The organism is Cyanobium sp. ATX 6E8, assembly GCF_024346335.1.
GTDB lineage: Bacteria > Cyanobacteriota > Cyanobacteriia > PCC-6307 > Cyanobiaceae > Cyanobium_A.
Window position 1 is genome coordinate 1 of record NZ_JAGQCT010000008.1, and the last position, 53,204, is coordinate 53,204.

Here is a 53,204-nt window from a genome sequence, read left to right on the forward strand (position 1 = left end):
CAAGGCCCACAGACGGATCCAGAGATCTCCTGAGGGCCGAATACCCGCACCACGTGTGGGCGATCGACTTCCAGTTCGACCAGACGATGGATGGCCGCACGCTCAAGTTCCTGAACGTGATCGACGAATTCAGCCGGGTCTGCCTGGCAATTCGGGTGGGCCGGCGCTGTCAGGCTGTGGATGTGATCGACACGATCGAGGAGCTGCTGAAGCTGTATCCAGCGCCCACCCACCTGCGGATGGACAATGGCCCTGAGTTCATTGCCCATGCCCTGCAGGAGTGGTGCACAGGCAGCGGTATGGGAACGGCGTATATCCCGCCGGGCTCACCCTGGGAGAACCCATTTGTGGAGTCGTTCAACGGCCGATTTAGGGACGAGTTCCTGAACATCGAACTGTTCACCACGGTGCAGGAAGCCAGGCTGTTGGCAGGACAGCACCGAATGGAGTACAACGTCTACAGACCGCATTCGGCGCTCCAGGGGCGTACGCCCCTGGAAGTCCTCCAGCAATGGAAAGCGGCTTGATCACCCCATCAGCTCTCATAAGAACTGGACCAGTAAAGGGGGTCACGTCACGTGGGCGATGGGGCGCTTGTGTAGAACCTTCGCCACAGGGGTGCTTCCTGCCCTCGGCAAGGCGCAAAATCCTGCCGTTTGCTTACGGAACGCTTACAGCGGTCACCGTGTGGCAAGGGATTTCAGGAACGCTTACGGTATGCTTACGGTAACCTAAGAACCTCAAAACCCTGTTGTGGCAATGGTTTTTGTATTACGTTGGCACTAACGCCGATTACACGACGTAGGAGCTGGGGCTTTGACATTGCGGACCATGCGCAGCGTTGGCGCTTTTGAAACCAAAACCCGCCACGACAGGCCGCCCGTTGATCTGGGCAGCACCAGCCAAGCTCTGCAGCGATTCAGCCAGGGGCAAACCCTTGGCTGTCTCCCTGTTCAGGAGCTGCGGGATGCCGCACGCCGATGACGATGGCTGAAGCCCGAAACGCTCCGCCCTGGCCAGGCCTTCCCTCTTAGGGTGAACCTCATGGCACACGCCCAGGTCGCTGCTCCCGCTCCTGCTCGCCCTCGGTCACACTGGCAGGTGCCATTGGTGGTGGGTGTTTGCTTTGGCTTTGGCTACGGCATCACCCACCGGCTGCTTGCCCTGCAATTGCCTTCATTGGTGCGGTTGGGTCAGGGCTTTGAGATGAGGCCCTTTCCCGGCATCACGCTGGAGAGCCTGCGGCTGCGGTTTGGCGCAGACAATCAGGAGATTCGCGGCGATTTGGATCTGCTGGAGCTGGAGAACAAGCCCACGGCTGATCCACCGGCGGCAAAGCCTGAGGATCAGCCCACCCCCGATCCAGGGGCTGGCTTGCGTGAGGCCCCTCTGGACCCGGCGCCGCTTCCGATGCCCCGGCCGACAGCTCCTGTCCCCCGCTTGGAGGCCCCACCGCCGCCCCAGCTGCCGAGTGCGGATCTGCCACAGTTCTCCCCAGAGGCCGGGCCGCGATGAGTGCGCCGCAATCGTTAGTGCAGGCCGCCGTGCAGCGACTGGGGGTTCGGCTGGGCAGCGGTCTCGTCGATGCAGCCGCCAACCTGGCCCTGCTCGCCCAGGATGCGCCCGAGCGGCTGCGCCAGGAGCTGCAGTTGTTCTGGGAGGAGGTGGAAGCCGAGGCGGCCCGGATCGAACGGGGGGAGGCAGAAGGGCCTGAAGCGGCCCCGACCGCCGCTGGCCCTCTCGATCCCCAGGATCAGATCGATGCCCTGCGCGCTCGGGTGGCGGCACTGGCGCGACGTCTGGACCAGCGTTCGTGATTCTGCGGCCGCTGCGCATCTGGTGGTTGGCCCTGGCCCTTGTGCTGGGGCTGTGGTGGGACGGTCAGGATTGGACCTATCCCGGTGGCGTCACCCTGGAGCGCCGGCAACGGCGTCAGCGTCGCCGGGCCCGCTGGCTCACCCAGGAATTTCTGGCCCTGGGCTCGGCCTTCATCAAGTTGGGTCAGTTGTTGTCGGCCCGGCCGGACGTGATGCCCGCGGAGCTCGTCGAGGAGTTGGCCACCCTCCAAGACCGGGTGCCCGCCTTCCCCTTCACCGTGGTGCAGGACCTGCTGGAGCAGGAGCTGGGTGAGCGCTGCGCTGAAATCATCGACCTTGAAGCCGAACCACTCGGTTCCGCCAGCCTGGCCCAGGTGCATCGCGCCAGCCTGCGCAGCGGCCGTCAGGTGGTGCTCAAGGTGCAGCGCCCTGGCCTGGAGCGCACCTTCCGGCTGGATCTGGAGGTGCTGCAGCAGGTGGCCGCCGCGGTGCAGCGCCATCCCCGCTGGGGCCGCGGCCGCGACTGGATCGGCATCGCCCAGGAGTGCCGGCGGGTGTTGCTGCGGGAGCTCGACTTCCGCCTCGAAGCGGAGCATGCGGCCCGCTTCCGCCAGCAGTTTCTTGATGATCCCGGCATCCGCATTCCCGCAGTGGTGTGGGAGCTGAGCACCCGGCGGGTGTTGTGCCTCGACTACGTGCCCGGCATCAAGATCACCGACCGTCAGGCGTTGCTCGAGGCCGGCATCGTGCCCGCGGCGGTGGCCGAGAAGGGTGCGGCCAGTTATCTGCAGCAGCTGGTGCGCTTTGGCTTTTTCCACGCCGATCCCCACCCCGGCAACTTGGCCGTAGCCCCCGACGGAGCGCTCATCTACTACGACTTCGGCATGATGGGCCAGTTGTCGGGTCAGCTCCGGGGCCGCCTGGGCACCATGGTGCGCGCCGCCGCGGCCCGCGATGCCAGCGGCCTGGTGGCGGAACTGCAACAGGCTGGGGTGATTGCCCCTGGCGTCGATCCCGGGCCGGTGCGCCGCCTGGTGCGCGTGATGCTCGAGGAGGCCCTGACGCCCCCCTTCTCCGCCAACGTGCTGGAGCGGTTGTCGGGCGATCTCTACGACCTGGTCTACGGCCAGCCCTTCCGCCTGCCGCCAGAGCTGATCTTCGTGATGCGGGCGCTCTCCACCTTCGAGGGGGTCGGCCGCAGCCTCGATAGCGGCTTTAGCCTGGTGGCGATTGCTCGTCCTTACCTGCTTCCTCTGATGACTTCAAGCGGTTCGGGAAGCGGTGTGGGCGGTGGCAGTGGCGGCAGTGGCGACCGCTTCGGCAGCGAATTGTTCAATGAGATTTCACGGCAGGCCGCTGAGGTAGGCAGCCGCGCCCTGGGCATCCCCAAACGCCTCGACGACAGCCTGGCCCGCATCGAGCAGGGCGATCTGCAGGTGCAGATCCGGGCCGGAGAAACTGATCGGCTGCTGCGCCGGCTCGCCCTGGCCCAGCAGGCTGCTGGCCAGTCGATGCTGCTGGCAGGGCTGGCGGTGGCTGCGGCCCTGCTGGCAGCCAGTGCGCGGCCAGCTTTGGTGGCGATCCCCCTTGTGGCTGGCCTGCCCCTGGGCCTGAGCTGGCTCAAGCTTCAGGGCCGGCTCAAGCGCGATGGGCGCCTGGATCAGTTGCCTGGGGTGGGCCAGGGCTGATCCTTCGCACTGTGGATCAGCACCGTGGATCAGCTCCGTGGATCAGGCCTTGCCGCGGGGGCCCCGATCCTCGGCGCCGGCGTAGATCGCCTGGCTGCCCAGCTCGTCTTCGATGCGCAGCAGCTGGTTGTACTTGGCCACCCGATCGGAGCGGCTGAGGGAGCCCGTCTTGATCTGGCCAGCCCGGGTGGCCACGGCCAGATCGGCGATGGTGGTGTCTTCGGTTTCGCCGGAGCGGTGGCTGATCACGCTGGTGTAGCCGGCGCGGCCGGCCAGATCGATCGCCTGCAGGGTTTCGGTGAGGGAGCCGATCTGGTTCACCTTGATCAGGATCGAGTTGGCCACACCCAGATCAATGCCGCGCTGCAGCCGGGCGGTGTTGGTAACAAACAGGTCGTCACCGACGAGTTGCACGGTTTTGCCCAGTTTTTCGGTCAGCAGGGCCCAGCCGTCCCAGTCGTCCTCGGCCACGCCATCCTCGATCGACACGATCGGGAAGCGGCTCGCCAGTTGGGCCAGCTGGTCGACCATCTCGGCGCTGCTGTAGCTGCCGCCGCCGAAGGTGTAGCGGCCGTCCTTGTAAAACTCCGTGCTGGCCACATCCAGGGCCAGGGAGATCTGGTCGCCGGGGCGGTAGCCGGCTTTTTCGATCGCCTGGATCAGCAGCTCACCGGCGGCATCGTTGCTGGCCAGGTTGGGGGCGAAGCCACCCTCATCACCCACGGAGGTGGACAGGCCCTGGTCGTGGAGCAGGCCCTTGAGGGTGTGGAACACCTCAGCGCCCATGCGCAGGGCTTCGCGGAAGCTGCTGGCGCCGTGGGGCACCAGCATGAACTCCTGGAAGTCCATGTTGTTGGAAGCGTGGGCGCCGCCGTTGATCACGTTCATCAGCGGCACCGGCAGCAGATTGGCCAGCGGGCCACCCAGGTAGCGGTAGAGGGGCAGGCCCACGCCGTTGGCGGCAGCCCGGGCGGTGGCCAGGCTCACGGCCAGCACGGCATTGGCGCCGAGGCTCGACTTGTTGTCGCTGCCGTCCAGTTCGGCCATGGCGCCATCGACGGCGCTCTGATCCAGGGCGCTGAGGCCGCACAGGGCCGGGGCGATGCGCTCTTCGATGTTGTTGACGGCCTGGGTCACCCCCTTGCCGAAGTAGCGGCTGCCGCCATCGCGCAGCTCGTGGGCTTCATGGGCGCCGGTGCTGGCACCGCTCGGCACGATCGCCCGGCCGCTGGCACCACCCTCCAGCAGCACCTCGGCCTCCACGGTGGGCGTGCCGCGCGAATCGAGCACCTCCCGTGCCACCACGGTGTCGATCACAAGGTCGAGGGAGTCAATCACGTTGGCGCGCCACGGCTGTCTGATTGGCGATCCTATGGGGCACCCCCTCCGCTCCTTTTGTGCCACTCGGTACAACGGCTGAAGTTGCTGGCCAGAATGGGAGTTCGTGAGTCCTGGTTGATGCTCGGCCGGGTTGATTGATGCGCATGCTGCACACCATGCTCCGGGTGGGAGATCTGGAGCGTTCCCTCTCCTTCTATACGGAGGTGCTGGGCATGCAATTGCTGCGCCGCAAGGATTACCCCTCCGGGCGCTTCACCCTGGCCTTTGTCGGCTATGGCGATGAGGCCGACAACACCGTGCTGGAGCTCACCCACAACTGGGACACCAGCCAGTACGACCTTGGCAGCGGCTACGGCCACATCGCCCTGGGGGTGGATGACATCCAGGCCGTTTGCGACGCCATCCGCGTCAAGGGCGGCAAGGTGGTGCGAGAACCCGGGCCGATGAAGCACGGCACCACGGTGATCGCCTTTGTGGAGGATCCCGATGGCTACAAGGTGGAACTGATCCAGCTCTCGTCCCGCGGCTGACCCCGCAAGCCCATGCGCGCCGATCCAGTGCCCTCCAGCCTCACCAGCGATCCCGATCGTTTCAGCGACGACGCCTGGGAGCTGCTCCTGGCCGCCCAGGACACGGCCCGGCGCTGGCGTCATGGCGCCATGGACGTGGAGCACCTGCTGCAGGCCCTGCTGCTGGAGCGGCGCTTTGGCTGCTGGCTGGATCGCCTGCCCCTCGATCCCGATCGCCTGTTGGATCGGCTCGAGAGCTTCTGCGCCGACCAGCCCGGTGGCAGCGGTAGCGAGCTCTACATCGGCGATGCCCTGGAAGACCTGCTCGAGGACGCCGACCGCTGCCGGGCCGCCTGGGACGCGCGCCTTTTGGAGGTGCCCCATCTGCTGGTGGCCCTGGTGCGGGAGCCCCGCATCGGTGCCTCTCTGCTGGGGCCGGAGGGTCTCAGCGAAGACCTGTTGCTGCGGCAGTTCCGGCCCAGTGGGGCTGCGGCGGCCCCGGTGTCTGCACCGCCCCCAGCTGCCCCCGCGGCACCTCCCGACGCCTGGATCGATACCGCCACTCCCGCCCCGCCACCGGCAGCAGCGCCCAGCGCCGAGCTGCGGTTGGAGCAGGAGCCGCTTGAGCCCAGCGCCCTGGAGCGCTACGGCCGCGACCTCACCGCAGCGGCCCGCGCCGGTGAGCTCGATCCGGTGATCGGCCGCGACCTGGAGATGCGCCGCCTGATCCAGGTGCTCTCCCGCCGCAGCAAGAACAACCCGGTGCTGATCGGCGAGCCCGGCGTCGGCAAGACCGCCGTGGCCGAGCTGCTGGCCCAGCGGATCGTGGCCGGTGAAGTGCCGGATTCGCTCCAGGGTCTGCGGCTGGTGGCGCTCGATCTGGGCGCTCTGATCGCTGGCGCCAAGTTTCGCGGCCAGTTTGAGGAGCGCCTGCGGGCCGTGCTCAAGGAGGTGCGCGACGCCGATGCGGTGCCGGGTGCCGCAGGGGTGGTGCTGTTCATCGACGAGCTGCACACGGTGGTGAGCAACGACCGCTCCAATGCCGATGCCGGCAGCGTGCTCAAGCCGGCCCTGGCCCAGGGCTACCTGCGTTGCATCGGCGCCACCACTCCCGAGGACTACCGCCGCAGCATCGAGAAGGATCCGGCCCTGGAGCGCCGCTTCCAGCAGGTGTTGATCAAGGAGCCCGGCCTCGACATCAGCGTGGAGATCCTGCGGGGGCTCAAGGAGCGCTACGAGCTGCACCACGGCGTGGCGATCACCGATCCGGCCCTGGTGGCGGCCGCCCGGTTGGCCGACCGCTACATCACCGACCGCTGCCTGCCCGATTCGGCCATTGATCTGGTGGATGAGGCCGCAGCCCAGCTGCGCATGGAGGTGACCTCCAAGCCCCAGCTGGTGGAGGCGGCCGAGGCCGAGCTGCGCCGGGTGGAGCTGGCCCTGCTCTCGGCCGAGGCGGCGCCGCTGGAGGAGCGGGTGCAGTGGCAGGAGCAGCGCCGCCAGGCCACCGAGGCTTTGCAGCGGGTGCAGCAGCGCTGGCAGGCCGAGCGGGAGCGGCTGGCGGAGCTGCGCGACCTGCTGCAGCAGGACGAAGACCTGCGCCACGCCATCGCCGAAGCCGAGCGCGACGGCGACTACGAGGAGGCGGCTCGGCTGCAGCACGACCAGCTCAATGCCCTGCAGCAGCGCCGCGAAACCCTCGAGGCGGAGTTGCAGGGGGAAACGATCCTGCGGGAGCAGGTGGAGGAGGGCGACATCGCCGATGTGGTGGCCCGCTGGACCGGCATTCCGGTGCAGCGGCTGCTGGCTGGTGAGCGTCAGAAGCTGCTGGAGCTGGAGGCCAGCCTGGGCGAGCGGGTGGTTGGCCAGCCGGAGGCGGTGGCGGCGGTGGCCGCGGCGATCCGGCGGGCCCGGGCGGGGATGCAGTCGCCCACCCGGCCGGTGGGCTCCTTTCTGTTTCTGGGCCCCACCGGCGTGGGCAAAACCGAGTTGGCCAAGGCCCTGGCGGCGTCTCTCTTCGACGAGGACGACGCCCTGGTGCGGCTCGACATGAGCGAATTCATGGAGCGCAACGCCGTGGCCCGGCTGGTGGGGGCGCCCCCCGGCTACGTGGGCTACGAGGAGGGTGGCCAGCTCACCGAGGCGGTGCGGCGCCGGCCCTACGCGGTGCTGCTGCTCGATGAGGTGGAGAAGGCCCACCCGGAGGTGTTCAACCTGCTGCTGCAGGTGCTCGACGACGGCCGGCTCACCGATTCCCAGGGCCGCACCGTGGATTTCCGCCACACGGTGGTGATCATGACCAGCAACCTGGCCAGCCGCGCCATCCTCGAGAGCGCCCGGGCCGATTCCTCACGAGCTGAAGAGCAGCAGACCTGGCTTGACCAGCAGATCGACCAGGCGCTGGCGTCCCAGTTCCGGCCGGAATTCCTCAACCGGATCGACGAGGTGATCCGCTTCCGGCCGCTGGGGCCGGCGGATCTGCAGCGGATCGTGCGCCTGCAGCTGGCCGAGCTGGCCCGCCTGCTGGCGGAGCAGCACCTGGAGCTGGAGGTGCCGGAGCCGGTGGTGCAGGCCCTGGCCGAGCAGGGCTATGAGCCCGAATACGGCGCTCGGCCCCTGCGGCGGGTGCTGCGCCGTCAGCTGGAGAATCCCCTGGCCACCGAGCTGCTGGCGGAGCGCTTCAGCGGCGCCCGGGGTGTGCGCGTTGAGCCCGGCACTCCCTTGACCTTTGTGCCCCTCGGGTAGGGTGGCCGTTTGCCGATACGCGCGGACGTCCCCGTGCGCCAGCGCCCGTGGATTCCGACGCCATCAATCCAGATTCCCCTACCCCTGATCAGCCCACACCGCCAGCCGAGCCCCAGGGCTTTGCTGCCGCCACTCTGGCGGAATTGCGCAAGGTGGTCTGGCCCAGTCGCCAGCAGCTGTTCAGTGAATCGGTGGCCGTGATCTTGATGGTGAGTCTCTCGGCGGCGGCGATCGCTGCGATTGATCGCTTCTACGGCTGGGCCGCCCTTCAGGTGTTTCGTTGAGCCTGTGTCCCGTTAAGGCCAGTGCTTCGTCAAGTGTTTCGTTGATCCCGTTCCTTTCTTGAGCCCCGTGTCCGAGCCCCTGTCTGAGAGCCCCCTCGACGTTCTGGAGCCTGCAGCAGAGGCGCTGGAGGTGCCCGCCGCCAGCGGCGAAAAGCTCCAGGTGGCCCGCTGGTACGCCGTGCAGGTGGCCTCCAGCTGTGAGAAGAAGGTCAAAGCCACCCTTGAGCAGCGGGCCGTCACCCTCGGCGTGGACAACCGCATCCTGGAGATCGAGATCCCCCAGACCCCGGGGGTGAAGCTCAAGAAGGATGGCTCCCGCCAGAGCACGGAGGAGAAGGTGTTTCCCGGCTACGTGCTGGTGCGGATGATCCTGGATGAGGACACGATGATGGCGGTGCGCAGCACCCCCAACGTGATCAATTTCGTGGGGGCGGAAGAGCGGCGTGCCACCGCCAAGGCCCGGGGCCACATCAAGCCCCGCCCCTTGAGCCGCTCCGAGGTGGACCGGATTTTCAAGCGGGCCGCCGAGAAGAAGGCCGTCGTCAAGGTCGACCTCACCGAGGGCGATCAGATCCTGGTCACGGCCGGTCCGTTCAAAGACTTCCAGGGCGAGGTGATCGAGGTGAGCGGCGAGCGCAACAAGCTCAAGGCCCTGCTCTCGATCTTTGGCCGGGAAACCCCGGTGGAGCTGGAGTTTTCCCAGATCAGCAAACAGAGCTAGGCCTCGGCCCAGCTCAGCGGCCGTCTCCCTGCGGAGGACGGCCGTTCAGTCCACACCTCCGGCGATGGGGGTGATCCGCAGAATTTGCCCCAGTAGCCCGAGACGATGGCCAAGAAAGTCGTTGCCGTTATCAAGCTGGCCCTCCAGGCCGGCAAAGCCAACCCTGCACCGCCGGTGGGCCCTGCCCTCGGTCAGCACGGCGTCAACATCATGGCGTTCTGCAAGGAGTACAACGCTCGGACGCAGGAGAAGGCCGGTTATGTGATTCCGGTTGAAATTTCGGTCTTCGAAGACCGCAGCTTCACCTTCATCACCAAGACCCCTCCCGCTTCCGTGCTGATCTCCAAGGCAGCCGGTATCGAGAAGGGTGCCGCCACCTCCGCCAAGGGCAGCGTCGGCGCCATCAGCCGCGCCCAGCTCGAGGAGATTGCCAAGACCAAGCTGCCCGACCTCAACTGCACCAGCGTTGAATCGGCCATGCGCATCATCGAAGGCACCGCCCGCAACATGGGCGTCGCCGTCAACGATTAAATCCCCAAACCCATCCACCCTTAGCCGGGGGAGATCCAGGCAGCCCTGAGGGGCCCCATTCTGAATCGCTCGCACCCCATTCCCACCATGCCCAAAATTTCCAAGCGTTTTTCCGCGCTCAGCGCCACGGTTGAAGACCGCAGCTACACCCCCCTCGAGGCCATTGAGCTGGTCAAGGCCAACGCCAACGCCAAATTCGACGAGACCCTGGAGGCCCACGTGCGCCTCGGGATCGACCCCAAATACACCGACCAGCAGCTGCGCACCACCGTGGCCCTGCCCCATGGCACCGGTCAGTCGATTCGCATTGCGGTAATCGCCCGCGGTGAAGCTGTGGCCGCTGCCAAGGCAGCCGGTGCCGACCTGGCCGGCGACGACGAATTGGTGGATCAGATCGCCAAGGGCGAGATGGATTTCGACCTGCTGATCGCCACCCCCGACATGATGCCCAAGGTGGCCAAGCTGGGCCGGGTGCTGGGTCCCCGGGGTCTGATGCCGAACCCCAAGGCCGGCACTGTCACCACCGATCTGGCTGGTGCCATCAACGAGTTCAAGGCCGGCAAGCTCGAGTTCCGCGCCGACCGCACCGGCATCGTGCACGTGCGCTTCGGCAAGGCCAGCTTCGATGCGGCCAAGCTGCTCGACAACCTCAAGGCCCTGCAGGAAACCATCGACCGCAACAAGCCCAGCGGTGCCAAGGGCCGCTACTGGAGGAGCCTCTATGTGACCTCCACCATGGGCCCCTCGGTGGAAGTGGACTTCTCGGCCCTGCAGGACATCAAGCAGGAGGGTTGAATTGCTGTGGTGTAGGGTGGCTAACTGGCTTAGGCCAGAAGGGCACGCGCCCTACCCCAGACAGCAGGTGGGTTCACGCCCATAAGTCCTGCCGAGGTTCACGCGACTGGTTTGGTTCTCCGCCGCGGCTCAGCTGATCGTCAGCTGGATTGCATCGGGTGTTGAACAGGCCGCGGCCTCGAGCCCCCTCCAGGGGCGTCAGGGCCGCGTACCCGGCTTGTTCCCCCGATCCGTTCCTTCCCTATGGGCCGCACTCTGGAGAACAAGCAACAGATCGTCGAAGAGCTCAAAGGGCTCCTCGGCGAGGCCGAAATGGCGTTGGTCCTTGATTTCAAGGGCCTGACCATCAAGGAGATGTCTGATCTGCGGACCCGTCTGCAGGCCAGCAACGGTGTGTGCAAGGTGACCAAAAACACCTTGATGCGCCGGGCCATTGATGGCGATAGCGCCTGGTCGAATCTCGATTCCCTGCTCACCGGCACCAACGCCTTCGTCCTGGTCAAGGGCGATGTGGGTGGTGCGGTGAAGGCCGTGCAGTCCTTCCAGAAGGACACGAAGAAGTCGGATGTGAAGGGTGGCCTTTTCGAAGGCAAGCTCCTCTCTCAGAACGACATCAAGGCCATCGGGGATCTGCCCTCCAAGGAGGTGCTCATGGCCCAGATCGCCGGTGCGATCAATGCCGTGGCCACCAAGCTGGCTGTGGGCATCAACGAGGTTCCGTCCGGCCTTGCCCGGGCGCTCAACCAGCACGCCGAATCCGGCGAAGGCTGATCGCATTTCGCGAGTTCGAGCTCCCTCGATCCGACTGTTCACAAACAGATCTGTTGCTGATTCCCAACCATGTCCGCTACTACCGACAAGATTCTCGAATCGCTGAAAACCCTTTCGCTGCTTGAGGCTTCCGAGCTCGTCAAGCAGATCGAAGAGGCTTTCGGTGTGTCCGCCGCTCCCGCCGCTGGCGTGATGATGGCCGCCCCCGCCGCTGGCGGTGGTGGTGCTGAAGCCGCCGAAGAGAAGACCGAATTCGACGTCATCCTCGATGGCTTCGAAGATACGGCGAAGATCAGGGTGCTGAAGGCTGTCCGCGAGGCCACCGGCCTCGGCCTGGGCGAAGCCAAGGCTCTGGTGGAAGCCGCTCCTAAGGCCATCAAGGAAGGCATCGCCAAAGCTGAAGCCGAAACCATCAAGAAGTCCGTGGAAGAAGCCGGCGGCAAGGTCACCATCAAGTGATCGCTGGGGCCGCTTGCGGCCCTGCCTCGTCCGTCGACAGCTCCTCTGTCTCCTCGCCGGCCCCTTCCAGGGCCGGCTTTTTGTTGGGGGATCGAGCCAATAAAAAAGCCCCGCCGAAGGCAGGGCTCTGAGTTGGAACGATTCTGGGAGTCTGTCCTCGTTTCGACCCCGGAAGAGCGTTCCCACTCCTCACACGAGGGAAACTTAACGGCTGCTTTCAGGGTCCATGAGGGGCGGGAGGACTCTCTGGCAACTGTCACGGGGTTATTGGTTGCTGAAGGGGATCACGGGCAGCCGGATCGGCCCCGGGCCCAGGTTTTGAGCCACCAGGCTGGGTGGGGCCACCGGCGGCTGCAGGCTGGCGTGGAACATCTTCTGGCCGGGGCCTCCCGACGAGGAGCTTCTCGCTTTGGCGACCAGCTCCGGCAGAGGGCTGGCGTTGGCGAAATAGATGTGGCTGAGGGTCTGCTCGCCATAGGCCCGCCGCTGCAGATCCCAGCCTGGCTCGAGCTTCAGCGCCACGAAGCCATCCCGTTCGCGTGCGGGCACCTGGGCCCGCCCCACCACCAGCACCGTGGGATCGCTGGTGGTGCTGGCCTCCAGCTGCAGTTCGGTACCGCTCTGGCGCAGCTGCAGCCGGTAGCGGCTGGCCAGATCCTGATCGGCGATGCGCAGGGAGTAGCCGTTGCTGTCGAGGTAGCGGCTGCAGATGCCGGTGAAGTTGAAGCGGTTGAGAGCCGGATCGACCAGGCCGTCGGGGCGCTGCTCCCAGCAGAGGGGCTGGGTTTTGATCTGCTCGAGCACCAACAGGCTCCAGGCGCTGTTGCCCACCGGCCGCGCCAGCACGGCAAAGCGGCTGGCATCAAGCGGGCGGCTGTTGAACACGTTGGCGGCCTGGGCCCAGGGGCTGAGTGCGGCCACGCCAGCGCCGGCTAGCCCTGCAGCCGCCAGGGCCAGGTAAGTTCGAGCCAAGAGTCGTCCTGTTGTTCGACCCACGGACGGGCCCGGGGTGGAGGAGTCCATGGCTGGGCGCGACAGTGGGTCAGGGATGCTCTTTAGCGAATTTTTTGGGGTTGTCCAGTGGCGGCTAAGCCGGTGAACGTGGTGGCTGCGGCCTGTGATGGCGCCTGCAGCGGCAACCCTGGCCCCGGGGGCTGGGGAGCCTTGCTGCGCTTTGCCGACGGCTCGGTGCATGAAATGGGCGGGGCCCACCCGGCCACCACCAACAACCGCATGGAGCTCACCGCGGCCCTGGCCCTGCTGGAGGCCCTCAAGGCCCTGCCCCGTGATCCCCGGCTGACGATCCGCACCGACAGCCGCTATTTGATCGACGGCTTCGGCAAGTGGATCCAGGGCTGGAAGCGCAAGGGCTGGCGCACGGCATCCGGTGGGGCGGTGCTCAACCGGGATCTGTGGGAGCAGCTCGACCAGGCCCGGTTGCCGGGCGTGGAGCTGGTGCATGTGAAGGGGCATAGCGGCGACCCCGACAACGACCGCTGCGATGCCATCGCCGTGGCCTTTTCCCGCGGCCTGATGCCGGCCATGGCCGCCGGCGAGGTGCTGACCACCGCCCGGATCGAGGCGGATGTGCCGCCCCCAGGCTTGCAGCAGTTGCTCTCCCGCCTGGAGCTGGCCGAACGCTTCGCCGCCCAGGGCTACGGCCTCAGCCTGGTGGAGCTGGCCCAGCTGGTGGAGCAGCCCCTGCAGCAGCTGGAGCGCCGCAGCAGCCCCTGGCGCTGGCGCGACTGGCAGGTGCTGCCCCTGGAGGGCGGCCGCTGGCGTTTGCAACGCGACGCGGGAGGATTGGGCGACCGGGAGTAGGCGGGGAGATGGCGGATTCAGGCACCGCAACCAACACGGGCGCGCTCTACGGGCGCTTGGTGGGGCCGCTGCTCAGCCGGGATGACGGCGCCGATGCGGAGCAGCTCAGCCAGCTGACGCTCACGGCCTTGGCCCAGGCTTCGTTGCGGCGCCAGTGGCCCCTGGTGAGTGGCGCCCTGGCCGGTCTGGCCGCCGAATTGCAGCGGCCCGATCCCCGGCTGGAGCAGAGCCTGTTTGGCTGCCGCTTTGCCAATCCGGTGGGGCTCGCGGCCGGCTTCGACAAGAACGGCGTCGCCGCGGGGATCTGGCACCTGTTCGGCTTTGGTTTTGCGGAGCTGGGCACGGTCACCTGGCACGGCCAACCGGGCAACCCCAGGCCCAGGCTGTTTCGCCTGGCGGCGGAGCGGGCGGCGCTGAACCGCATGGGCTTCAACAACGACGGCGCCCAGGCCTTGCGCCGCACCCTGGAGCGTCAGCAGCTCCCCGCCCCGGGCCGGCGCCCGGCTGTGCTGGGCATCAACCTCGGCAAATCGAAGATCACCTCGCTGGAGCTCGCCCCCGACGACTACGCCTCATCGCTGGAGCTGCTCGCCCCCCTGGCCGACTACGCGGTGATCAACGTGAGCTCGCCCAACACGCCAGGCCTGCGGGAGCTGCAGGAGGAAACCCTGCTGCGGCGCCTGGTGGAGCGGCTGCGGCGGCTGCCCGCCTGCCCGCCCCTGCTGGTGAAGATCGCTCCCGACCTGGAGGACGACGCCATCGATGCGATCGCGCGCATGGCCTACGAGGAGGGCCTGGCTGGTGTGATCGCCGTGAACACCAGCCTCAACCGCCTGGGGCTGGAGCGGCGCCGTTTGGCCCAAACGGGCCAAACGCTGGCCGAGGCGGCCGGCGGCCTGAGTGGGGTGCCGCTGCGGGCCCGGGCCCTGGAGGTGCTGCGGCGATTGCGGGCCACGGCGGGGCCAGCCCTGCCCTTGATCGGAGTGGGAGGCATCGATTCAGCCGAGAGCGCCTGGGAGCGGATCACGGCCGGCGCTTCGCTGGTGCAGCTCTACACGGGCTGGATCTACGGCGGCCCGGCCTTGGTGCCCGAAATCCTTGAAGGGTTGGTGACCCAACTCGAGCGCCACGGACTGTCCCATGTGGGCGAGGCCGTGGGCTCGGGGCTTCCCTGGCGCTGAAAGTTCGGTAGGTTCCCTTGAACAATCCGATCCGATCGTTGGTACTGGCGGGACTCCAGGAGACATGGCGCCCCCTCCGTGCCCAGCTGTTCCCCAAGCTGGTGATGGTCGATCTGTCCGAGCAGTTGGTGATCGGCCAGCCGGTGAAGCGGGGCAGGCCGCAGGAGCCGATCTGGACCGCTCCCATCCCGGCACTCACCTGCCGGGATGGGGTGCCGCAGCTCAAGGATGCGGTGGGGGATTTTTTGGGCGACCTGCTGCTGGAGTACGAGGGGATCGACGCCCAGCTGGTGGTGTCCCTGCCTCGGCAGGCGTCTCACTGGCGGGTGGTGGATTGGCGGGCGGGTCAGCAGCCGGGTGACTCGGTCGATGCCCTGCGCGCGCTGAATCCGGATCTGGGCTGGCCGTTTTCGCTGGAAGCGGCTTATCTGGATGTGCATCCCCTGCCGGGTCGTCCTGCCAGTTCGTTGGTGATCGCGGCGGAGCGGTCGGTGGTGGACGCCTGGGTGGAGGTGTTTGCGATCGCCGGCAGTACCCTCCAGCATCTGTTGCCGTCGCAGGTGTGCCTGATGTGGGGCCTGCGCGACGCTCTGGCGGCCACGCCTGCCGGCACCCTGGTGGCGCTGTTGCAGCCGCTTGATCAGCAGACCAGCCTGATCCTCTGGCACCAGGGCGTGCCCGAGTTTGAGCGGATGTTGCCTGGGCCGATGGTCGATCTGATCCCCGCCCTGCAACAGAGCTTGGCGTTTTACCGGAACCTGCAGGCTCCCGGCGCGCCGGTGCGGTTGTTGTTGGCGGCACCGCTGGAGGATCAGGCGTTGTTGGAGCCGGCGCTGGATCTGGAGGCCGAAGTGGTCGATCACGATGGCTTTGGCTCCCTCTGTTTGCAGGGCCTGGGCAGCTTGGAGCTGGTCCAATGACGACAACGCCAACCACCAGCCAGTTCGACCTGCTGCGCGAAAAACGCCAGGGCCTCAACCTGCCGGACCCTGTTCAGGCTGCCCTGCAGGGGCGTCAGCGGTTGGTGCAGGGCGTGGCAATCGGTGCTGCCCTGATCGGCCTCTCGCTGGGCATGGCTGTGCTCGTGTTGTTGCGCGCCTTGATGGTGAGCGCTGCGGTGGATCGCCTTGGCACGGTGGAGGCGGAGGTGCAGTTGTTTGAAACCCAGCTCACGGCGGCTCAGGGCAAGCTCAAGGTGGTGGAAAACGCCAATGCGGATCTGGTCAAGGGATTGATTGCGGTGCGTTCCGGATCGGCGCTGATGCGTGATCTGCAGCTGCGGGTGCCGGCAGGGGTGCAACTCACCGCTGCCACGGAAGAGGGGAGTGGCTACCGGCTCAAGGGGGTGTCGCGGGATCCCCAGGCCTTTGCCCGCATCAATGCGCTTCTGCTCCAGTTGAAGCGCTCCCCGTTGCTGGATCCCAATGGCGTCACCCTTGTCAAAGCGTCACGGGGTGCTGCGGGGTCAGGACCGGTGAGTTTTGAGTTGTTGGTGACCTTTCGTCCGCCGATCAGTCCGCCTGCGGAGAAGCAGATTCTCACCCAGCTCGGAGCGGAGGGCTTGGTGCGTCGCCTTGATCTGCTCCAGCAGGAGGGCTTGCTCTGATGACCAACCTTCAGGAGGGGGCTGATCGGAATGCCGCCCAGGTGCAGCAGCGCTTGCTGTTCGGGCTGCCGATCGGGGTGGGTGCGGTGCTGGCGGTTTTGGTGGTGGGTGTGGGGGTGGTTCCCCAGTGGTTGAAGCTGCAGTCCGACAGCGAACGACTGGCCCAGCTGGAGGACATCCAGGGCCGGATCCCCCTGCTGCGGGCCCAGATCGCCAAAACGGCGGAAAGCCAGGAGGCGGCGGAGCGCAAGCAGCAAAAGGTGCTGCAACTGATCGAAGGGAGTGGCGAATTGGTCACCTTCCTGGCCCAGCTGGATCGGGAGGCCAGCCGCCTCGGCGTGCAGCTGGATCTGTATGAGCCTGTGGCGGCACTGCCGCCTCCAGCGGCGGATGAGAAGACGGCTCAAAAAGGCGAGCAGCCGGCGGCGCCCCCCAAATCTCCCCTTGAGGCGGCTGGGCTGAAGGCCCAGCAGGTGCTGCTCACGGCCAAGGGGCCCTACCCCAATGTGTTGGCCTTTTTGCGCGCCACGGAAAAGCTGACTGTCTTGGTGTCACAAAGCAACTTGTCTCTGACTGCCGTGGAGCCTCCCAAGGCAGCCCCCCAGTCTGCGCCCCAGGGTGGCAATCAGGCGGGTAATCAAGGTGGCACGGTTGCACCAGCGGCTATCCCTGTGGCGGCGAAAACTGAGTTGAAATTGACGCTAACCTATTATCAGTCTGGCAATGCAGTGAGGCTCACACTTGTGCCGCCCAAGAAACAAACTTAGCAAGCGCCGACGTCTTGTTTGCTGCCCTGGCTTTTCAGAAATTGGTTCGGTAAGATCCGCACAAAGTTGTGTGAAGAACGTTGGGTAGGGATTGGGGTCGTCGTTTTGCTACGGCCGCTGCGGCAGCAGTTCTCCCTAGCTTTGCTGTTCTTGATGCTGCTGGCCAGGCCTCCCCGCGCCAAACCTCTGCCTCCTCCCGCGGCTCTGCTGCTGCCGCAGCGGGACCGATGCAGCTGCAGGTGCGTCGCCTGGGCAATGCGGTGGAGCTGGTGGTTGTGGGAGCTGGTCCTGCGCCTCAGTTGCAGCAGTTGGCGCAGCCCAACGGCTGGCAGGGTCAGCTCACCACGGCATCGCCGACGGGTCTGCGGGTTGGCCCCCAACGGCTATCGATGCCGGAGCTGGGGTTTCAGTCGGTCAGCCTTGATGGCTCGGGTAGCAGGTACAGCCTGTCGGTGACCCCGATGCCCGGGGTTCTCCTGGCACGTCCGGTGGTGAGTGCTGATGGTGTGAATCTGATTCTCACGTTTCCTGCTTCTCCGCAGGTTTCCCTGCAGACAAATCGGCTGGATTTAAGTCAGCCTGGGGCGGTGCCACAGCCCGCCTATGCGCCTCCGCTGCAGGCGAGGGCTGTTGCTCCGCCGTTGGGAGATATGGCTGTGGGGACGATGACACTTCGTAATCCATTGAATGTCGAAGTGAGTGGGCCACCGGTCACAATGACTTTAAAAAATGCACCTGCCAGAGATGCTTTAATGGCACTCGCTCAATTGGGTGGATATGGATTCGCTTTTTCTTCTGATTCAGGAAGAAATGAAACTACTTTGTCCGAAATTAGATCATATAGCTTTGGAACAGTTCAAGAGTCTAATACTACTAAGCCTGCCGGGGTCCAGGTGGATGGGAGCTACCCTGTCACTGTAGCATTTAAAGGTGAGAGCTATCAACGGGCTTTTAATTTCATCCTGGCCGTATCTGGCCTTCAGGCCAAAAAAGATGGAAATGTAATCATAGTGGGCCCCAGGGTGTCGGGATTGGCGTTAGGATCTCTTGTGTCCAAGGTTTATCGACTAAATCAAGTTAGCCCGAATGCCTCGGCCGAATATCTTGCCAATCTAGGCGCTTCAGTCACTAAGACGAACACCATAACGACTGCTGTTACGCAGGGGGTAAGTCAATCAAGCACCGTAAGTAATGCACCTTCTAGTGCTACTACTCAATCTAGTAGTCAGACTAGGGTGGAGGCCTATGGGGCTTCAGCTGGACCACTTATTGGCCTAAGGGCGACTACAGATACAAGGCTTGGGACTATAACTTTGGTAGGCAGTTCTTCTGTAGTTGTGGTCGCCGAGCAATATTTGCGTCAGCTTGATTTGCGCCAAAGGCAGGTGGCATTGTCGGTAAAAATATTAGATGTGAATCTTGACAATGATTCCGTTATGGAAAACAGCTTTGCAATTAGGTGGGGCAATAACTTCATTGTCAATGATGGTGGCGAGCTGCTCGGAGCTTTCGGGAATAATTTGCCACCTAGCTACAATCCTTTGACTGGTTTTAGCTCCGCCGAATCAAATCCTGGTACGGCTTATCCAAAAAACCAGTTTTACGACTTTCTCAGGGCCCAAATTATTTCTCAAAGTACTAAGCTTTTGGCAAGTCCAACTTTAATTCTTCAAGAAAATCCTGCTGAGCTGCGTGCAGCTGAAAGTGGTTCTTCGAGTGGTAGCGGCTCTGGTCAAAGCCAGGGAGGATCATTAGATGAGTATAGTATTGATTCGCCAATTGGCCGCCGCAGGGCTAACGAGGGGGTCGTCAGGGTTGGCACCAATGTGATTACCCAGTACCAAGTTAATAATGCGGCAAACTCTGCTGGTGCCAGCAATATAATCACCTGTCAGCCCACCCTTTCCACGGCTGGACTTGTTTTAGGGGCCCGTATCGAGAAGATTGATGATAATGGCTTTGTCACTTTTGCTTTGTCTCCCAGTGTTTCTGCTGTAACGGATCGTGAGCCAGTCCCCGGCTGCGGAAATATTGATATTTTGAGTGTGCGGAGATTGGATACGGGTGCGCTACGGGTGCGAGATGGTCAAACGTTAATCATGACGGGTGTGATCTCAGAGTTTGATCGTGCTGAAGTCAGCAAGTGGCCTGTTCTTGGTGATATGCCCCTGATTGGTTCTTTATTCCGCTCTAGTGGGACTCGCCGCGAAAAGCGAGAGTTGGTGATCATGGTGACGCCAAAAATCATTAATGATGTAGAAGGTGGTGTCTATGGCTACGGCTATCAGCCTTCAACTCCTGATGCTCGCAGCTTTATGGGGGCATCGGGGTATTAGAAAATGACGGGTATGCCCAAGCGGTGGCTGGCGGTACTCACCGCCTCTGAGTTCGGCCCCGCACTTTGAGAGCCCTTACAGGCCCATTGGCAGAAAGGCCTTGGCCGCCAGCGGGGCCAGAAACTGAAAGGCGGCGAGGGCGCCACTCAGGGCTTTACTGCCCGCTCCGTTGCCGTCGGGGGTGTTCGGCTTGGTTGATGCCACCACTGTGTTGGCAGCTTGCTTCAATTGCAACGCCTGCTCCTGCTCGCCGCGTTCTCCATAGAGGCTCGCGGCGTAGTTGAAATCGTTGGCGGCGAGTTCGCTCTTGCCCTGCTCACCGCGGCAGATCCCCCGGGCCACCCAGCTGATGGCGGCGGCGGGTTCTTTGCTGATAGCTGCGCTGAACAATGTTTCCGCTTCTGGATAGCGGCCCTGCTGGGCCGCCTCGGCACCAGCGTTGTGCAATTCCGCGTAACTTAGTTGTGTGGGCTCGATGCCCGTGGCCCGTTGCCAGTGGCTGCGCGATAGGGCTCCTGGGTCCAGCAGGGCACCACTGAGATCGGCCTGGCGTAGATCGGTGCCATCCAGCCGCGCGCCGCGCAGGTCGGCACCGCGCAGGGAAGCCCCCATCAAGCTCGTGAAGCTCAGATTGGCGCCGCTGAGCTGGGCGCCATCCAGGCGGGCCTGCCCCAGGTTGGCCCGTTGCAGCTGGGCCTGGCGTAGATCGGCGTCGCGCAGATCCGCGTGCACCAGATCCGCATTCTGGAGCTTGCAGCCACGGCATCTGCGGGTGTCCAGCAGCTTGAACAGGTCGGTCGAATCCGCCTTGGCGCCAGGCGCCATCAGCATGGCCACAGCAGCGAGCAAACTGGCGGTGGCGCTCAGCAGGTGCCCTTGACCTGGCAACGTCGGAGGCACTATGCGGCTTGGCATGGCATTCGTGCCTGTTGCAACGGCTTATAGCGCAGGATTTCGCCTGTTTCCCCGGCGGCACAGGCCTGATCGCCTCGCACTCGCCGCCGGCACTTAGCTTTCGGCCATGCCGATGCCGCCCTCCGAGCGCCATGGCGGCAATCTGGCCGCCACCGCCGCGCGGCTGGGTTGCCGGCCCTCCCAGCTGCTGGATGCCAGTGCCTCCCTGGTGCCCTTCGGGCCGCCCTGGGCCGTGCGCGTATCCCTGCTGAAGGCGGCGCTGGGGCTTGCCGCTGGCTCGCCGCTGCGGGCCTATCCCGACCGGCCCGCCACTGGCTTGCGCGCAGCCCTGGCCCAGCTGCATGGGGTGGAGCCCGAGTCGGTGCTGCCGGGCAACGGGGCGGCGGAATTGTTCACCTGGGCAGCGCGCGATGCGGCGGCGGCCGGCTTGAGCGTGCTGCCCCAGCCGGGCTTCGCCGACTACCCCCGCGCCCTGGCCTGCTGGGGCGGAGCCTGGCGATCGCTGCCGTTGCCGCTGCAGGCCGGCGCGGGGCCGCAGCCGTTTCCGGCGGGTGCGGCGGCGGGTGCGGTGCTGTGGCTCACCAACCCCCACAACCCCACCGGAGCGCTGTGGAGCCGCGCCTCCCTCGAGCCCTTGTTGGAGCGCTTCGCCTTGGTGATCGCCGATGAGGCCTTTCTGCCGCTGGTGCCAGGCGGGGAAGCCCAGAGCCTGATTCCGCTGCTGCAGGCCCACCCCAACTTGGTGGTGATCCGCAGCCTCACCAAGCTGTGGTCGATCGCCGGCCTGCGTCTTGGTTATGCCCTCGGCCAGCCGGAGCGACTGGCGCGCTGGGCCCGTTGGCGCGATCCCTGGCCGCTCAACGGTCTGGCGGTGGCGGTGGGCGAACGGTTGTTGGGCGATCCGCTGGCCTACGGGCGTTGGTGCCGCCGGGTGCAGCGCTGGACAGCCCGTGAGGGCGCCTGGCTCTCAGCCCGGCTGCAGACGTTGCCGGGCATCATGCCGCTGCCGTCGGCCGCCAACTTTCTGTTGATTCGCGGCGACGCGTCCCTGGTGCCGCTGCGCGAGCGCCTGGAGTGCCGTCACCGCATCCTGTTGCGCGATTGCCGCTCCTTCGACGGACTGGGCGAACGCTGGCTGCGGATCGGTTATCAGAGCCGCCGCGACAACCGGCGCATGATTCGGGCCTTGCGGCAGGAGCTTGTTCGCTAGCGTTGATTGCATTGCATGCATGTCCGTGGCAACGCTGACGATTCGCAACCTGGATGAGGCCACCAAGGCGCAGCTGCGTCTTCAGGCAGCACGCCACGGCCGCTCGATGGAGGAGGAGGTGCGCACGATCCTGCGCGAGGCCTTGTTTCGCGGGCCATCCAAACCCAGTGGGCTCAGTCGCCAGGGGCTTGGCCAACGGATTCATGCCCATTTCGCCCCGCTGGGTGGCGTTGAACTGGAGCTGCCCGACCGCAGCTCGCAGCCGCAGCCGGCGGATCTTGGGGCGTGATCGGCGTGATCGTCCTCGACACCAATGTGCTCTCCGAGCTGATGCGTCCTCGGCCCAACCCCCAGGTGCTGGCTTGGGTGGATGGTTTGGATCCTGGCCTCGTAGCGATCACGGCCATGAATGAAGCGGAGATTTTGCACGGCATCAGGCGGCTGCCGGATGGCCGTCGTAAGGCTGCTCTTCAGCAGTGCTGGGACGAACTGGTGGCCGACATCTTTGCTGGCCGGGTCTGGCCCTTCAGCAGCGAAGCTGCCCATTGGTATGCCGATCTCTTGCGCACCCGTGAACGGTTGGCGCGGCCCATGGCCACAGCTGATGCGGTGATTGCGGCCACGGCCCTCGCCCATGGCGCCCAGCTCGCCACCCGAGATGGGGCCGACTTCGCTGATGTGGGGCTTGACGTAATTAATCCCTGGGCTGGCTGATCATCGCGGCCACCCGTTGCCTCAACAGGCGGTGGTCCTCCTCATTGGCCCAGCAGTTGGCTCAACACTGCCTGGAGGGGCGGCAAGTCCAGTTCCACGGTGCGCCAGACCCTGACGAGATTCACCTTGAGGTAGTCGTGGATGAGCACATCACGCATGCCAGCGATCTGACGCCAGGGAATTGCAGAGTTGGCATCCCGCAGCTCGGTGCTGAGGTTCTTCGTGGCTTCACCGATTACCTCCAGATTGCGGATCACGCCGTCCTGGATCAGTCGCGAATGCTTTCGAGGTAGAGGCGGTCCTTGTTCACAGGGCCAGGGCCTGCTCCAGGATCTGAGACCGAATCAGTGGATGCAGTGTCTCCGCTTCTGTGACGTCCACCGAACAGCCCAGCAGGTCCTCCAGGTCCTGGCGCAGACTGATCAGCCCTAGCAGAGACTGCTCTTCTGGGAGATCGACCAACAGGTCAAGATCGCTGGCGGGATGTTCATGGCCCGTGGCGATCGATCCATAGATCCGCAGATTTGAGGCACCATGGCGCGTGGCGACGGCCAGCACCTCCGGCATGAGAGCAGTCAGCCGCTCTCGGATCGTGGTGTCCACTGAACTGGTCATAGCGCCAGATCGATCTGTTCAGTATCGGCTGAATCAACAGGTCTGCCAGGCATGCTGCGCTTGCCGAGTAGGCCCTACGGACATCAGCTGGAGCCTCTGACGGCAACAAGCCGAAGGTCACCGTCTAGGAGCTTTCCCAGCAGCCCGAGCCGCTGCAGGATTCGACCCACCTGGGCAGGCGCCAAGTGGCGGCAGTGTTTGTTCGCGAGCTCTGGTTAGGGCCGTGAGCAGACGCTCCGCGTTTGCGGGTGAACGCAGCAGGTGGGCCGTTTCCAATAGGCCTGCCAGTTCATCGGCGGCCACGATGGCTACTTCTTCCCTCTTGATGGGCATCGCCTCGCCATACCGATGGGCCGGATCTGCTGGACAGACCTACGGGACAACTCTAGGGCCGCTGACGGGGTTGGTTGTTCAGGGCTGGCTGAGCATCGCGGCCACCCGTTGATCGGCATCGCGCACCGCCAGTCGCGCCATGGCGGCGCCCATGCCCACCAAGGGATCGCGCGCGGCCGCCGCCCCCCGCAGGCGCGGGCCCAGCAGGCGCCAGAGGCTGCGCTCGAGGGCGGGCTCGCTGGGCAGGTGCTGCCACACGATCACGGCGGCGCCGATTTCGGCGGCGGCGGCGGCGTTGGCATCCTGGTGGCGGTCCGCGGCGGCCGGGTAGGGCACCAGGATCGCCGGGGTGCCGCACACGGCCAGCTCGCTGAGGGCGCCGGCACCGCTGCGGCTGATGGCCAGGTCGGCGTGCTGCAGCAGGCCGGGAATGTCGTCGCTGAAGGGGCGTTCCACCGCGCCAGCGGGTACTGGCTGGCCGGCATCGGGGTCGTTGCGGCCGGTGAGGTGCACGACGCGCACCCCCGCCGCCGTGAGCTTGGCCAGCAGGGGGCGCACCATCTGATTGAGGCCAACGGCGCCCTGGCTGCCGCCCATCACCAGCAGAAGGGGCCCGGGGCCCGGCGGCACCCAGGCGGGCAGGGGGGCTGGCTCCAGAAATGCCTGCCGCACCGGCGTGCCCGTCACCACTGGCCGGCAGCCGGGCAGGCGGGCGGCGGCCTGGGGCAATCCCACCGCCACCTGGCGGCAGAGCCGGCCGAGCAGGCGGGTCACCTTGCCGGGCAGGGCATTGCTCTCGTGCAGCACCACCGGCACGCCGCACCAGCGGGCCGCCAGGATTGCTGGTGCGGCGATGTAGCCGCCGCTGGTGAACACGGCGTCGATCTGTTCGCGGCGGATCAGCCGCCGTACCGAGCGGGTGGCTTGCAGCAGCTGCAGCAGGTTGAGCAGTCGCCGCAGCCCCCGGCCCTGCAGCCCGCCGGCCCGCACGGTGTGGAGCGGATAGCGGCTGGGCACCAGTTGGGTTTCCAGGCGGTCGGGCACCCCCAGCCACTGCACGCTCCAGCCGGGCGGCATGGCATCGGCCACCGCCAGGGCGGGAAACAGGTGGCCGCCGGTGCCGCTGGCAGCGATCAGGAGCCTGGGCATGGGTGTTGGCCTGCAGCGCGCCTAACTTAAAAGCGGTTTCCGCCGCCCTGATGCCGCGTCCCCAGCCGCCGAGCCGAATCCTGCACCCCTTACTGCCTAGCGTCCTGCTCGGCCTGGCCGCCCTGCTGGGCGTAGCCCTGCCGGCTGCGGCTGCCGCCGGCCCCAGTGCGGTTCAGCTGCAGGCCCTGGAGGCGGCCCTCAATGGCACCGGTGAGCTCGCGGCTGTTCTGGAGAACGGTCCGGGCCTCGATGTCACCCTGGTGGAGCTGCGCCGCCGCAGCCTGCTGCGCCAGTTCCCCGATGCCCGCTGGCAGGTGAGCCCGGGCAAAGCGCTGCGCGATGGTCGCAGCACCGTGCAGATCCAGCTCACGGGCAGCCGCCAGGAGGGCCCCACCCTGTATCGGCTCCTGGCCCAGCAGCAGCTGGTGCTCAGCCGCAGCGGTGGCCCCGGTGGCCGCATCAACGGCCAAAGCGTGATCCGTGAGCAGACCCTCCTGCGCAGCGGTGAAGCCGACCTGCCCGTGAGCCTGCAGATCCCCGATGCGGTGCTCACGGGTCAGCGCTACGACGTGGATGTGCTATTCGATGAGCCCCTGGAGGACGCCATTGCTGCCGGCGGCCTGGTGGCCCTCACCGGCCAGCAGGTGAATGCCCTCGAGAGCCCCAATCTGCAGCTGGGCGCCCTGGGTGGCGGTGGCCTGTTCAAGTCGGTTCAGGCTCCGTTCACCCCCGGCTCCCAGACCTGGGCGGTGCTGTTGGTGCATCCCCAGGGCATCGTCAGTGCCACCAAGCGGGTGCTGGTGGTGGCCGATAAGGCCCAGCTGAATCCCTGAGTTCAGGGTGCTTAGCCCTGGCTGCCAAACCAACGGGCCAGGGCCGACACGTCGTCGTTGCCGTGGCCCGACGCCAGCAAGCTGTCTTCCATGGCGGCCACCAGCTGGCTCACCGGCAGCTCCATGCCGGCGGCAGCGGCCGCCTCCAGGGCAATCGCCAGATCCTTGCGGTGCAGCGCCAGCTTGAAGCCGAGGGGGAACTGACCCCTGAGCATGTTGGCGGCACGGTTCTCCAAGGCCCACGACCCGGCTGCGCCAGCTGCCAACGCTTCGCACACCTGCTCCATCGGCAGCCCCAACCGCTGCCCCAGGGCCATGGCTTCCGCCACAGCGGCGTAGCTCCCGGCCACCAGCACCTGGTTCACCGCTTTGGCCTGCTGGCCCGAGCCCACGGGGCCCAAGTGGCTGATGCGGCTGCCAATCACCTCCAGCAGCGGGCGGGCCCGCTCCAGTTGGGCCGGATCGCCCCCCACCAGCACCGAGAGCGTGCCGGTGCGGGCGCCTTCCGTGCCGCCGGTCACCGGAGCGTCGATGTAGTCCACGCCCTGCTGAGCGAGCTGTGCCGCCATGCACCGGCTGGTGGCCGGGCTGACCGTGGAGCAGTCGATCACCAGCGTCCCCGGCTGCAGCCCTTGGCGGGCCGCGGTTTGGTCGGTGCCCAGGATCTCAGCGCCGAGCAGCACAGCCTCCACGGCGCAGTCGTCGCTGACGCACACCAGCAGCACCTCGGCCGCGGTCGCCGCTTCCGCAGGGCTGCCGGCCCCCCTGGCCCCCGCCTGCAGCAGTGGTGCTTCCCGGCTGCGGTTGCGGTTGTGAACCGTGAGTGGAAAGCCAGCGGCTAGCAGATTGGCCGCCATCGGTGCGCCCAGGGCCCCCAGTCCAATCCAGCCGACGGCAGGCCTGTCTGTTGGGCTCATTCACTTGCCTGGTCCGATCCTCAGCCTGCCTCGGCGTGGTCTGAGCCGGCGTTTTGCGCCTGTTGAACAGGTTGTTGCACAAACTCTGCCAACAAAAAAGGGGGCTTGAAGCCCCCTTCTGAACCGTCAGGCCTCTGCGAAATCAGGCCTCTGCGAAATCAGGCCTCATCCAGGGCCGCCACGCCGGGCAGCACCTTGCCTTCCAGCAGCTCCAGGCTGGCGCCACCACCGGTGGAGATGTGCGACATCTTTTCGGCCACACCCACTTTCTCCACGGCGGCCACGGAGTCACCGCCGCCGATGATCGTGCAGCAGCCCTTGCCGCTCAGGTCGGCCAGGGTGTGGGCGATGCCGTTGGTGCCGGCTGCAAACTTGTCGAACTCGAACACGCCCATAGGGCCGTTCCAGATCACGGTCTTGCAGTCGGCCAGGGCCTCCTGGAAAGCCTTGAGCGAGTCGGGGCCGATGTCGAGGCCCATCCAGCCATCGGGGATGGCGTTGATCGACACGGTCTGGCTGTTGGCGTCGGGGGCAAAGTTGTCGGCCAGCACCACATCGGTGGGCAGCAGCAGCTGCACGCCTTTGGCGGCCGCCTTGGCCTCGAGCTCCTTGGCCAGCTCCAGCTTGTCCTCTTCCACCAGGCTCTTGCCCACTGCCAGGCCGCGGGCCTTGTAGAAGGTGAAGATCATGCCGCCGCCGATCAGCAACTTGTCGCACTTGTCGATCAGGGCTTCGAGCACGCCGATCTTGGAGCTCACCTTGGAGCCACCCACGATCGCCGCCAGGGGACGCTTGGGCTCGTCGATGGCGCCCTGCAGGTATTGCAGCTCCTTCTCCATCAGGTAGCCGGCCACGCTGGGGCTCAGGGCCTTGGTGACGCCCTCGGTGGAGGCGTGGGCGCGGTGGGCGGCGCCGAAGGCGTCGTTCACATACACATCGGCCAGGGCTGCCAGCTGGGCGGCGAAGCCGGCGTCGTTCTTTTCTTCCTCGGCGAAGAAGCGCACGTTCTCCAGCAGCACCACATCGCCCTCGGCCATGGCGGCCACCTTGGCTTCGGCATCGGGGCCGATGCAGCTGTCGGTCTTCACCACGGGCTTGCCGAGCAGCTGAGCCAGGCGGGCGGCCACGGGGGTGAGGCGCATGGCTTCGTTCACCTGACCCTTGGGACGGCCGAAGTGGGCGGCCAGGATCACCTTGGCGCCCTTGCCGGTCAGGTCGTTGATGGTGGGCAGGGCGGCCCGGATGCGGGTGTCATCGGTGATGGCGCCGGCGTCGTCGAGCGGTACGTTGAAGTCGACCCGCACCAGCACGCGCTTGCCGCGGAGCTCATCGGCCGAAAGGCTGGCCAGGGATCGCTTCGCCATGGGGGTATGGAAATTACGGAATTGCCGGGGGAGGTTAGCCCCCGCGGCGCCTTCTGCTCCCCGGATTTCGGATTTCCGCCAACCAGCCGCCCTGGCCGGATCCCGGACGCCCCCCCAGACTGAAACTCCAACCTGCCTGGGCCCTGCCTTCGGTCATTGCTCCATGTTTGACACCGTTCTCTTTCCCATCGACCAGAGCCGCCAGGCGATGGACACGGCGGCGGTGGCCCTGAAACTGGCCCAGCAGCACGCCAGCACGTTGGTGCTGCTGTCGGTGGTGGAGCCCGGTCAGGACGATCCCACGGCCGTGGCGGAGCTGCTGCAGCAAGCGCGGACTCGCTTTGACGAGGCGGGGGTCAGCTGTCAGGTGATCGAGCGGGAGGGCAAGCCGGCCTTCGTGATCGGCGATGTGGCCGATGAGATCAACGCCGATGTGATCGTGATGGGCACCCGTGGCGTCGCGATCGAGAGCGACCAGCAGAGCACCGCGGCCCGGGTGATTCAGTTGGCCCCCTGTCCGGTGCTGGTGGTGCCCTGATGCCCCAGACGCTTCCGCTCAGCGTCAATGCCCCTGCGATTCAGTGGTATCCCGGCCACATCGCCAAGGCGGAGAAGGCCCTCAACGCCAATCTGGCCAAGGTGGACCTGGTGATCGAGGTGCGGGATGCCCGCATCCCCCTGGCCACCTCCCACCCGCGGCTGCAGCGCTGGATCAGCGGCAAGCAGCATCTCTTGGTGCTCAACCGGGTGGACATGATCCCGCCGCCGGTGCGCCAGGCCTGGACCGCCTGGTTCAAGGCCCAGGACCAGACCTGCTGGTGGTGCGACGCCAAGGCCGGCACCGGTGTGAAACAGCTGCAGCAGGCGGCGATTCGGGCCGGCGCGGCCCTCAATGCCCGCCGCACCGGGCGGGGCATGAAGCCACGGCCGGTGCGGGCCCTGATGCTGGGCTTCCCCAACGTGGGCAAATCGGCCCTGATCAACCGGCTGGTGCGCCAGAAGGTGGTGGACAGTGCCCGCCGCGCTGGCGTCACCCGCAGCCTGCGCTGGGTGCGCCTCGGCCAGGACCTCGACCTGCTCGATGCTCCCGGCGTGCTGCCGCCCCGCCTCGACGACCAGCAGGCGGCCCTACGGCTGGCCCTCTGCGACGACATCGGCCAGGCCGCCTACGACAACGAAGCCGCCGCCCGGGCCTTCCTGCAGCTGCTCACCCTGCTGGAGGCTGAGCCGGCCGCCGGGGTGCAACCCGCCCTAGTGGAGAAGCGCTACGGCATTCCCCTCGGTGCGATGGTGGGCGGCGGCCCCGACGTGGAGGGCTGGCTGGCCGCCGCCGCGGCGCGCCACACCAGTGGCGACAGCCTGCGCATGGCCACCAAGTTGCTCGACGACTTCCGTTGCGCCCGCCTGGGCGCCATTGCCCTGGAATTGCCGGCCCTTGCGTTGCCGTCATGAGCGGTTTCGGTGAAGGCGAGGGGGAGCTGCTGACGCTCACCTACCCCAAGCCGCTGCCAATGCGGCTCGATCGCTGGCTGGTGGCCCAGCGGCCGGAGCAGAGCCGAGCCCGCATCCAGAAGTTCATCGAGGCCGGCTATGTGCGGGTGAACGGCGTCACGGGTCGCGCTAAGACCCCCCTGCGCCAGGGCGACAGCGTGGCGCTGTGGATGCCGCCGCCCGAGCCGCTGCCCTACCTGGTGGCCCAGGCGATGCCGCTGGATGTGCTGTTTGAAGACGCGCATCTGATCGTGCTCAACAAGCCCGCCGGCCTCACGGTGCACCCGGCGCCTGGCAACCGGGACGGCACCCTGGTGAACGGCCTGTTGCACCACTGCCCCGACCTGCCCGGCATCGGCGGCGAGCTGCGCCCCGGCATCGTGCATCGTCTCGACAAGGACACCACGGGCTGCATCGTGGTGGCCAAGAGCCAGGAGGCCCTGGTGAAGCTGCAGGTGCAGATTCAGAAGCGGATCGCCTCGCGCCAGTATCTGGCGGTGGTGCACGGCCAGCCGGCGGGCGACAGCGGCACGATCGTGGGCGCCATCGGCCGCCATCCGGCCGACCGCAAGAAATACGCCGTGGTGCACGACGACAGCGGCCGCCATGCCTGCACCCACTGGCGCTTGATCGAGCGGTTGGGGGATTACGCCCTGCTGCGCTTCAAGCTCGACACCGGCCGCACCCACCAGATCCGGGTCCACTGCGCCCACATGGGCCATCCGATCGTGGGCGATCCGGTGTATTCCCGCTGCCGCAAGCTGCCGATCGAGCTGCCCGGCCAGGCGCTGCATGCGGTGCAGCTGGGCCTCGATCACCCGATCAGCCGCGAGCGGCTGGTGTGCGAGGCGCCGCTGCCGGAGGTGTTTGAGCGCTTGCTGGCGGTGCTCAGGCGACGCCCGGCAGCCGCGGGCATGCCTCCACCAATGCGCGGGTGATGGCGGCCTGGGGATCGGTCAGTAGCCGGGCGCCGGGGCCTTCCTCCACGATCTTTCCCCCCTCCAGCACGATCACCCGGTGGCAGAAGCCACTGGCCACCGAGAGGTCGTGGGTCACAAACAGCATCCCCAGCCCCAGCCGCTGCTGCAGCTCCCGCAGCAGGGCCAGCACGTCGGCCTGCACCTCGGCATCGAGCATGCTCACGCTCTCATCGCAGAGCAGCACCTTGGGCTCGAGCACCAGGGCCCGGGCGATGGCCACCCGCTGCTGCTGGCCCCCCGAGAGCTGGCGGGGCAGGCGGTTTTCGAAGGCTTCGGGCGGGGTGAGCCCCACGGCGCCCAGCAGCTCGCGGGCGCGCTGGCGGGCCTGGGCGCGGCTGGCCAGGCCATGGATCAGCAGCGGATCGGCGATCGCCTCACCTACCGCCATCTGGGGGTTGAGGCAGGCCAGGGGGTCTTGGAACACCATCTGGATGCCACGCCGCGCTTGCCGCAAAGCCCGGCCCCGCAGGCTCAGCAGGTTGCGGCCCTCCAGTCGAACGCTGCCGCCCCGCACCGGTGCCAGTCCCATCAGCGCCCGGCAGAGGGTGCTCTTGCCGCAGCCGGAGGCCCCCACCAGGCCAAGGGTTTCGCCCGGCTGCAGCCGCAGGCTCACCCCATCCACCGCCTTCAGCCAGCGGGTTTGCCAGGGCAGCGACGGCAGAGCGTGCCAGCTGCGCAGCTCCTCCAGCTCCAGCAAGGCAGCGGCCGGCAGCGGTGCGGGGCTCTGGGCGCCTTCCCGTTCCCGCGCCTTGGCCACCAGCCGCTGGGCCAGGGGGGAGGCCGGGGCGGTGAGCAACTGCTGGGCTGGGGCCTGCTCGATCAGCCGGCCCTGATCCAACACGGCGATCTGGTCACACCAGCGGCCCGCCATCGCCAGGTCGTGGCTGATCAGCAGCAGGGCGCTGCCCGCTTCCCGGCAGAGGTTGGTCAGTTCCCCCATCACCTGGCCGGCCACAGCCACATCCAGGCTGGTGGTGGGTTCGTCGGCGATCACCAGGGGCGGCTGCAGGGCCATGGCCAGCGCAATCGCCAGCCGCTGGCGCATGCCGCCGCTGAACTCATGGGGGTAGCTGCCGTAGCGCTCCGCCTGGATGCCCACCCGCTCCAGCAAGGCTTCGGCCTGCTCCCGCACCTGGCGCCGTTGCCACCGGGGTCGGTGGGCCGCCAGGGTGTCGCCCAGATGGTCGCCGATCGTGAGCAGCGGGTTCAGGCGGGTCATCGGGTCTTGAAACACCAGCCCCACCGCTTCGCCGCGCAGCTGCCGCAGGGCCGCTCGCCGCAGCCGGCTGGGATCCTGCCTCGCCAGCAGCAGCCCACCGCTGCACTGGCTGCCCGGGGGCAGCAGTTGCAGCACCGCCCGGGCCACGGTGCTTTTGCCGCAGCCGGAGGGGCCCACCAGGGCCAGCCGCTCGCCCGGGCTCAGGCTGAGCGTCAGCCCATCGAGGGTGGGACGCTCCGCACCGGGGTAGCGCACCACCAGGTTGTCGATTGCAAGCACGGGGCTGGTCATGGTCCCCAGCTTGGCCGCCGCTGCATACGATGAGGCAACTCCGCAGGGTGGAATGCTCAGGGCGGTTCCCGATCTGGACGCAACCGCCGTGGCTGTTTCAGTCGCGGCTGTTCCACCTGCCCCTGGGCCAGCCCCGGAGAGCCAAGCCCTGGGACGCCGGCCGATCCGCACCCCCGCCGACTACGGCCTGCCCCTGCCCGAGTGGTTGCAGCGCTGCATCGAGCACGTGCCGCCGGGGGAGGGGGAGAGCTGCCCAACCGATCCCGAGGCCCTGCTGGCTTCCGCCTTTGATTTCGCCTACCAGCTCCACGAGGGCCAGTTCAGGGCCAGCGGCGAGCCCTACATCATTCATCCGGTTGCCGTTGCCGATCTGCTGCGCGACATCGGCGCCAGTGCCGGTGTGATCGCTGCTGGCTTCCTCCACGATGTGGTGGAAGACACCGAGGCGACGCCCGAGGAGATCGAGCAGCACTTCGGCGCCGAGGTGCGGGCCCTGGTGGAGGGGGTGACCAAGCTCGGCGGCATCCACTTCACCAACCACACAGAGGCCCAGGCTGAAAACCTGCGCCGCATGTTTCTGGCCATGGCCAGCGACATCCGCGTGGTGCTGGTGAAGCTGGCGGATCGCCTGCACAACATGCGCACCCTGGGTGCCCTCAAGCCCGAGAAGCAGCTGCGGATCGCCCGCGAAACCCGGGAGATCTACGCCCCCCTGGCCAATCGCCTCGGCATCGGCCGGCTCAAGTGGGAGCTGGAGGATCTGGCCTTCAAGATCCTCGAGCCCGAGGCCTATCGGGATGTGCAGCAGCAGGTGGCCACCAAGCGCAGCGAGCGCGAGGAGCGGCTGGAGGTGACCGTGCAGTTGCTGCGCGATCGGCTGGCCGCCGTGGGGCTGGCCCATTGCGAGGTAAGCGGCCGGCCCAAGCACCTCTATGGCATCTGGAGCAAGATGCAGCGCCAGCAGAAGGCGTTCCACGAGATCTTCGACGTGGCCGCCCTGCGGATTCTCTGCCCGAATCTCGAGAGCTGTTACCGGGCCTTGGCGGTGGTGCACGACACCTTCCGGCCGATCCCTGGGCGCTTCAAGGACTACATCGGCCTGCCCAAGCCCAACGGCTACCAATCCCTGCACACGGCCGTGATCGGCCGTCATCGGCCGATCGAGGTGCAGATCCGCACCACCGACATGCACCAGGTGGCCGAGTACGGCATCGCGGCCCACTGGAAGTACAAGGAAGGTGGTTCGCCAGCGGCGTCCGGTGCCGATGCGGAGCGGTTCAACTGGCTGCGGCAGCTGGTCGACTGGCAGAAGGATGACGGCGGCACCGACAGCAGCGATTTCCTGCGTTCGATCAAGGAAGACCTCTTCGATGAAGAGGTCTTCGTGTTCACCCCCAATGGCGATGTGGTGGGCCTTCGCAAGGGGTCCACAGCCGTGGACTTCGCTTATCGGATCCACTCGGAGATCGGCAACCATTGCCAGGGCGTGCGCATCAACGACCGTCTCTGCCCCCTCGCCACTCCCCTGCAGAACGGCGACTTCGTGCAGGTGATCACCGCCAAGACGGCGCACCCGAGCCTCGACTGGCTCAACTTCGTGGCCACCCCCACGGCCCGCAATCGCATCCGCCACTGGTACAAAACCAGCCACCGTGAGGAGAACATCCTGCGCGGCACGGAACTGCTGGAGCGGGAGTTGGGCCGCGATGGCTTCGATGCCCTGCTCCATGGGGAGGCGATGGCCAAGGTGGCCCGCCGCTGCAACCTCACGGGCACCGAAGACCTGCTGGCGTCGCTGGGGTTCGGCGGGGTCACCCTGCACCAGGTGCTCAACCGCCTGCGGGAGGAACTGCGCCTGGCCAGCGAGGCCTCGGCCCCCGTGCCCAGCAACGAGCAGGTGGCAGCCAGCGTGGCGGCCGCCCATGCAGGCCAGGCCGACTCCCAGGGGAGCGGAGCGGGCGGCGCCAGCCCGATCCTCGGCCTCGAGGGCCTTGACTACCGGCTGGGGGGCTGCTGCAGTCCCCTGCCGGGTGAGCCGATTCTCGGAGCCGTGGCCCTGGGCAACCACGGCATCACGATCCACCGCCAGGACTGCTCCAACGTGGACCAGGTGCCGGCTGAGAGGCGTCTGCCGGTGCGCTGGAATTCGGCCACCGATGCCCGCCCGCGCCGCTATCCGGTGCAGCTGCGCATCGAGGTGCTCGACCGGGTGGGCGTGCTGAAAGACATCCTCACCCGCCTCTCCGACCACCGCATCAACGTGAGTGATGCCCGGGTGCGCACCAATCCCGGCAAGCCCGCCCGCATCGATCTGCGGGTGGAGCTCGACAGTGCCAGCCAGCTGGCCAACACGATCAATCAGATCCGCTCGATGGCGGATGTGCTCGATATCGCCCGCACCGGGATCGGCTAGGGCAGGGTGAATCCGCCGGTGTTGAGGTGCTTCAGGTCGAGCATCACCAGCGTCACCCACACCAGCAGGGCCAGGCCGCCCATGGAGCCCAACACCAGCAGCAGGCCGGACAGTGCCGAGCGCGAAGTTCCCTTGCCTTCTGAACCCTTGCCGTCCGCCACAGGCTCGCGTTGATGAGTGCCGATCTTCGCACCACCGGCCTGGCCGCTCCTGGGTGAGGGTCTGACCACAGGGCTGGTTCAGCCGTCACGACGGCTACAGCGGCTCGGCTGGCGCCCCCTTACAACCACTCCATCCCCCGCGTGCCACGCCATGACCTCCGAGCAAGCGGCCCAACTGATCGACGAAACCCTCGACCTGGTGCATCAGCGGCTCCAGGACCTGCAGGCCCAGGCCTTGCCCCGGGAGCAGCATGCCCTGGCCGAGGAGTTCCGCGAGTGGCGCCACCCTGAAGGGGGCCATATCGACCTGATGGTGTTTCCCGGTTTGGCCAGTTCCTGAGCGGAGCTGATCAGCCCTGCTGCCGGCGGCGATGTTCCCGCTCCAGCCAGTGCCAGTAGAGCCAGCCCCCCAGGAGCGCGGTGATCAGGCCAACGAGGGTGGAGCCCAGCAGCAGGCGGCTGACGAACGCCCCACTGCTGTGCCAGATGCTTCCGTCCTGAAGGCTGTCGGGGCCGGGCCATCCCCCCCCGGGCCCGAGCAGCCAGCAGCCCACCTGGTAGTTGAACCAATAGAGGGGCACGTAGGTGAAGGGGTTGCTCACCCAGGTGCCGGCCGCGGCCAGCAGGTGATTGCCCCGCACCAACGAGGCCAGCGCCACGCTCCCCAGGATCTGCAGGCCGAAGAACGGGTAGCAGCCGCAGAACAGTCCGGCGGCCAGACCCCGGGCCCGCTGGCCATGGCTGCCCTCCTGGTGCCAGAGCCAGGCCAGCAGCTGGCGCAGGCGGCGGCCCACGGCGGTGTGGGGTTGGAATGGGGGGATGCGCCTCAACGACTCCGGAACCGCTGACACCATCGCGGCCATCGCCACGGCGGTGGCGCCGGGCGAAGGCAGTGTGGCGATCGTAAGAATCTCCGGGGCCGAGGCGGAGCCGATCGGCCGGCTTTTGTTTGCGGCGCCTGGGCGGCAGGCCTGGGATAGCCACCGGGTGCTCTACGGCCACGTGGTGGATCCCGCCAGCGGTGAGCGGGTGGATGAAGCGCTGCTACTGCTGATGCGGGCTCCCCGCAGCTTTACCCGTGAAACCGTGGTGGAGCTGCACTGCCACGGCGGCCTGGTGGCGGTGCAGCGGGTGCTGGAGCTGGTGCTGGCGGCCGGGGCGCGCCGGGCCCTGCCGGGGGAGTTCAGCCAGCGGGCCTTCTTCAACGGCCGGCTCGATCTCACCCGGGCCGAGGCGATTGGCGAGATGATCACGGCCCGCTCGCGCCGCGCGGCCCAGCTGGCCATGGCCGGCATCGACGGCGGCCTGCAGCGGCGCCTGGGCGCCCTGCGCTCGCGCCTGCTCGACCAGTTGGCGGAGCTGGAGGCGCGGGTGGATTTCGAGGAGGATCTGCCGCCGCTGGATGGCGCTGCGGTGGTGGTGGAGCTGGAGGCTGTGAGGGCTGCGTTGGAGCAACTGGTGGCCGAAGCGCGTCAGGGGGAGCTGCTGCGTCAGGGGTTGCGGGTGGCGATCGTGGGCCGCCCCAACGTGGGCAAATCGAGCCTGCTCAACCTGCTCAGCCGCCGTGAGCGGGCGATCGTGACCGACCTGCCCGGCACCACCCGCGACCTGCTGGAGAGCGAGCTGGTGCTCGATGGGGTGCCGCTCACCCTGCTCGACACCGCCGGCATCCGCGACACCGGCGACCGGGTGGAGCAGCTGGGCATTGAGCGCTCTCGGGCCGCCCTGGCCGCCGCCGATGCGGTGCTGTTGTTGTTTGATCTCAGCGCCGGCTGGAGCCCGGAGGATCAGGCCCTGCGGGAGTTGGTGCCCGAGGGCGCCGTGCTGCTGGTGGCGGGCAACAAGGCTGATGTGGCTGGCCTGGCGGTGGGCCTGGTGCCCGCTGGGGCTGGAGAGCCGGCCGATGTGCGCTTCTGCGCTCTCACGGGTGCCGGCCGCGATGCGTTGGTGGCGGAGCTGCTGCGCCGCTGCGGCGCCGGCCCTGCCGAGGGTTTGGAGGTAGCTCTCAACGCCCGCCAGCGGGATCTGGCGGCCGCAGCGGCCTTGAGCTTGGGGGCGTCCCTCGAGGCGGCTGCGCAGCAGTTGCCCTGGGATTTCTGGACGATCGACCTACGGGCCGCTGTGCGGGCCCTGGGCGAGATCACCGGCGAAGAGGTGAGCGAGGCGGTGCTGGATCGGGTTTTCGCCCGTTTCTGCATCGGCAAGTAGGGGCCTTGCCAAACTGCCACCACTTGATGGTGTTCGCGGAATGGCCAGCCCCCGTGCTTTGCATGCTGCCCTGGCTTTCTGTGCTGGTCTGATGCCAGGGGCTGCGGCTGCTGAACCGTCAGCCGCCGCGGCTCTGGTTCAGTGCAAAGCACCGGCGGCCGGCACCTTTGTGGTGCTGGGGAGCGGTCAGCACCGGGGCGAGCCCACCGCCCTGCTGATGCAGGAGCGCTGGCTCCCCGATGGACGCATCGAGGGGGTGCGCTACCTGCGTGAAGGGCGCCGTTTTCGCGAAGACCGCTACAGCGGCCAGGTGAAGGCCGATGCCAACTGCTGGGCCGTGGTGGAGCGTCAGAGCTCAGTCGCTGTGAAGGGCGAGTCGGGTGCCATGGGCGAAGTCGTGGCCCTCGATCAGCAGGGGCGGCCGCGGGTCTCCCTGGTGGTGTCCCCCAGTGAGGTGCTCTCGTTGCGCTATGTCGCCCAGGCGCCGGGCGCGTGCCGGCCGGAGCAGCTCGATGGCCTGGTCACCAGCCAGCAGCAGGGCCAGAGCTGGCTGGCTGACCGCTGGCAGCCCAATGCGGTTGTGCAGCGGGAGTGGTGGCAGGGCGGTGCGGTGCAGGGCCTGGCGGTGTCGAGCTATGCCGGCCGCCAGGACAAGGTCACCTACAGCGGCAGCCTGCAGCTGGGTGCCGACTGCCTCGGCTCGATGACCCAGCGCGATGCCGCCGGTGCCTCCTACAACTACAAAGTGGTGCTGCTCGCCAATGGGGGTGGCTACGTCTACCTGCAGACCGATCCCGACGACCTCACCCTCGGCTTGCTGCAGCATCAGCGCTGAGGCGGGAGGCCCCAGCGAGCGGCGAGGAACACCAGGGCCATCACGGCGTAGCCGAGGGCCCAGCTCTGGCCCACGCCCCAGCCCAGCTGCAGCACGGTGTCGGAGCTGGTGAACTGCCAGGCGTGGATCACGCCAAACCAGGCCAGCACGGCCGCGATGCCGGCGCAGGCCGCCGCCGCCAGCAGGCGGGCCTCAATCACGTAGACGAGCATCCCCGCCAGCAGCATCGCCGCGATGATCTGGCCCTGTTCCAGGGCGAAGGCCCCGGCGGCCCACACATCGGCCTGGGCTAGGGGCCCTAGCAGCTGGGGGCCAAAGGGGTTGGCGGCCGTGCCGCTGCCGCCGGCCCGCAGCCCCGCCTTGAGCATCAGCGCTCCCCAGCCGGCCAGCCCCGGCAGCAACCCCAGCGCCACCGCCGGAGCATGGCGCGGTGGTGTGGCCTGGAAGGCCTGGGCGGCAATCACCAGGCCGATGTACAGCACGATTGCCATGCCCGCCTCGATCGGCACCAGCTGGCCGACCACGCCAAACAGGCCCAGCAGGCAGGCGGCGCCCATCACCACGCCGTTGAGCCAGGAGTAGCCGATGCGGGCTCCCATCGCCTTCCAGCCCGGGTGGCCGATGTAGATCGTGGTGGGAAAGCAAGAGCCGAGGGTGGCGGCGGCCAGGGTGCCGATGCCATTGATCAGCATCGAGCTGCGCACCGGGTAGCGATCCCCCGCCGCCTCGGCGCTCTCGAGGTTCTGCAGGGAGCCGATCATGTTGAACAGTCCCATCGGCACGATCACCCCCAGCCAGGGCAGCAGCTGGCCGCGGGCCTGCCAGAGATCGGTGAGCTGCAGCTGCGGCAGATGCAGGCCGATTAGGGCGGTGCTGCGCTGCCAGCGCACGGGATCCAGGTCGATCAGGCCCGTGGCCCAGGCCAGGGCGATCCCCAGCAGCACGGCCACCAGTCCAGCGGGCACGGGCCAGCGCACCGGGGCGTAGTAGCCCACCAGGATCACCGCCAGCACTGCCAGACCCACCACCGGCTGGGCGTAGGTGCGCAGCAGGAAGCCCAGGGCGATGTAGCCCAGGGCAATCCCCGCCAGGGTGGAGAGCAGGGCAGCCCGGGGCAGCCACCGCTGCAGGGCATTGCCGAGGAGGGCTCCGCAACACTCGATCAGCCCCGAACCCAGACAGGCGATCAGTCCGGCTCGCCACGAGAGGGTGACCGCTGCGGATGGATCCAGGCCCTGGCTCAGGGCCGTCAGCTTCACCGGCAGCATCACCAGAAACACGTAGGCGAACAGGCTCACCGTGTTGATGCCGTAGGGCAGGGCGGTGCGGTCATCGCGCCCCTCCCGCCGGGCCAGTTGAAAGGCCTGGCGGGCGTAGGCCAGGTTGCCCAACACCAGGCTGATGCCCGTGGCCGGCAGGATCGTGCCGAACACCAGGTTGTCGGGGTACCCGAGCACGCCCCGGCACAGGGCCACGATCAACAGGATCTGGATCAGGTTGTCGAGCCCGAGGCCTAGAAAACCGTCGAGGTCACCGGTTGTCCACCAGCGGGGTTTGGGCATGGCGGTGGTGGCAGACGCGGGGAGGCTCAGCCGCCGTAGTTCAGTGATGAATGGTGCAGCACGATCCGCATGCTGCCATCGTTTTCTTTGATAAACGTCCAGGTTTTATCAACGCTGGTGACGCTGCCTGCGGCATCGGTGAAGATCACATTGCCCATGGTGGTGGCCGATGCCCCATTCAGCTGAATCACCTGGTTCACAATCCTGCAGGAGCGCCAGGGCTTGATGGCGAAACCCTTGTCTTGCGGGAATTTCGGATTGTGGCCCACAAAGTAGGCGAGGGCACCTTCGCGGTCGGTGCGAAAGGATTGTTCGCCTGAGGCCAAGGTTGGTTTGAACGCCACCGGTCCGTACTGGTAGCCATAGGCTTGATCAACCACTGTTGCGGCGGTGGCCTTGGCTTTGGTGATCCCGCCCTTGGCGTAGTCGGCGCTGATCTGCAGCAGGGCCGTGCACCAGCCTTCTTGGGCCTTGAGCGCCTGGGCGAGGGAGATGTTGTTGTCCAGGATCTGCACCTCTGGCGTGGCGGCCTGGGCCATGGCAGCAGAGATGCCCGGACCCGCCAGGCTCAGCAGCCCCACGGCAGTGAGTGGGGCGAGGTTGCGTAGATGGGGGTGGCTCAAGGGGGGCACGTTGGATCTAGCTTCAGTAAAAAATGTCGGCGCGGATTTGGCAACCGTTGTTGTATCTGGCTGGCCCATGACCTCGCATCATTGGGTCGTCCTGGTCCGGAGGGGCCATGCCCAGCACCGTTCTGCCCATCGCTCGCTTGCCTTTCACCCCCCAGCTGGAGGCCCAGCTGCGCGCCTGGTTGGCGGAAGATCTGGGCCGCGGCGACCTCACGGCCGCGGCCCTGGCGGGCTGCAGCGGCCGGGCCCAATGGCTCGCAAAGGCCGATGGGGTGTTCTGTGGCGGCGTGCTGGTGGAGCCTCTGTTCCGGCTGCTGGATCCCGGGGTGGTGGTGCGGCTGCTGGTGCGCGATGGGGCGGCGGTGGCGGCGGGGCAGCGGCTGCTGGAGCTGGAGGGCCCGGCCACGGCCCTGGTGGCTGGTGAGCGCGCCGCCCTGAATCTGGCCATGCGGCTCTCCGGCATCGCCACCGCCACGGCGGCGCTGGTGGCGGAGCTCGCCGGCACGGGCGTGCGCCTGGCCGACACCCGCAAAACCACACCGGGTCTGCGGGTGCTGGAGAAGTACGCCGTGCGCTGCGGCGGCGGCCTCAATCACCGCCAAGGCCTCGATGACGCCGCCATGCTCAAGGAGAACCACCTGGCTTGGGCAGGTGGGGTGGATGCCGCGATCGCGGCGGTGCGGGCCGCGGCCCCCTGGCCGGCCCGGGTGATCGTGGAGGCGGAAACCGCCGCCGAAGCGGAAGCCGCGGTGCGGGCTGGGGCGGATGGGGTGCTGCTCGATGAATTCACCCCCCACCAGCTGGCGGAGCTGGTGCCCCAGTTGCGGGCGCTCGCCCAGGGGAGGCAGCTGGTGCTGGAGGCCTCCGGCGTGCAACCAGAGGAGCTGCGGAGCTACACCGCCACGGGCATTGATCTGATCTCCACCAGCGCGCCGATCACCCGCAGCGTCTGGTTGGATCTGAGCATGCGCTTTGACACCTGAATTTGACGCTTGAGCCCGTTGCGTTGGCAGCCGGGCTGGCCCTCTGCATAGTGCGATGAGTTCCTCTCAAGGCAGGGTGGCGACACAAATTTGGCGCGGACTCGCCGGGAGCATCGCGACGCTGGGCCTGCTGGCCGTGATGCCGGCGGCTGCCCTGGCCGAGGGTGTGGTTCAGCGGGCTGCGCGCACCGGCGAGCTGGTGATGAGCGGGCTCGCCGATGTGCCCCCGCTGGTGGTGGTGGGTCCCCAGGGGCAGCCCAGTGGCTACGGCATCCTGGTGGCCGATCGGATCGCAGCCGAGGTGGCCCGGGCCGTGGGCCGGCCGGTGACGGTGCGCTTCGCGCCGGTTGCCAATCCGCGCAGCCTGGTCGACACCATCACCAATGGCAAGGCGGATCTGGCTTGCGGTTTTCCGTTCAGCTGGGAGCTGGACATGCAGGTGGACTTTTCGCTGCCGATCGGGATCTCGGGGTTGAGGCTGCTGGCTCCGGCCGGCCGCTTTGATGGCAGCCCGGCGGCCCTGGCCGGACGGCGTATCGCCGTGGTGCGCCAGTCGTTGGGTGAGACCGAGCTGCGGGGCATGCAACCCAAGGCCACGGTGGTGGCCTTCGACAACCTCAGCGCGGCGGTGGCGGCGCTGAGGGCTGGAAAGGTTGAGGGTGTGGTCGGCGACACGGTTGTGCTGGCTGGTCTGGTGCGCCAACAGGGGCTCAAGGGTCTGGCCCTGACGCCCGATTTCCCCTTCGAGGCCTATGCGGTGAGCTGCGTGCTGGCCGAGAACGATTCGGCCTTCCGCAATCTGGTGAACCTGGCCATCGCCCGCCTGTTGCAGGGCTACCTCGATGGTGAGCCGGACACGGTCGCGGCGGTGAACCGTTGGCTGGGGCCGACCAGTGCCGCGGCCATACCCGAATCCGCCCTGCTTGCCAGCTTCGAGGCAATCCTGCTGGGGGTTGAGACGATCCGTCTGATTCCCGCCACTGCTCGCTGATCCCCTTCCCCCGTTGCTCTCATGGCCTTCTTCAACCGCTCCCACCTGTTTGGCCTGCTGCTGCTGGCCTCCCTGCCGCTCGATGGGGCGGCCGCCCTGGCTCTCGCCAGCGTGCAGGAAGCCCCACCCCAGCGCAGCATCGAGCAACGGCTGAGCCGAATCGCGGCGGCCGTGCAGGAGCGCGAGGGCTCAACAGCTGTGTCTGAGGGCTCAACAGCCGTGCCCGATGACGCCCTCTCCTACGTGTTTGTGAATGGCTCTGGGTTGGGTTGGGGCAACGGCGGCTTCCGCAATGGCGGCTTCTACAACGGCGGCTTCAACAACGGTGGCTTCGGCAATGGGGGCTTCTACAACGGTGGTTTCCGCAACGGCGGCTTCCGGAATGGCGGCTTCCTCAACGGTGGCCGCTACTGGCGCTGATGCCTGGTTCGGTCGCTGAGCTGGACGCGGCGCCTGGCCAGGGATGGGGGCCGGTGCGCTTGTTGGTGGTGCAGCCCACCCCCTTTTGCAACCTCGATTGCGACTACTGCTATCTCCCCGACCGGGGAGACCGCAGCCGCCTGTCGATGGCGGTGTTAGAGGCCGCTGTGGAGCGGGTGCTGGACAGCCCCTATTTCGACGGTGGTTTCACCCTGCTCTGGCACGCCGGTGAGCCGCTGATGGCGCCGATCGCCTTCTACGACGAGGCCACCGATCGGATCGGTCAGCTCCTGGCGCGGCGCGGTCTGCCTCCCGGCACGATCGTGCAGTCGCTGCAGACCAACGCCACCGTCATCGATGCGGCCTGGTGCGACTGCTTCGAGCGCAACGGCATCCATGTGGGCGTGAGCATGGATGGCCCGGCTTTCCTGCACGACGCCCACCGGGTCACCCGCACCGGCCTGCCCACCCACGCGGCGGTGATGCGTGGCATCGACTGGTTGGCCCGGCGGCAGATTCCCTTTCAGGTGATCTGCGTGCTCACGGCTGATGCCCTCGACCATGCCGACGCCATCGCCGATTTCTTCCTCCAGCACGGCATCGCCGAGGTGGGTTTCAACATGGAGGAGACGGAGGGGGCCAACAGCCACTCCAGCCTCGATGCCGGCGGTGCCGCTCAGGTGGCCCTGGAGCAGCGCTACCGCGCCTTCATGGCGCGGCTGTGGCAGCGCAGCCGCGAGCAGCCCGGCCGCCTGTGCATCCGCGAATTTGATGGCATCGCCAGCCTGGCCTGCAGTCAGGCGCGCATGGTGCAAACCGACATGAACACGCCGTTTGTGATCGTCAATGTCGATGCCCGCGGCCAGGTGTCCACCTTCGATCCCGAATTGCTGTCGGTGAAGACGGCCGAGTACGGCGACTTCTCCTTCGGCAACGTGCTCGTCGACAGCCTTGAAGCTCTGGCTGCCACCGACAAGTTTCGTCAGGTGGCCGCTGAGATTCGTGCGGGGGTGGAGCTGTGCCGTGGCAGCTGCGAGCACTTCGGGCTGTGTGGCGGCGGCACCGGCAGCAACAAGTATTGGGAGCACGGCCGCTTCGATTGCACCCAGACCCAGCACTGCCGCTACCGCATCCAGTTGGTGGCCGATGTGGTGCTCGAAGGCCTGGAGCAGGAGTTGGGCCTGACGGCCTGCGCGGGATGATCGAAGACGAATCAGCCCCGGCCCGGCCCCCATGCTTCGCATCGCCCAAGCCCTGAATGGCCAGTTGCTGGCGGCCATGGAGCGGGCCTTCCCCGAGGCGGCGCAACGGGCCCGTGAGGCTGGCCAGCCCCTCGATCCCCAGCTGGCGCCGGCCAGCAAGCCCGAATTCGGCGATTTCCAGGCCAATGGCGCCCTGCCCCTGGCCAAGCCCCTGGGCCAGCCGCCCCGCCAGATCGCCCAGGCGATCGTGGTGCAGCTGGCGGCCGACCCCGCCTTCACCGAGCTCTGCCTGGAGCCGGTGATCGCCGGCCCCGGCTTCATCAACCTCACCCTGCGGCCCGAGCGGCTGGCGGCTGAGGTGCAGGCCCGCCTGGGCGATTCGCGGCTGGGGGTGCCCCACACCGATGGCACGCCCCCGGTGATCGTCGACTTCTCCAGCCCCAACATCGCCAAGGAGATGCATGTGGGGCATCTGCGCTCCACGATCATTGGCGACGCCCTGGCCCGGGTGTTGGAGTTTCGCGGCCACCCGGTGCTGCGGCTCAACCACGTGGGCGACTGGGGCACCCAGTTTGGGATGTTGATCACCCACCTCAAGCAGGTGGCGCCCGAGGCCCTCACGACCGCCGATGCGGTGGATCTGGGCGATCTGGTGGCCTTCTACCGCCAGGCCAAGGCCCGCTTCGACGACGACGAGGCCTTCCAGACCACCTCCCGGGAGGAGGTGGTGAAGCTGCAGGGCGGCGATCCGGTGTCGCTCAAGGCCTGGGGATTGCTCTGCGACCAGAGCCGCCGTGAGTTCCAGAAGATCTACGACCGGCTCGACATTTGCTTGTGCGAGCGCGGTGAATCCTTCTACAACCCCTACTTGGAGGCTGTGATTGCAGACCTTGAGGCCTCTGGATTGTTGGTGACCGACGACGGCGCCCGCTGTGTGTTTCTGGAGGGCATGAGCGGCAAGGACGGCACGCCCCTGCCGGTGATCGTGCAGAAGAGCGATGGCGGCTTCAATTACGCCACCACCGATCTGGCGGCGATTCGCTATCGCTTCGGTGCGGCTCCCGATGGCGATGGTGCCTGCCGCGTCATTTACGTCACCGATGCCGGCCAGGCCAACCACTTCGCCGGCGTGTTCCAGGTAGCCCGCCGTGCCGGTTGGATTCCCTCCCACGGCAGTGTCGAGCACGTGCCCTTCGGCCTGGTGCAGGGGGAAGACGGCAAGAAGCTGAAAACCCGCGCCGGCGACACCGTGCGCCTGCGGGATCTGCTCGATGAGGCGGTGGAGCGGGCCGACGCCGACCTGCGTCGCCGTTTGGCGGAGGAGGAGCGCACCGAAGACGAGGCCTTCATCCAGCACGCGGCCACCACCGTGGGCGTGGCGGCGGTGAAGTACGCCGACCTCAGCCAGAACCGGATCACCAACTACCAGTTCAGCTTTGATCGGATGCTGGCCCTGCAGGGCAACACGGCGCCCTATCTGCTCTACGCCGTCGTGCGCATCGCGGGCATCGCCCGCAAGGGCGGTGATCTCGAGGCTGGTGGCCCTGGTGCCGCTACCGCCCCGCTCACCTTCACCGAACCCCAGGAGTGGGCCCTGGTGCGTGAGCTGCTCAAGTTCGATGCGGTGATCGCCGAGGTGGAGGAGGAGTTGCTGCCCAATCGGCTCTGCACCTATCTGTTTGAGCTCAGCCAGGTGTTCAATCGCTTCTACGACCAGGTGCCGGTGCTCAAGGCTGACGAACCCGCCCGCTGCTCCCGCCTGGCCCTCTGCCGCCTCACCACGGACACCCTCAAACTGGGTTTAGGGCTGTTGGGCATTCCCACCTTGGAGCGGATGTGATGGAGTCGCAGCAGAGGCCGGATCGGCAGGAACAACCGATCCCCCAGCCTCGCCCTGAGGTGGAAAGCCTCAAGGCCTACAGCGCGCCGCTGGAGGGGCGGCGGGGGTTGCTGCGGCTCGACTTCAACGAGAACACCGTGGGCCCAAGCCCCCGAGTGGTGGAGGCGATCCAGGCGATTCCCGCCGATCACTACGCCATCTATCCCGAGTACGACGGCCTGCGGGAGGCGGTGATCGCCAATCTTGCGGCAACTGGCCAGGGGCTGCCGCTTAGCCGCGACCAGATCGGCTTGTTCAACGGTGTGGATGCGGCGATCCACGCCATCTTCCACGCCTATGGCGACCGCGGCCAAACGCTGCTCACCACCAGCCCCACCTTCGGCTACTACACCCCCTGCGCCCAGATGCAGGGCATGGCGATTGAGGCGATCCCCTACCGGTTGCCGGATTTCGCTTTCCCGCTGGAGGAGCTGGGTGCCGCGCTGGCACGCCGGCCCCGCATCCTGCTGATCTGCAACCCCAACAACCCCACCGGCACCCGACTGGCCCCTGAGCGAATCCTCGAGCTGGCGGCTGCGGCGCCAGGCACCCTTGTGGTGGTGGATGAGCTGTATGAGGCCTTCACGGGCGACAGTGTGCTGCCCTCGGCGAACTTCGACACCACGCCCAATCTGGTGGTGCTGCGCTCCCTGGCCAAGACGGCGGGCCTGGCGGGCCTGCGGATCGGCTTTGCGATCGGGGCAGCGCCGGTGATTGATCGCATCGGGCGCGTCACGGGGCCCTATGACATCAACAGCTTTGCGGTGACGGCGGCCCATGCGGCCCTGGCTGACCAGCCCTACACCGATGCCTTCGTTGCCGAGGTGTTGCGGGCCCGCACCTGGCTGGTGCAGCAGTTGCAGCAGGCCGGAGTGCGGCACCACGCCGCCGGGGGCAACTACCTCCTGATCTGGCCCGAGAGCCCGGCTGAGGACGTGGAGCGGCGTCTGCGGGAGGCCGGCATCCTGGTGCGCTCGATGGCGGGCAAGCCGTTGATCGATGGTTCGTTGCGGGTGAGCCTCGGTACCACCGAGCAGATGGGGCGGTTCTGGGCGGCTTATGCCGACATCGAAGCGTTGGGCGCAGCTGATTAGCGCATCACCTCGATCACCGGCCCGCCGTCGAGCTTGCCGGGCAGGCTGATGCGGTTGCCGCGGCGCTGCACCGGGGTGCCGGCCATGGCGTCGAGGAACGGCTGCACCGAGGTTTGGTCGCAGTCTGTGGGGGTTTTGCCGCTGACGTATTGCACCGGGATCACCCGGCGGGGCTGGAGCTCGCGCACCACTTCGGCCGCTTCGGCGCCGGTGTACACCTTGGCGCCGCCGCCCACGCCGATGATCAGCACGTCGGGGCGCCCCAGCATCACCTTGTCGGAGGGGCTGAGCCGAGCCGCGGTGCCGCCCAGGTGGGCGATGTCGAGGCCGCCCTGCTTCCAGCGCCACAGGGTGGATTGGCCGAAGCGGCGGCCCCCAACGCGGTCGTGGGGGCCGGAGATGCCTTCGATCGACAGCCCACCCACCTTGTAGGAGCCGGGATCCACCAACATCTTGCCGCGGGCCACCGGTGCACCCTCATCCAGCAGGCGGCTGCTGGCCAGCACCACGGTGGCGCTCACCCGCGGCTCCGCCAGGCCGGCGGCGCAGGCCACGGCCTTGAACGGGTTGACCAGCACACTGGTGCCACCGCCGCTGATCAGCAGGGCGCTGTGGCCGTAGCTGGTGATCGTGACGCCACTGCCGGCCAGGGCCGGGCCGGCGGCCAGCAGCGTGGAGCTCAGGGCCAGGATGGGCAGCAGACGCATGGCGGGGCGGCAGTCGCCGTGACGCTAACCCAACTGATCTGGCGAGGCTGGCTGGCTGGCCTGGCGCAGAAAGTTGGCCAGCAGCTGGTGACCCTGCTGGGTGAGCACGCTCTCGGGGTGGAACTGCACCCCCTGCAGGTGCGGATAGTCGCGGTGGCGCAGACCCATGATCGTGCCGTCGTTGAGCCAGGCGGTGATCTCCAGGCAGGCGGGGAGGCTGTCGCGCTCGGCGATCAGGCTGTGGTAGCGGGTGGCGGTGAGTGGGTTGGCCAGGCCCTCAAACACACCCTGGCCGCTGTGCTGCACCGGGGAGGTTTTGCCGTGCATCAGCTCCTTGGCCCGCACTACCTTGCCGCCATACACCTGGGCCAGCGCTTGGTGGCCCAGGCAAACCCCCAGGGTGGGGATGGTGGGGCTGAGCTCCCGCAGCACCTCCAGGCATACCCCCGACTGGTCGGGGTCGCCGGGGCCGGGTGAGATCAGGATCGCGGCGGGCGCTAGCCCGCGGATCTGCTCCAGCGTGAGGGCGTCATTGCGCTCCACCCGCAGGTTGGCGGCGATCGGATGCTCCGCCGCCAGCTCGCCCAGATACTGCACCAGGTTGAAGGTGAAGCTGTCGTAGTTGTCGAGAACGAGAAGCATCGCCGCGCATGGCCTGCCCCCATTCAAAGGCCCAGCCGGGTGAGCAGGGGTGGCACGAGCAGCAACAGGGCGATCAACAGCGACGACAGGGCCGCCACCAGCACCGCTGCCGCTGCGCAGTCCTTGGCGATCCTGGCCAGGGGGTGGAACTGGCGGCCGATGGCCAGGTCGACCACCGCTTCCGTGGCGGTGTTGAGCAGCTCCAGCACCAGCACCGCGGTCACCGTGAGCACCAGCACGGCCAGCTGGGCCGTGGGCAGTTGCAGCCACAGCCCCAGGCCGAACACCACGGCGCCGGTGATGACGTGGATGCGGAAGTTGCGCTGGCTGGCGAAGCCGTAGGCCAGCCCCTGGGCGGCGTAACGAAAACTGGCGGGCAGGTCTCCCGCCACCGTCCAGGCTCTTGCCCGCAGGCGGCGGCCCCGGGTCTGCGGCCGGACCTGCTGCGGCAGGGGCTCTGGGGGTGGCAGGGGACGCAGGCTGGTCATGGCTCCGCGTGCACGTTAACGAGTTGGTCCTGGCGCGCCAGCATGGCCGCCAGGCTGGCGTCGTCGGGATGGTCCCAGCCCAGCAGGTGCAGCAGGCCGTGGCTGGCCAGAAACAGCAGTTCCTGCTCCAGGTTGTGGCCGTGTTCAGCCGCCTGGCGTGCGGCGGTGTCCACCGAGATCACGATGTCGCCCAGCTCCAGGGGGGCACCCCCGTCGGCAGCGGCGGGCATCGGCATGGGCGGGGCGCCATCGAGGTTGTCGTCCTGGGCGGCGAAGGCCAGCACGTCGGTGGGGCCGTCCTTGTTGCGCCAGTCGGTGTTGAGGGCGGCGATTTCGGCGTCGCCCACCAGGCTCAGCCCCAGGCTGTAAGCGGGGGCTTGCAGGTGGCTGGGCAGCTCGGCGGTCAGCTGGACCAGCCAGTCCTCCAAACGGGCGTGCCAGGCCTCCGCACCGGTGAGCGGATCGGCCCAGGGGTTGGCGGCCGCCAGCAGCTCCGCGGCTAGGTCTGGATCGGCCGAGAAGGCCAGGTCGAGGTCGGGGTGGGCGGCCATCTCAGCCCCCAGGCAGCTGCGGCCGGCCCAGCCAGGCGATCAGCACGAGGAAGCCGGTGAGGCCGAGGGCGGTGAGGCCGAAGTGAAACAAGCTTTGGCGGCCCTTGCGCACCATGTTGCGCATGGCCAGTTTGACGAAGCTGGGGTTCTCGTCGGGAGCCTGGGGAGCCGGAGGGCCTGGGTCGTCAGTCATCGCCGCTTGCTCCCACCTCGACGCCAGCATGCAGCAGGCTCTGGATGAAGGGATCAAGGTCGCCGTCCATCACGCCCTGCACATCGGTGGTTTCGTGCTGGGTGCGCAGATCTTTCACCATCTGGTACGGGTGAAACACGTAGTTGCGGATCTGGTTGCCCCAGGCCGCTTCCACGATGTCGCCGCGGATGTCGGCGATCTCGGCGGCCCGCTGCTCCTGGGCAATCACCAGCAGTTTGGCCATCAGCAGGGCCATCGCCTTTTCCTTGTTCTGCAGCTGCGAACGCTCCTGGGTGCAGCGCACGAACAGGCCCGTGGGGATGTGCAGGATGCGCACCGCCGTTTCCACCTTGTTGACGTTCTGGCCGCCGGCGCCGCCCGACCGGGAGGTGGTGATCTCGAGATCCTTCTCGGGGATGTCGAGCTTGACCTCCTCCTCGATCTTGGGCATCACCTCAACGCCGGCAAAGCTGGTCTGGCGCTTGTCGTTGGCGTTGAACGGGCTGATGCGCACCAGCCGGTGCGTGCCCTTTTCGTTACGCAGGTAGCCATAGGCGTAGCGGCCCTCGATCTCGATCGTGCAGCTCTTGATGCCCGCTTCTTCCCCCTCGCTGAGTTCGTCCACGGTCACCTTCATGCCGTGGTCTTCCGCCCAGCGGGTGTACATCCGCATCAACATCAGGGCCCAGTCCTGAGCGTCGGTGCCGCCGGCGCCGGCGTTGATGCTGATCACGGCGCCCTCCTTGTCGTAGGGGCCGGAGAGCAGGCGCTCCAGTTCCCAACGATCGAGGTCGGCGCGCAGCTTCTGCAGAGCGGTGTTGGATTCGGCCAGCAGGTCGTCGTCGGGCTCCAGGCCGTAGAGCTCCAGGGTGGCTTCGCCGTCGGCGACCGCCGCCTGCCACTGGCCCAGCTGTTCGAGTTGGGCCTTCACCTCATCGAGCTGGCGCATCTTGGCTTGGGCCTGCTTCTGGTCGTCCCAGAACTCGGGTTGGGAGGCCAGTTGCTCGAGGTGCTGCTGCCGTGCTTTCAGTGCCGGTACGTCAAAGACAGTCCTGGGCGTTGCCCAGGCGGTCGGTGAGCTCGGAGAGGTCGCGTTTGAAGTCGGTGAGGTCGAGCAGGGCGGCAGCGGGGGTGCTGGCGGCGGTCACGGCGGGGTGCGCAGGGTTGCTGATGGTCTGACCGTATCAGTGGCGCCATCAGTGGCGCCCGTCCAATCGCTCCAGGGAGCCTGCCCAGTTGAGAATGGCTTGATCCGCTGTGAGCAGGGTGGCGCGGTGCCAGATCGCCGTGGCCGCAATGAAGCGGTCCGCAGGATCGGCATGGAAGGCGTCCAGCTCCACGGCTTGCAGGGCGACGCCGCCCTCGAGGGGCAGTTCGAGCAGGCCGGCTTCCAGCCAATCGGCGCGCCAGCGCGCGGGCGGCAGGCCGAGCTGGATGCGCCCTCGGCGTTCCAGCATGGCGGCCTCCCAGAAGCTGATGGCACTGACGGCCACTTGACCGTGCTCCCAGGCTTCGCGGATGGCCTGTCTGGCTTGGCTACCGAGCTGGGCGTCATCACGGTCCAGCCACAGCAGCACGTGGGTGTCCAGCAGGATCACTGCAGAACATCCCAGGGCTCATCCAGGGGCGCCATCACGTCACCGTCGAGGCGGGTGGAGAGGTGCAGGCCAAAAGGATCGGTGCGGCGACCACCTCGGCAGGGATGCAGCTCCGCTACGGGCTGCCCGTTCTTGGTGATGACCAGGGTTTCGCCACTGCGGGCGACATCGTCCATCAGACCAAGGCAGCGGGCCTTGAACTGGCTGGCGCTGATCTGCCGGACCATGGCGCTGCTCCCGTGATAGCTGGAGGTCGTGATGACCATGGTACTGACCATGGTTGCTCAGAAACCTCACTCGGGTCACTTCTAGGATCAGTGCACCTGCACAGAGGCCCCGATGGCGGCAACGGTTGAGATCTACACCTGGCGGTTTTGTCCCTTTTGCATTCGTGCCAAGGCCCTGCTCGATCGCAAGGGTGTGGCCTACACCGAGCACGTGATCGATGGCGATGAGGCGGCCCGCGCGGCGATGGCCGCCAAGAGCGGGGGGCGGCGCAGCGTGCCCCAAGCGTTCATCAACGGCCAGCACGTGGGCGGTTGCGACGATCTGCATGCCCTCGAGCGCTCCGGCCAGCTCGACGCCCTGCTGGCGAGCTGAGCGGTGGCTTCCCAACTGTTCGTGATCGATCCGATTGCGCGGCTCAACCCTGCCAAGGATTCCAGCGTCGCCCTGATGCAGGCGGCCCTCCGGGCTGGCGAGCAGGTGTGGGTGTGCAACCTGGCGGATCTGTCGGCGGCCGATGCGCCTGGAGGCCATGGCGCCTGGGTGGTGGCCCAGCCTCTGGAATCCCGGCCCGAAGGCCAGCCCCAGGCCGGCGAACCCTGGTATCGCCTGGGGGAGGCGCAGCGCCTCCCCCTCACGGCCTTTCCGCGCGTGTGGATGCGCAAGGACCCGCCCGTGGATGAGGCCTACCTCTATGCCACCCATCTGCTGGAGCTGGGTGAGCGCCAGGGGGTGCGGGTGCTGAACAGCCCGGCGGGGCTGCGAGCCTGGAACGAGAAGCTCAGTTCCCTGCGCTGGAGCCACCTGATGGCGCCCACCCTGGTGGCCAGCCGGGTGGAAACGCTGGCTGCCTTCACGGCCGAGCACGGCGAGGTGGTGCTCAAGCCTCTGGGCGGGCGGGCCGGTCAGGGGGTGGTGTTTGCCTCCGCCAGCACCCCAGGCCTGCGGGCGCTGCTGGAGCTGGTGACAGGCCAGGAGCAGCTGCCGGTGATGGTGCAGTCCTTCCTGGCTGGAGTGAGCGCTGGCGACAAGCGGATCCTGTTGGTGGATGGGGAGCCGCTGGGGGCGGTCAACCGGGTGCCGAGCGGCGGCGAATTTCGCAGCAACCTGGCCGTGGGCGGCCAGCCCGAGGCCACCGAGCTCACCGATCAGGAGCGCCACATCTGCGCCGAACTGGCGCCGGCCCTGAAGGCCGAAGGCCTGTTCTTTGTGGGCATCGATGTGATCGATGGCCGGCTCAGTGAGATCAACGTGACCAGCCCCACCGGTGTGCGGGAGGTGGAGCGGTTGGGGGGGATTCCCCTGGCAGATCAGGTGATCGAGCGGCTGCTGCGCAGCTGAGCTGGCAGGTTGAGCTGCTGCTGCAGCACACCTAGCTTGAGGGCCACCTCCTGCAGCTCCCGCTCCACCGTGGAGCCCCGCACCAGCCCCGCCCCTGCGGTGAGTTCGAGCCGATCGCCCCGCAGGGTGCCGCTGCGGATGGCCACCCGCAGGTCGGCGTCGCCGGCGCTGTCGATCCAGCCGATCGGTGCGGCGTAGTGGCCCCGCTCAAACGGCTCCAGGCTGCGCAGCCAGGCCATGGCTTCGCGCCGCGGTAGCCCGGCGACGGCGGGGGTGGGATGGAGGGCCGCGGCGATGGCGAGGGGTTGCTGCGGGCCCAGGGCCGCCGTGATCGGGGTGTGCAGGTGCACCAGCTGGCCGTGGCGCGCCAGGCGCGGGTGGCGTGGCCGGCGGGGGCGGAGGCCCACTTGCGCCAGCACGGCGGTGATGGTGTCCACCACCAGCTCGTGTTCGTGGCGATCCTTGTCGGAGTGCAGCAGGGCCGCGGCCTGATCGCCTGCTGGGGCCGTGCCTGCCAGGGCATCGCAGCGCAGCTGACCCTGCCGCACCGTGAGCAGCCGCTCCGGTGAGGCCCCGATCAGGGCGGCTCCCTGACACCGCTGCCAGAGGAAGCGGCAGCTGCCGCTCTGGTGGCGCCGCAGGGGGCTCAGCAGCTCCAGGGGGTCGGGAGTGGCGTCAAGGCGCAGCTCCTGGCGCACGGCCAGCACCACTTTTTCCAGTTCGCCCCGATCCACCCGGGCCAGGGCCTCCGCCACGGCGGAGCGGTAGCGCTCCTGCCAGCTGGAGCTCCAGCGCAGGCCCACCCGGTTGGCTTGTGCACGATCGGCTGGGATGGGATCCACCACCAGCCGCTCCAGGCGGCGAGCCTGCTCCCAGAGCTCTTCGGCCAGCTGCCGCGGCGTCACCTCGCCGCCGATGGCACGCTGCAGACGCAGCCAGCAATGCTGGCCCTGGCGGCTGAGTTGCCAGCGCGGCAGCACGGCCTGCACTCCCGGCACCCCACCCGGTTCGCTCTGCAGGGGCGCATCGAAGAAGGCGAAGGCCAGCAGCACCCGCGGCCTGGCCAGGGGCGGCCCTTGGGAAGCGGTGGCCAGGCGGCTGAGGCTGGCACTGGCAAAGCGTTGGGCCAGCTCGAAGCGTCGGGGCCCGCTCAGCTCCAGGCTGTTGGTGCGGCCGGCGGCGGCGATGCAGAGCCCGGGAGCGCCATCCCAGAGAAAGCGGAAGCCGTCGCCACCGGTGGGTTCGAGGTGGGGCAGCAGCAGCATCGGGTCGCCGCCGGCCAGGGGCAGCGCCAGGCTGAGCACGCCGTCCTCCTCCAGCTGGCGTGCCTGTTCGTTGGCGAGGGCCAGCAGCTGGGTGAACGAATCACCCGAGGAATCGGTGAAGGAAGGGGAGGCCTGCACCAGAAGGGGCCGTTGCCGCGACGAAGAGCTGCTCAAATGTATGGGTCCTGCAGCGGCTGCCGCCTGCGGCCCCCATCCCTGTGTCCAAGGTCGTCGCAAGCCGTTACGCCAGCCACCCGGATCGACGCCTGCTTTGGAAGGCGGCGATCAAATGGCCCATGTATGCCGTGGCGGTGATGCCGGTGCTGCTGGCCGCCGGCTGGCGCTTTGGCCGGGGAGAGCCGGTGCGCGTCGAGCAGCTGCTGCTGTTCCTACTGGCGGCAGTGCTGCTACTGG

60 protein-coding genes (1 of these 60 running past the window's edge) are annotated in these 53,204 nt (G+C 67.3%); 38 read left to right on the forward strand and 22 right to left on the reverse strand.

Features of this window, described 5'->3' with window-relative positions:
- Positions 1 to 53 precede the first annotated feature (53 nt).
- The 4 genes from KBY70_RS07970 (at position 54) to KBY70_RS07985 (ending at position 3,505) form a co-directional block, all read left to right on the forward strand.
- Positions 54 to 527: an integrase core domain-containing protein gene (locus KBY70_RS07970; protein WP_254988053.1), complete on the forward strand. Its 474-nt coding sequence runs from the start codon at positions 54 to 56 to the stop codon at positions 525 to 527.
- A 586-nt stretch (positions 528 to 1,113) separates the two neighbouring features.
- Positions 1,114 to 1,515, forward strand: coding sequence for a hypothetical protein (locus KBY70_RS07975; RefSeq protein WP_254988055.1), 402 nt, complete (start codon positions 1,114 to 1,116; stop codon positions 1,513 to 1,515).
- Positions 1,512 to 1,817: a hypothetical protein gene (locus tag KBY70_RS07980; protein ID WP_094560898.1), complete on the forward strand. Its 306-nt coding sequence runs from the start codon at positions 1,512 to 1,514 to the stop codon at positions 1,815 to 1,817. Before KBY70_RS07975 ends, KBY70_RS07980 begins: the two co-directional genes overlap by 4 nt.
- Positions 1,814 to 3,505, forward strand: a complete 1,692-nt coding sequence (locus KBY70_RS07985) for an ABC1 kinase family protein (RefSeq protein ID WP_254988057.1) — start codon at positions 1,814 to 1,816, stop codon at positions 3,503 to 3,505. The genes KBY70_RS07980 and KBY70_RS07985 overlap by 4 nt, the downstream gene beginning before the upstream one ends.
- A gap of 42 nt (positions 3,506 to 3,547) precedes the next feature.
- Here the strand turns inward: KBY70_RS07985 and eno are convergent, their stop codons facing one another.
- On the reverse strand, positions 3,548 to 4,843 hold the full coding sequence (gene eno / locus KBY70_RS07990; RefSeq protein ID WP_254988059.1) for a phosphopyruvate hydratase: 1,296 nt from the start codon (positions 4,841 to 4,843) through the stop codon (positions 3,548 to 3,550).
- 140 nt (positions 4,844 to 4,983) lie between these two features.
- On the opposite strand from eno, the gene gloA reads away from it, so the two are divergent.
- The 8 genes from gloA (at position 4,984) to rplL (ending at position 11,661) form a co-directional block, all read left to right on the forward strand.
- Positions 4,984 to 5,376: a lactoylglutathione lyase gene (gloA, locus tag KBY70_RS07995; protein ID WP_254988060.1), complete on the forward strand. Its 393-nt coding sequence runs from the start codon at positions 4,984 to 4,986 to the stop codon at positions 5,374 to 5,376.
- 12 nt (positions 5,377 to 5,388) lie between these two features.
- A complete protein-coding gene (locus tag KBY70_RS08000) occupies positions 5,389 to 8,100 on the forward strand; it encodes an ATP-dependent Clp protease ATP-binding subunit (protein WP_254988061.1) in 2,712 nt (903 codons plus the stop codon).
- 62 nt (positions 8,101 to 8,162) lie between these two features.
- Complete coding sequence (secE, locus tag KBY70_RS08005; RefSeq protein WP_233128632.1) at positions 8,163 to 8,384, forward strand: preprotein translocase subunit SecE; 222 nt, start codon at positions 8,163 to 8,165, stop codon at positions 8,382 to 8,384.
- Between the two features lie 103 nt (positions 8,385 to 8,487).
- Complete coding sequence (gene nusG, locus KBY70_RS08010) at positions 8,488 to 9,105, forward strand: transcription termination/antitermination protein NusG (RefSeq protein ID WP_254988153.1); 618 nt, start codon at positions 8,488 to 8,490, stop codon at positions 9,103 to 9,105.
- Between the two features lie 105 nt (positions 9,106 to 9,210).
- Positions 9,211 to 9,636, forward strand: coding sequence for a 50S ribosomal protein L11 (gene rplK, locus KBY70_RS08015; protein ID WP_106632872.1), 426 nt, complete (start codon positions 9,211 to 9,213; stop codon positions 9,634 to 9,636).
- Positions 9,637 to 9,723: 87 nt separating this feature from the next.
- Entirely contained in the window at positions 9,724 to 10,431 is a 708-nt protein-coding gene (gene rplA / locus KBY70_RS08020; RefSeq protein WP_094560884.1) for a 50S ribosomal protein L1, read from the forward strand.
- A gap of 243 nt (positions 10,432 to 10,674) precedes the next feature.
- On the forward strand, positions 10,675 to 11,202 hold the full coding sequence (rplJ, locus tag KBY70_RS08025; RefSeq protein WP_094560882.1) for a 50S ribosomal protein L10: 528 nt from the start codon (positions 10,675 to 10,677) through the stop codon (positions 11,200 to 11,202).
- Between the two features lie 69 nt (positions 11,203 to 11,271).
- A complete protein-coding gene (rplL, locus tag KBY70_RS08030; protein ID WP_094560880.1) occupies positions 11,272 to 11,661 on the forward strand; it encodes a 50S ribosomal protein L7/L12 in 390 nt (129 codons plus the stop codon).
- A gap of 264 nt (positions 11,662 to 11,925) precedes the next feature.
- Here rplL and KBY70_RS08035 read toward each other — a convergent pair whose 3' ends face one another.
- A complete protein-coding gene (locus KBY70_RS08035) occupies positions 11,926 to 12,684 on the reverse strand; it encodes a DUF3747 domain-containing protein (RefSeq protein WP_094560878.1) in 759 nt (252 codons plus the stop codon).
- Between the two features lie 78 nt (positions 12,685 to 12,762).
- On the opposite strand from KBY70_RS08035, the gene KBY70_RS08040 reads away from it, so the two are divergent.
- From KBY70_RS08040 to KBY70_RS08065, 6 genes are all read left to right on the forward strand, one after another.
- Positions 12,763 to 13,482 carry a ribonuclease H gene (locus tag KBY70_RS08040; protein ID WP_254988154.1) on the forward strand — a complete coding sequence of 240 codons (720 nt, stop codon included), beginning with the start codon at positions 12,763 to 12,765 and terminating at the stop codon, positions 13,480 to 13,482.
- Positions 13,483 to 13,490: 8 nt separating this feature from the next.
- Positions 13,491 to 14,663: a quinone-dependent dihydroorotate dehydrogenase gene (locus KBY70_RS08045; RefSeq protein ID WP_254988062.1), complete on the forward strand. Its 1,173-nt coding sequence runs from the start codon at positions 13,491 to 13,493 to the stop codon at positions 14,661 to 14,663.
- Between the two features lie 17 nt (positions 14,664 to 14,680).
- Entirely contained in the window at positions 14,681 to 15,583 is a 903-nt protein-coding gene (locus tag KBY70_RS08050; protein WP_254988064.1) for a hypothetical protein, read from the forward strand.
- The gene (locus KBY70_RS08055; protein WP_254988065.1) at positions 15,580 to 16,269 is read left to right on the forward strand and encodes a PilN domain-containing protein; all 690 of its coding nucleotides are present in this window, start codon (positions 15,580 to 15,582) and stop codon (positions 16,267 to 16,269) included. The genes KBY70_RS08050 and KBY70_RS08055 overlap by 4 nt, the downstream gene beginning before the upstream one ends.
- Positions 16,269 to 17,036, forward strand: a complete 768-nt coding sequence (locus tag KBY70_RS08060; protein WP_254988066.1) for a hypothetical protein — start codon at positions 16,269 to 16,271, stop codon at positions 17,034 to 17,036. The genes KBY70_RS08055 and KBY70_RS08060 overlap by 1 nt, the downstream gene beginning before the upstream one ends.
- A 227-nt stretch (positions 17,037 to 17,263) precedes the next feature.
- A complete protein-coding gene (locus tag KBY70_RS08065) occupies positions 17,264 to 19,372 on the forward strand; it encodes a general secretion pathway protein D (protein WP_254988067.1) in 2,109 nt (702 codons plus the stop codon).
- A 75-nt stretch (positions 19,373 to 19,447) separates the two neighbouring features.
- Here the strand turns inward: KBY70_RS08065 and KBY70_RS08070 are convergent, their stop codons facing one another.
- On the reverse strand, positions 19,448 to 20,203 hold the full coding sequence (locus KBY70_RS08070; RefSeq protein WP_254988068.1) for a pentapeptide repeat-containing protein: 756 nt from the start codon (positions 20,201 to 20,203) through the stop codon (positions 19,448 to 19,450).
- Between the two features lie 196 nt (positions 20,204 to 20,399).
- Between KBY70_RS08070 and KBY70_RS08075 the strand changes: the two genes are divergently transcribed.
- Genes KBY70_RS08075 through KBY70_RS08085 form a run of 3 tightly spaced genes read left to right on the forward strand, consistent with a single transcriptional unit; the run spans position 20,400 to position 22,211 of the window.
- Positions 20,400 to 21,497: a pyridoxal phosphate-dependent aminotransferase gene (locus KBY70_RS08075; RefSeq protein WP_254988155.1), complete on the forward strand. Its 1,098-nt coding sequence runs from the start codon at positions 20,400 to 20,402 to the stop codon at positions 21,495 to 21,497.
- A gap of 19 nt (positions 21,498 to 21,516) precedes the next feature.
- Positions 21,517 to 21,786 (forward strand): FitA-like ribbon-helix-helix domain-containing protein, encoded by a 270-nt coding sequence (locus KBY70_RS08080; RefSeq protein WP_254988069.1) that lies wholly within the window; start codon positions 21,517 to 21,519, stop codon positions 21,784 to 21,786.
- Positions 21,783 to 22,211: a type II toxin-antitoxin system VapC family toxin gene (locus KBY70_RS08085; RefSeq protein WP_254988070.1), complete on the forward strand. Its 429-nt coding sequence runs from the start codon at positions 21,783 to 21,785 to the stop codon at positions 22,209 to 22,211. The genes KBY70_RS08080 and KBY70_RS08085 overlap by 4 nt, the downstream gene beginning before the upstream one ends.
- 41 nt (positions 22,212 to 22,252) lie before the next feature.
- Here KBY70_RS08085 and KBY70_RS08090 read toward each other — a convergent pair whose 3' ends face one another.
- The 3 genes from KBY70_RS08090 to KBY70_RS08100 all read right to left on the reverse strand — a co-directional run bounded on the left by KBY70_RS08090 (position 22,253) and on the right by KBY70_RS08100 (position 24,308).
- Positions 22,253 to 22,483 carry a DUF86 domain-containing protein gene (locus tag KBY70_RS08090; protein ID WP_261356033.1) on the reverse strand — a complete coding sequence of 77 codons (231 nt, stop codon included), beginning with the start codon at positions 22,481 to 22,483 and terminating at the stop codon, positions 22,253 to 22,255.
- A 34-nt stretch (positions 22,484 to 22,517) separates the two neighbouring features.
- On the reverse strand, positions 22,518 to 22,826 hold the full coding sequence (locus tag KBY70_RS08095) for a nucleotidyltransferase family protein (protein ID WP_254988071.1): 309 nt from the start codon (positions 22,824 to 22,826) through the stop codon (positions 22,518 to 22,520).
- A 411-nt stretch (positions 22,827 to 23,237) separates the two neighbouring features.
- Complete coding sequence (locus KBY70_RS08100) at positions 23,238 to 24,308, reverse strand: UDP-N-acetylglucosamine--N-acetylmuramyl-(pentapeptide) pyrophosphoryl-undecaprenol N-acetylglucosamine transferase (RefSeq protein ID WP_254988073.1); 1,071 nt, start codon at positions 24,306 to 24,308, stop codon at positions 23,238 to 23,240.
- 50 nt (positions 24,309 to 24,358) lie between these two features.
- Between KBY70_RS08100 and KBY70_RS08105 the strand changes: the two genes are divergently transcribed.
- On the forward strand, positions 24,359 to 25,141 hold the full coding sequence (locus KBY70_RS08105) for a hypothetical protein (RefSeq protein WP_254988075.1): 783 nt from the start codon (positions 24,359 to 24,361) through the stop codon (positions 25,139 to 25,141).
- Positions 25,142 to 25,152: 11 nt separating this feature from the next.
- On the opposite strand, the gene KBY70_RS08110 is transcribed toward KBY70_RS08105, so the two are convergent.
- On the reverse strand, positions 25,153 to 26,058 hold the full coding sequence (locus KBY70_RS08110) for an NAD(P)-dependent oxidoreductase (RefSeq protein ID WP_254988077.1): 906 nt from the start codon (positions 26,056 to 26,058) through the stop codon (positions 25,153 to 25,155).
- A gap of 158 nt (positions 26,059 to 26,216) precedes the next feature.
- On the reverse strand, positions 26,217 to 27,422 hold the full coding sequence (locus KBY70_RS08115; protein WP_254988078.1) for a phosphoglycerate kinase: 1,206 nt from the start codon (positions 27,420 to 27,422) through the stop codon (positions 26,217 to 26,219).
- 163 nt (positions 27,423 to 27,585) lie between these two features.
- On the opposite strand from KBY70_RS08115, the gene KBY70_RS08120 reads away from it, so the two are divergent.
- The 3 genes from KBY70_RS08120 to KBY70_RS08130 are packed head-to-tail and all read left to right on the forward strand — an operon-like array spanning position 27,586 to position 29,851.
- Positions 27,586 to 27,960, forward strand: coding sequence for a universal stress protein (locus KBY70_RS08120; RefSeq protein ID WP_254988079.1), 375 nt, complete (start codon positions 27,586 to 27,588; stop codon positions 27,958 to 27,960).
- On the forward strand, positions 27,960 to 28,874 hold the full coding sequence (ylqF, locus tag KBY70_RS08125) for a ribosome biogenesis GTPase YlqF (RefSeq protein ID WP_254988080.1): 915 nt from the start codon (positions 27,960 to 27,962) through the stop codon (positions 28,872 to 28,874). Before KBY70_RS08120 ends, ylqF begins: the two co-directional genes overlap by 1 nt.
- Positions 28,871 to 29,851, forward strand: a complete 981-nt coding sequence (locus tag KBY70_RS08130) for an RluA family pseudouridine synthase (RefSeq protein WP_254988081.1) — start codon at positions 28,871 to 28,873, stop codon at positions 29,849 to 29,851. The genes ylqF and KBY70_RS08130 overlap by 4 nt, the downstream gene beginning before the upstream one ends.
- Here the strand turns inward: KBY70_RS08130 and KBY70_RS08135 are convergent.
- Positions 29,802 to 31,403 carry a dipeptide ABC transporter ATP-binding protein gene (locus KBY70_RS08135; protein WP_254988082.1) on the reverse strand — a complete coding sequence of 534 codons (1,602 nt, stop codon included), beginning with the start codon at positions 31,401 to 31,403 and terminating at the stop codon, positions 29,802 to 29,804. The genes KBY70_RS08130 and KBY70_RS08135 overlap by 50 nt on opposite strands.
- A 52-nt stretch (positions 31,404 to 31,455) precedes the next feature.
- Here KBY70_RS08135 and KBY70_RS08140 point away from each other — a divergent pair, with 52 nt between their 5' ends.
- Entirely contained in the window at positions 31,456 to 33,816 is a 2,361-nt protein-coding gene (locus KBY70_RS08140) for a RelA/SpoT family protein (protein ID WP_254988083.1), read from the forward strand.
- Here the strand turns inward: KBY70_RS08140 and KBY70_RS08145 are convergent.
- Complete coding sequence (locus KBY70_RS08145; RefSeq protein WP_254988084.1) at positions 33,813 to 33,977, reverse strand: hypothetical protein; 165 nt, start codon at positions 33,975 to 33,977, stop codon at positions 33,813 to 33,815. The two genes, KBY70_RS08140 and KBY70_RS08145, sit on opposite strands and share 4 nt — an antisense overlap.
- Before the next feature lie 151 nt (positions 33,978 to 34,128).
- Here KBY70_RS08145 and KBY70_RS08150 point away from each other — a divergent pair, with 151 nt between their 5' ends.
- On the forward strand, positions 34,129 to 34,317 hold the full coding sequence (locus KBY70_RS08150; protein ID WP_094560840.1) for a hypothetical protein: 189 nt from the start codon (positions 34,129 to 34,131) through the stop codon (positions 34,315 to 34,317).
- 10 nt (positions 34,318 to 34,327) lie between these two features.
- On the opposite strand, the gene KBY70_RS08155 is transcribed toward KBY70_RS08150, so the two are convergent.
- The gene (locus KBY70_RS08155) at positions 34,328 to 34,807 is read right to left on the reverse strand and encodes a DUF2062 domain-containing protein (protein ID WP_254988085.1); all 480 of its coding nucleotides are present in this window, start codon (positions 34,805 to 34,807) and stop codon (positions 34,328 to 34,330) included.
- Here KBY70_RS08155 and mnmE point away from each other — a divergent pair.
- Entirely contained in the window at positions 34,797 to 36,185 is a 1,389-nt protein-coding gene (gene mnmE / locus KBY70_RS08160) for a tRNA uridine-5-carboxymethylaminomethyl(34) synthesis GTPase MnmE (protein ID WP_254988086.1), read from the forward strand. The genes KBY70_RS08155 and mnmE overlap by 11 nt on opposite strands.
- A gap of 40 nt (positions 36,186 to 36,225) precedes the next feature.
- A complete protein-coding gene (locus tag KBY70_RS08165; RefSeq protein WP_254988087.1) occupies positions 36,226 to 37,020 on the forward strand; it encodes a hypothetical protein in 795 nt (264 codons plus the stop codon).
- Here KBY70_RS08165 and KBY70_RS08170 read toward each other — a convergent pair.
- Positions 37,011 to 38,582, reverse strand: a complete 1,572-nt coding sequence (locus tag KBY70_RS08170) for an NCS2 family permease (RefSeq protein ID WP_254988088.1) — start codon at positions 38,580 to 38,582, stop codon at positions 37,011 to 37,013. The genes KBY70_RS08165 and KBY70_RS08170 overlap by 10 nt on opposite strands.
- 26 nt (positions 38,583 to 38,608) lie before the next feature.
- On the reverse strand, positions 38,609 to 39,121 hold the full coding sequence (locus KBY70_RS08175; protein ID WP_254988089.1) for a phosphoribosyl-AMP cyclohydrolase: 513 nt from the start codon (positions 39,119 to 39,121) through the stop codon (positions 38,609 to 38,611).
- Between the two features lie 200 nt (positions 39,122 to 39,321).
- Here KBY70_RS08175 and nadC point away from each other — a divergent pair, with 200 nt between their 5' ends.
- The 6 genes from nadC to KBY70_RS08205 all read left to right on the forward strand — a co-directional run bounded on the left by nadC (position 39,322) and on the right by KBY70_RS08205 (position 45,780).
- Positions 39,322 to 40,194, forward strand: coding sequence for a carboxylating nicotinate-nucleotide diphosphorylase (gene nadC / locus KBY70_RS08180; protein ID WP_254988090.1), 873 nt, complete (start codon positions 39,322 to 39,324; stop codon positions 40,192 to 40,194).
- A 76-nt stretch (positions 40,195 to 40,270) separates the two neighbouring features.
- Positions 40,271 to 41,185 (forward strand): extracellular substrate binding-like orphan protein GrrP, encoded by a 915-nt coding sequence (grrP, locus tag KBY70_RS08185; RefSeq protein ID WP_254988092.1) that lies wholly within the window; start codon positions 40,271 to 40,273, stop codon positions 41,183 to 41,185.
- A 21-nt stretch (positions 41,186 to 41,206) separates the two neighbouring features.
- A complete protein-coding gene (grrA, locus tag KBY70_RS08190; protein ID WP_254988093.1) occupies positions 41,207 to 41,605 on the forward strand; it encodes a GrrA/OscA1 family cyclophane-containing rSAM-modified RiPP in 399 nt (132 codons plus the stop codon).
- A complete protein-coding gene (grrM, locus tag KBY70_RS08195) occupies positions 41,605 to 42,807 on the forward strand; it encodes a cyclophane-forming radical SAM/SPASM peptide maturase GrrM/OscB (protein WP_254988094.1) in 1,203 nt (400 codons plus the stop codon). Before grrA ends, grrM begins: the two co-directional genes overlap by 1 nt.
- A gap of 31 nt (positions 42,808 to 42,838) precedes the next feature.
- On the forward strand, positions 42,839 to 44,647 hold the full coding sequence (argS, locus tag KBY70_RS08200) for an arginine--tRNA ligase (protein ID WP_254988095.1): 1,809 nt from the start codon (positions 42,839 to 42,841) through the stop codon (positions 44,645 to 44,647).
- Positions 44,647 to 45,780: a pyridoxal phosphate-dependent aminotransferase gene (locus tag KBY70_RS08205; RefSeq protein ID WP_254988096.1), complete on the forward strand. Its 1,134-nt coding sequence runs from the start codon at positions 44,647 to 44,649 to the stop codon at positions 45,778 to 45,780. Before argS ends, KBY70_RS08205 begins: the two co-directional genes overlap by 1 nt.
- Here the strand turns inward: KBY70_RS08205 and KBY70_RS08210 are convergent.
- The 8 genes from KBY70_RS08210 to KBY70_RS08245 all read right to left on the reverse strand — a co-directional run bounded on the left by KBY70_RS08210 (position 45,777) and on the right by KBY70_RS08245 (position 50,186).
- Positions 45,777 to 46,487 carry an MBL fold metallo-hydrolase gene (locus KBY70_RS08210; RefSeq protein ID WP_254988097.1) on the reverse strand — a complete coding sequence of 237 codons (711 nt, stop codon included), beginning with the start codon at positions 46,485 to 46,487 and terminating at the stop codon, positions 45,777 to 45,779. The two genes, KBY70_RS08205 and KBY70_RS08210, sit on opposite strands and share 4 nt — an antisense overlap.
- 24 nt (positions 46,488 to 46,511) lie before the next feature.
- The gene (locus KBY70_RS08215) at positions 46,512 to 47,129 is read right to left on the reverse strand and encodes an anthranilate synthase component II (protein ID WP_094560824.1); all 618 of its coding nucleotides are present in this window, start codon (positions 47,127 to 47,129) and stop codon (positions 46,512 to 46,514) included.
- Between the two features lie 23 nt (positions 47,130 to 47,152).
- Entirely contained in the window at positions 47,153 to 47,617 is a 465-nt protein-coding gene (locus KBY70_RS08220) for a diacylglycerol kinase family protein (protein WP_094560823.1), read from the reverse strand.
- Entirely contained in the window at positions 47,614 to 48,168 is a 555-nt protein-coding gene (gene ybeY / locus KBY70_RS08225) for an rRNA maturation RNase YbeY (RefSeq protein WP_254988098.1), read from the reverse strand. Before ybeY ends, KBY70_RS08220 begins: the two co-directional genes overlap by 4 nt.
- 1 nt (position 48,169) lies before the next feature.
- Positions 48,170 to 48,361 (reverse strand): DUF3285 domain-containing protein, encoded by a 192-nt coding sequence (locus tag KBY70_RS08230; RefSeq protein WP_094560819.1) that lies wholly within the window; start codon positions 48,359 to 48,361, stop codon positions 48,170 to 48,172.
- Positions 48,354 to 49,479, reverse strand: a protein-coding gene (gene prfB / locus KBY70_RS08235; RefSeq protein WP_254988158.1) for a peptide chain release factor 2 whose coding sequence is annotated in 2 segments (ribosomal slippage) — positions 48,354 to 49,403 and positions 49,405 to 49,479 — 1,125 coding nt in all. Because the reading frame shifts where the segments join, the coding sequence is not laid out codon by codon here. Before prfB ends, KBY70_RS08230 begins: the two co-directional genes overlap by 8 nt.
- Before the next feature lie 78 nt (positions 49,480 to 49,557).
- Positions 49,558 to 49,959 (reverse strand): type II toxin-antitoxin system VapC family toxin, encoded by a 402-nt coding sequence (locus KBY70_RS08240; RefSeq protein ID WP_094560815.1) that lies wholly within the window; start codon positions 49,957 to 49,959, stop codon positions 49,558 to 49,560.
- On the reverse strand, positions 49,956 to 50,186 hold the full coding sequence (locus tag KBY70_RS08245) for a type II toxin-antitoxin system Phd/YefM family antitoxin (protein WP_198953873.1): 231 nt from the start codon (positions 50,184 to 50,186) through the stop codon (positions 49,956 to 49,958). The genes KBY70_RS08240 and KBY70_RS08245 overlap by 4 nt, the downstream gene beginning before the upstream one ends.
- A 112-nt stretch (positions 50,187 to 50,298) precedes the next feature.
- Here KBY70_RS08245 and grxC point away from each other — a divergent pair, with 112 nt between their 5' ends.
- Both grxC and gshB read left to right on the forward strand, forming a co-directional pair.
- Positions 50,299 to 50,559 (forward strand): glutaredoxin 3, encoded by a 261-nt coding sequence (gene grxC / locus KBY70_RS08250; protein ID WP_094560811.1) that lies wholly within the window; start codon positions 50,299 to 50,301, stop codon positions 50,557 to 50,559.
- 3 nt (positions 50,560 to 50,562) lie between these two features.
- Positions 50,563 to 51,525: a glutathione synthase gene (gene gshB, locus KBY70_RS08255; protein WP_094560809.1), complete on the forward strand. Its 963-nt coding sequence runs from the start codon at positions 50,563 to 50,565 to the stop codon at positions 51,523 to 51,525.
- On the opposite strand, the gene KBY70_RS08260 is transcribed toward gshB, so the two are convergent.
- Complete coding sequence (locus KBY70_RS08260) at positions 51,495 to 52,928, reverse strand: isochorismate synthase MenF (RefSeq protein WP_094560807.1); 1,434 nt, start codon at positions 52,926 to 52,928, stop codon at positions 51,495 to 51,497. The two genes, gshB and KBY70_RS08260, sit on opposite strands and share 31 nt — an antisense overlap.
- A 158-nt stretch (positions 52,929 to 53,086) precedes the next feature.
- On the opposite strand from KBY70_RS08260, the gene menA reads away from it, so the two are divergent.
- Positions 53,087 to 53,204, forward strand: partial view of a 2-carboxy-1,4-naphthoquinone phytyltransferase gene (gene menA / locus KBY70_RS08265; RefSeq protein ID WP_409996038.1) — the 5' portion only. The gene runs 758 nt beyond the window's last position; the window shows 118 of its 876 coding nt (coding positions 1-118); the start codon lies at positions 53,087 to 53,089; its stop codon lies beyond the right edge, outside the window.

What these genes read in the sequence shown, in the direction of transcription:
- KBY70_RS07980 (WP_094560898.1), top strand. Translation starts at nt 1,512, where the DNA reads ATGAGTGCGCCGCAATCGTTAGTGCAGGCCGCCGTGCAGCGACTGGGG.
- gloA (WP_254988060.1), top strand. Translation starts at nt 4,984, where the DNA reads ATGCGCATGCTGCACACCATGCTCCGGGTGGGAGATCTGGAGCGTTCC.
- KBY70_RS08000 (WP_254988061.1), top strand. Translation starts at nt 5,389, where the DNA reads ATGCGCGCCGATCCAGTGCCCTCCAGCCTCACCAGCGATCCCGATCGT.
- rplK (WP_106632872.1), top strand. Translation starts at nt 9,211, where the DNA reads ATGGCCAAGAAAGTCGTTGCCGTTATCAAGCTGGCCCTCCAGGCCGGC.
- rplA (WP_094560884.1), top strand. Translation starts at nt 9,724, where the DNA reads ATGCCCAAAATTTCCAAGCGTTTTTCCGCGCTCAGCGCCACGGTTGAA.
- rplJ (WP_094560882.1), top strand. Translation starts at nt 10,675, where the DNA reads ATGGGCCGCACTCTGGAGAACAAGCAACAGATCGTCGAAGAGCTCAAA.
- rplL (WP_094560880.1), top strand. Translation starts at nt 11,272, where the DNA reads ATGTCCGCTACTACCGACAAGATTCTCGAATCGCTGAAAACCCTTTCG.
- KBY70_RS08035 (WP_094560878.1), bottom strand. Translation starts at nt 12,684, where the DNA reads ATGGACTCCTCCACCCCGGGCCCGTCCGTGGGTCGAACAACAGGACGA.
- KBY70_RS08045 (WP_254988062.1), top strand. Translation starts at nt 13,491, where the DNA reads ATGGCGGATTCAGGCACCGCAACCAACACGGGCGCGCTCTACGGGCGC.
- KBY70_RS08055 (WP_254988065.1), top strand. Translation starts at nt 15,580, where the DNA reads ATGACGACAACGCCAACCACCAGCCAGTTCGACCTGCTGCGCGAAAAA.
- KBY70_RS08060 (WP_254988066.1), top strand. Translation starts at nt 16,269, where the DNA reads ATGACCAACCTTCAGGAGGGGGCTGATCGGAATGCCGCCCAGGTGCAG.
- KBY70_RS08065 (WP_254988067.1), top strand. Translation starts at nt 17,264, where the DNA reads ATGCAGCTGCAGGTGCGTCGCCTGGGCAATGCGGTGGAGCTGGTGGTT.
- KBY70_RS08070 (WP_254988068.1), bottom strand. Translation starts at nt 20,203, where the DNA reads ATGCTGATGGCGCCTGGCGCCAAGGCGGATTCGACCGACCTGTTCAAG.
- KBY70_RS08075 (WP_254988155.1), top strand. Translation starts at nt 20,400, where the DNA reads ATGCCGCCCTCCGAGCGCCATGGCGGCAATCTGGCCGCCACCGCCGCG.
- KBY70_RS08080 (WP_254988069.1), top strand. Translation starts at nt 21,517, where the DNA reads ATGTCCGTGGCAACGCTGACGATTCGCAACCTGGATGAGGCCACCAAG.
- KBY70_RS08095 (WP_254988071.1), bottom strand. Translation starts at nt 22,826, where the DNA reads ATGACCAGTTCAGTGGACACCACGATCCGAGAGCGGCTGACTGCTCTC.
- KBY70_RS08100 (WP_254988073.1), bottom strand. Translation starts at nt 24,308, where the DNA reads ATGCCCAGGCTCCTGATCGCTGCCAGCGGCACCGGCGGCCACCTGTTT.
- KBY70_RS08105 (WP_254988075.1), top strand. Translation starts at nt 24,359, where the DNA reads ATGCCGCGTCCCCAGCCGCCGAGCCGAATCCTGCACCCCTTACTGCCT.
- KBY70_RS08110 (WP_254988077.1), bottom strand. Translation starts at nt 26,058, where the DNA reads ATGAGCCCAACAGACAGGCCTGCCGTCGGCTGGATTGGACTGGGGGCC.
- KBY70_RS08115 (WP_254988078.1), bottom strand. Translation starts at nt 27,422, where the DNA reads ATGGCGAAGCGATCCCTGGCCAGCCTTTCGGCCGATGAGCTCCGCGGC.
- KBY70_RS08120 (WP_254988079.1), top strand. Translation starts at nt 27,586, where the DNA reads ATGTTTGACACCGTTCTCTTTCCCATCGACCAGAGCCGCCAGGCGATG.
- ylqF (WP_254988080.1), top strand. Translation starts at nt 27,960, where the DNA reads ATGCCCCAGACGCTTCCGCTCAGCGTCAATGCCCCTGCGATTCAGTGG.
- KBY70_RS08130 (WP_254988081.1), top strand. Translation starts at nt 28,871, where the DNA reads ATGAGCGGTTTCGGTGAAGGCGAGGGGGAGCTGCTGACGCTCACCTAC.
- KBY70_RS08135 (WP_254988082.1), bottom strand. Translation starts at nt 31,403, where the DNA reads ATGACCAGCCCCGTGCTTGCAATCGACAACCTGGTGGTGCGCTACCCC.
- KBY70_RS08140 (WP_254988083.1), top strand. Translation starts at nt 31,456, where the DNA reads ATGCTCAGGGCGGTTCCCGATCTGGACGCAACCGCCGTGGCTGTTTCA.
- KBY70_RS08150 (WP_094560840.1), top strand. Translation starts at nt 34,129, where the DNA reads ATGACCTCCGAGCAAGCGGCCCAACTGATCGACGAAACCCTCGACCTG.
- mnmE (WP_254988086.1), top strand. Translation starts at nt 34,797, where the DNA reads ATGCGCCTCAACGACTCCGGAACCGCTGACACCATCGCGGCCATCGCC.
- KBY70_RS08165 (WP_254988087.1), top strand. Translation starts at nt 36,226, where the DNA reads ATGGCCAGCCCCCGTGCTTTGCATGCTGCCCTGGCTTTCTGTGCTGGT.
- KBY70_RS08170 (WP_254988088.1), bottom strand. Translation starts at nt 38,582, where the DNA reads ATGCCCAAACCCCGCTGGTGGACAACCGGTGACCTCGACGGTTTTCTA.
- KBY70_RS08175 (WP_254988089.1), bottom strand. Translation starts at nt 39,121, where the DNA reads ATGGCCCAGGCCGCCACGCCAGAGGTGCAGATCCTGGACAACAACATC.
- nadC (WP_254988090.1), top strand. Translation starts at nt 39,322, where the DNA reads ATGCCCAGCACCGTTCTGCCCATCGCTCGCTTGCCTTTCACCCCCCAG.
- grrA (WP_254988093.1), top strand. Translation starts at nt 41,207, where the DNA reads ATGGCCTTCTTCAACCGCTCCCACCTGTTTGGCCTGCTGCTGCTGGCC.
- grrM (WP_254988094.1), top strand. Translation starts at nt 41,605, where the DNA reads ATGCCTGGTTCGGTCGCTGAGCTGGACGCGGCGCCTGGCCAGGGATGG.
- argS (WP_254988095.1), top strand. Translation starts at nt 42,839, where the DNA reads ATGCTTCGCATCGCCCAAGCCCTGAATGGCCAGTTGCTGGCGGCCATG.
- KBY70_RS08205 (WP_254988096.1), top strand. Translation starts at nt 44,647, where the DNA reads ATGGAGTCGCAGCAGAGGCCGGATCGGCAGGAACAACCGATCCCCCAG.
- KBY70_RS08210 (WP_254988097.1), bottom strand. Translation starts at nt 46,487, where the DNA reads ATGCGTCTGCTGCCCATCCTGGCCCTGAGCTCCACGCTGCTGGCCGCC.
- KBY70_RS08215 (WP_094560824.1), bottom strand. Translation starts at nt 47,129, where the DNA reads ATGCTTCTCGTTCTCGACAACTACGACAGCTTCACCTTCAACCTGGTG.
- KBY70_RS08220 (WP_094560823.1), bottom strand. Translation starts at nt 47,617, where the DNA reads ATGACCAGCCTGCGTCCCCTGCCACCCCCAGAGCCCCTGCCGCAGCAG.
- ybeY (WP_254988098.1), bottom strand. Translation starts at nt 48,168, where the DNA reads ATGGCCGCCCACCCCGACCTCGACCTGGCCTTCTCGGCCGATCCAGAC.
- KBY70_RS08230 (WP_094560819.1), bottom strand. Translation starts at nt 48,361, where the DNA reads ATGACTGACGACCCAGGCCCTCCGGCTCCCCAGGCTCCCGACGAGAAC.
- KBY70_RS08245 (WP_198953873.1), bottom strand. Translation starts at nt 50,186, where the DNA reads ATGGTCCGGCAGATCAGCGCCAGCCAGTTCAAGGCCCGCTGCCTTGGT.
- grxC (WP_094560811.1), top strand. Translation starts at nt 50,299, where the DNA reads ATGGCGGCAACGGTTGAGATCTACACCTGGCGGTTTTGTCCCTTTTGC.